At 73.3% G+C, this 56,148-nt stretch carries 54 protein-coding genes, 4 tRNA genes and 2 pseudogenes; 24 read left to right on the plus strand and 36 right to left on the minus strand.

From position 1 onward, the window contains the following. Positions 1–664, plus strand: a 664-nt coding sequence (locus LX15_RS09940; protein WP_253669238.1) for an RHS repeat domain-containing protein, incomplete at its 5' end; no start/stop codon positions are given. Between the two features lie 1,127 nt (positions 665–1,791). Here the strand turns inward: LX15_RS09940 and LX15_RS09945 are convergent. From LX15_RS09945 to LX15_RS09970, 7 genes and pseudogenes are all read right to left on the minus strand, one after another. Then, positions 1,792–2,037 carry a hypothetical protein gene (locus LX15_RS09945; protein WP_253669239.1) on the minus strand — a complete coding sequence of 82 codons (246 nt, stop codon included), beginning with the start codon at positions 2,035–2,037 and terminating at the stop codon, positions 1,792–1,794. A 164-nt stretch (positions 2,038–2,201) separates the two neighbouring features. Further along, positions 2,202–2,402, minus strand: a pseudogene (locus LX15_RS33505) (RHS repeat-associated core domain-containing protein); the annotation flags it as partial. A 575-nt stretch (positions 2,403–2,977) separates the two neighbouring features. After that, on the minus strand, positions 2,978–3,883 hold the full coding sequence (locus LX15_RS09950; protein WP_253669240.1) for a DUF72 domain-containing protein: 906 nt from the start codon (positions 3,881–3,883) through the stop codon (positions 2,978–2,980). Between the two features lie 173 nt (positions 3,884–4,056). After that, positions 4,057–6,183: a 3-hydroxyacyl-CoA dehydrogenase NAD-binding domain-containing protein gene (locus tag LX15_RS09955; RefSeq protein WP_372502554.1), complete on the minus strand. Its 2,127-nt coding sequence runs from the start codon at positions 6,181–6,183 to the stop codon at positions 4,057–4,059. Then, complete coding sequence (locus tag LX15_RS09960; protein WP_253669241.1) at positions 6,180–7,409, minus strand: thiolase family protein; 1,230 nt, start codon at positions 7,407–7,409, stop codon at positions 6,180–6,182. Before LX15_RS09960 ends, LX15_RS09955 begins: the two co-directional genes overlap by 4 nt. 325 nt (positions 7,410–7,734) lie before the next feature. After that, entirely contained in the window at positions 7,735–8,979 is a 1,245-nt protein-coding gene (locus tag LX15_RS09965) for an HRDC domain-containing protein (RefSeq protein ID WP_253669242.1), read from the minus strand. A 182-nt stretch (positions 8,980–9,161) separates the two neighbouring features. Then, positions 9,162–9,878, minus strand: a complete 717-nt coding sequence (locus LX15_RS09970; RefSeq protein ID WP_073485702.1) for a response regulator — start codon at positions 9,876–9,878, stop codon at positions 9,162–9,164. A 253-nt stretch (positions 9,879–10,131) separates the two neighbouring features. Here LX15_RS09970 and LX15_RS09975 point away from each other — a divergent pair, with 253 nt between their 5' ends. Beyond that, positions 10,132–11,328: a dipeptidase gene (locus tag LX15_RS09975; RefSeq protein ID WP_253669243.1), complete on the plus strand. Its 1,197-nt coding sequence runs from the start codon at positions 10,132–10,134 to the stop codon at positions 11,326–11,328. 397 nt (positions 11,329–11,725) lie between these two features. On the opposite strand, the gene LX15_RS09980 is transcribed toward LX15_RS09975, so the two are convergent. Continuing rightward, positions 11,726–12,289 carry a DUF3000 domain-containing protein gene (locus LX15_RS09980; RefSeq protein WP_253669244.1) on the minus strand — a complete coding sequence of 188 codons (564 nt, stop codon included), beginning with the start codon at positions 12,287–12,289 and terminating at the stop codon, positions 11,726–11,728. 131 nt (positions 12,290–12,420) lie between these two features. Here LX15_RS09980 and hemE point away from each other — a divergent pair, with 131 nt between their 5' ends. The 3 genes from hemE to hemQ are packed head-to-tail and all read left to right on the plus strand — an operon-like array spanning position 12,421 to position 15,610. Further along, entirely contained in the window at positions 12,421–13,488 is a 1,068-nt protein-coding gene (hemE, locus tag LX15_RS09985; protein WP_253669245.1) for a uroporphyrinogen decarboxylase, read from the plus strand. Beyond that, on the plus strand, positions 13,485–14,930 hold the full coding sequence (hemG, locus tag LX15_RS09990; protein ID WP_253669246.1) for a protoporphyrinogen oxidase: 1,446 nt from the start codon (positions 13,485–13,487) through the stop codon (positions 14,928–14,930). Before hemE ends, hemG begins: the two co-directional genes overlap by 4 nt. After that, positions 14,918–15,610, plus strand: coding sequence for a hydrogen peroxide-dependent heme synthase (gene hemQ / locus LX15_RS09995; protein WP_253669247.1), 693 nt, complete (start codon positions 14,918–14,920; stop codon positions 15,608–15,610). Before hemG ends, hemQ begins: the two co-directional genes overlap by 13 nt. A 78-nt stretch (positions 15,611–15,688) precedes the next feature. Here hemQ and LX15_RS10000 read toward each other — a convergent pair whose 3' ends face one another. The 6 genes from LX15_RS10000 to LX15_RS10025 form a co-directional block, all read right to left on the minus strand. Next, positions 15,689–16,063, minus strand: coding sequence for an SCO6045 C-terminal-like domain-containing protein (locus tag LX15_RS10000; protein ID WP_253669248.1), 375 nt, complete (start codon positions 16,061–16,063; stop codon positions 15,689–15,691). Beyond that, positions 16,060–16,875 carry an MbnB/TglH/ChrH family RiPP precursor modification enzyme gene (locus LX15_RS10005; protein WP_253669249.1) on the minus strand — a complete coding sequence of 272 codons (816 nt, stop codon included), beginning with the start codon at positions 16,873–16,875 and terminating at the stop codon, positions 16,060–16,062. The genes LX15_RS10000 and LX15_RS10005 overlap by 4 nt, the downstream gene beginning before the upstream one ends. A gap of 180 nt (positions 16,876–17,055) precedes the next feature. Further along, complete coding sequence (locus LX15_RS10010) at positions 17,056–17,919, minus strand: TIGR04222 domain-containing membrane protein (RefSeq protein WP_253669250.1); 864 nt, start codon at positions 17,917–17,919, stop codon at positions 17,056–17,058. A gap of 19 nt (positions 17,920–17,938) precedes the next feature. Next, positions 17,939–18,781 carry a TIGR04222 domain-containing membrane protein gene (locus LX15_RS10015; RefSeq protein ID WP_253669251.1) on the minus strand — a complete coding sequence of 281 codons (843 nt, stop codon included), beginning with the start codon at positions 18,779–18,781 and terminating at the stop codon, positions 17,939–17,941. Positions 18,782–19,123: 342 nt separating this feature from the next. Beyond that, on the minus strand, positions 19,124–19,540 hold the full coding sequence (gene msrB / locus LX15_RS10020) for a peptide-methionine (R)-S-oxide reductase MsrB (RefSeq protein WP_372502558.1): 417 nt from the start codon (positions 19,538–19,540) through the stop codon (positions 19,124–19,126). A 1-nt stretch (position 19,541) separates the two neighbouring features. Further along, entirely contained in the window at positions 19,542–19,868 is a 327-nt protein-coding gene (locus LX15_RS10025; RefSeq protein WP_253669253.1) for a hypothetical protein, read from the minus strand. Between the two features lie 50 nt (positions 19,869–19,918). Between LX15_RS10025 and ligD the strand changes: the two genes are divergently transcribed. After that, entirely contained in the window at positions 19,919–20,944 is a 1,026-nt protein-coding gene (gene ligD, locus LX15_RS10030) for a non-homologous end-joining DNA ligase (RefSeq protein WP_253669254.1), read from the plus strand. A gap of 133 nt (positions 20,945–21,077) precedes the next feature. On the opposite strand, the gene LX15_RS10035 is transcribed toward ligD, so the two are convergent. The 3 genes from LX15_RS10035 to LX15_RS10045 all read right to left on the minus strand — a co-directional run bounded on the left by LX15_RS10035 (position 21,078) and on the right by LX15_RS10045 (position 24,513). Beyond that, positions 21,078–21,932 (minus strand): DUF4352 domain-containing protein, encoded by an 855-nt coding sequence (locus LX15_RS10035; protein WP_253669255.1) that lies wholly within the window; start codon positions 21,930–21,932, stop codon positions 21,078–21,080. 366 nt (positions 21,933–22,298) lie between these two features. Then, positions 22,299–22,595, minus strand: coding sequence for a DUF8847 domain-containing protein (locus LX15_RS10040; protein WP_253669256.1), 297 nt, complete (start codon positions 22,593–22,595; stop codon positions 22,299–22,301). A 355-nt stretch (positions 22,596–22,950) separates the two neighbouring features. Then, on the minus strand, positions 22,951–24,513 hold the full coding sequence (locus LX15_RS10045) for an alpha/beta hydrolase (protein ID WP_253669257.1): 1,563 nt from the start codon (positions 24,511–24,513) through the stop codon (positions 22,951–22,953). Between the two features lie 510 nt (positions 24,514–25,023). On the opposite strand from LX15_RS10045, the gene LX15_RS10050 reads away from it, so the two are divergent. Beyond that, complete coding sequence (locus tag LX15_RS10050; RefSeq protein ID WP_253669258.1) at positions 25,024–26,112, plus strand: arabinan endo-1,5-alpha-L-arabinosidase; 1,089 nt, start codon at positions 25,024–25,026, stop codon at positions 26,110–26,112. Positions 26,113–26,139: 27 nt separating this feature from the next. Here LX15_RS10050 and LX15_RS10055 read toward each other — a convergent pair whose 3' ends face one another. The 9 genes from LX15_RS10055 to LX15_RS10095 all read right to left on the minus strand — a co-directional run bounded on the left by LX15_RS10055 (position 26,140) and on the right by LX15_RS10095 (position 31,261). After that, positions 26,140–27,228 (minus strand): ATP-dependent DNA ligase, encoded by a 1,089-nt coding sequence (locus LX15_RS10055; protein WP_253669259.1) that lies wholly within the window; start codon positions 27,226–27,228, stop codon positions 26,140–26,142. 204 nt (positions 27,229–27,432) lie between these two features. After that, positions 27,433–28,029, minus strand: a complete 597-nt coding sequence (locus LX15_RS10060) for an alkaline shock response membrane anchor protein AmaP (RefSeq protein WP_253669260.1) — start codon at positions 28,027–28,029, stop codon at positions 27,433–27,435. Beyond that, positions 28,026–28,562: a DUF6286 domain-containing protein gene (locus LX15_RS10065; RefSeq protein WP_253669261.1), complete on the minus strand. Its 537-nt coding sequence runs from the start codon at positions 28,560–28,562 to the stop codon at positions 28,026–28,028. The genes LX15_RS10060 and LX15_RS10065 overlap by 4 nt, the downstream gene beginning before the upstream one ends. A gap of 3 nt (positions 28,563–28,565) precedes the next feature. Next, on the minus strand, positions 28,566–28,970 hold the full coding sequence (locus tag LX15_RS10070; protein WP_253669262.1) for an Asp23/Gls24 family envelope stress response protein: 405 nt from the start codon (positions 28,968–28,970) through the stop codon (positions 28,566–28,568). Next, the gene (locus tag LX15_RS10075; protein ID WP_253669263.1) at positions 28,967–29,146 is read right to left on the minus strand and encodes a hypothetical protein; all 180 of its coding nucleotides are present in this window, start codon (positions 29,144–29,146) and stop codon (positions 28,967–28,969) included. The genes LX15_RS10070 and LX15_RS10075 overlap by 4 nt, the downstream gene beginning before the upstream one ends. A 78-nt stretch (positions 29,147–29,224) precedes the next feature. Next, positions 29,225–29,473: a hypothetical protein gene (locus LX15_RS10080; RefSeq protein WP_253669264.1), complete on the minus strand. Its 249-nt coding sequence runs from the start codon at positions 29,471–29,473 to the stop codon at positions 29,225–29,227. Next, entirely contained in the window at positions 29,470–29,880 is a 411-nt protein-coding gene (locus LX15_RS10085; protein ID WP_253669265.1) for an Asp23/Gls24 family envelope stress response protein, read from the minus strand. The genes LX15_RS10080 and LX15_RS10085 overlap by 4 nt, the downstream gene beginning before the upstream one ends. An 11-nt stretch (positions 29,881–29,891) precedes the next feature. Then, positions 29,892–30,365, minus strand: coding sequence for an Asp23/Gls24 family envelope stress response protein (locus LX15_RS10090; RefSeq protein ID WP_253669266.1), 474 nt, complete (start codon positions 30,363–30,365; stop codon positions 29,892–29,894). A 140-nt stretch (positions 30,366–30,505) separates the two neighbouring features. Continuing rightward, positions 30,506–31,261: a pyrimidine reductase family protein gene (locus LX15_RS10095; protein ID WP_253669267.1), complete on the minus strand. Its 756-nt coding sequence runs from the start codon at positions 31,259–31,261 to the stop codon at positions 30,506–30,508. A gap of 23 nt (positions 31,262–31,284) precedes the next feature. On the opposite strand from LX15_RS10095, the gene zapE reads away from it, so the two are divergent. Together zapE and LX15_RS10105 are read left to right on the plus strand one after the other, a co-directional pair. Then, the gene (zapE, locus tag LX15_RS10100) at positions 31,285–32,319 is read left to right on the plus strand and encodes a cell division protein ZapE (protein WP_253669268.1); all 1,035 of its coding nucleotides are present in this window, start codon (positions 31,285–31,287) and stop codon (positions 32,317–32,319) included. Positions 32,320–32,582: 263 nt separating this feature from the next. Continuing rightward, positions 32,583–32,837: a hypothetical protein gene (locus tag LX15_RS10105; RefSeq protein ID WP_253669269.1), complete on the plus strand. Its 255-nt coding sequence runs from the start codon at positions 32,583–32,585 to the stop codon at positions 32,835–32,837. Positions 32,838–32,845: 8 nt separating this feature from the next. Here the strand turns inward: LX15_RS10105 and LX15_RS10110 are convergent, their stop codons facing one another. Then, complete coding sequence (locus LX15_RS10110) at positions 32,846–34,243, minus strand: DUF2252 domain-containing protein (protein ID WP_301304361.1); 1,398 nt, start codon at positions 34,241–34,243, stop codon at positions 32,846–32,848. Positions 34,244–34,347: 104 nt separating this feature from the next. Between LX15_RS10110 and LX15_RS10115 the strand changes: the two genes are divergently transcribed. Next, on the plus strand, positions 34,348–34,704 hold the full coding sequence (locus LX15_RS10115; RefSeq protein WP_253669271.1) for a four-helix bundle copper-binding protein: 357 nt from the start codon (positions 34,348–34,350) through the stop codon (positions 34,702–34,704). 194 nt (positions 34,705–34,898) lie between these two features. On the opposite strand, the gene rocD is transcribed toward LX15_RS10115, so the two are convergent. Then, positions 34,899–36,137: an ornithine--oxo-acid transaminase gene (gene rocD / locus LX15_RS10120; protein WP_253669272.1), complete on the minus strand. Its 1,239-nt coding sequence runs from the start codon at positions 36,135–36,137 to the stop codon at positions 34,899–34,901. Positions 36,138–36,279: 142 nt separating this feature from the next. On the opposite strand from rocD, the gene LX15_RS10125 reads away from it, so the two are divergent. The 12 genes and pseudogenes from LX15_RS10125 to rsmI form a co-directional block, all read left to right on the plus strand. Further along, positions 36,280–37,191, plus strand: coding sequence for a PPK2 family polyphosphate kinase (locus LX15_RS10125; RefSeq protein WP_253669273.1), 912 nt, complete (start codon positions 36,280–36,282; stop codon positions 37,189–37,191). Positions 37,192–37,278: 87 nt separating this feature from the next. After that, on the plus strand, positions 37,279–38,319 hold the full coding sequence (locus tag LX15_RS10130) for a lactonase family protein (protein WP_253669274.1): 1,041 nt from the start codon (positions 37,279–37,281) through the stop codon (positions 38,317–38,319). A 78-nt stretch (positions 38,320–38,397) separates the two neighbouring features. Then, positions 38,398–39,234 carry an SGNH/GDSL hydrolase family protein gene (locus LX15_RS10135; protein ID WP_253669275.1) on the plus strand — a complete coding sequence of 279 codons (837 nt, stop codon included), beginning with the start codon at positions 38,398–38,400 and terminating at the stop codon, positions 39,232–39,234. Between the two features lie 242 nt (positions 39,235–39,476). After that, on the plus strand, positions 39,477–40,499 hold the full coding sequence (locus LX15_RS10140) for a M64 family metallopeptidase (RefSeq protein WP_253669276.1): 1,023 nt from the start codon (positions 39,477–39,479) through the stop codon (positions 40,497–40,499). Positions 40,500–40,548: 49 nt separating this feature from the next. Then, positions 40,549–40,932, plus strand: a complete 384-nt coding sequence (locus tag LX15_RS10145) for a hypothetical protein (RefSeq protein ID WP_253669277.1) — start codon at positions 40,549–40,551, stop codon at positions 40,930–40,932. A gap of 384 nt (positions 40,933–41,316) precedes the next feature. Further along, positions 41,317–42,153: an NmrA family NAD(P)-binding protein gene (locus LX15_RS10150; RefSeq protein WP_253669278.1), complete on the plus strand. Its 837-nt coding sequence runs from the start codon at positions 41,317–41,319 to the stop codon at positions 42,151–42,153. Positions 42,154–42,570: 417 nt separating this feature from the next. Continuing rightward, a complete protein-coding gene (locus tag LX15_RS10155; RefSeq protein ID WP_253669279.1) occupies positions 42,571–44,265 on the plus strand; it encodes an ABC transporter substrate-binding protein in 1,695 nt (564 codons plus the stop codon). Positions 44,266–44,332: 67 nt separating this feature from the next. Then, positions 44,333–45,304 (plus strand): ABC transporter permease, encoded by a 972-nt coding sequence (locus LX15_RS33065; RefSeq protein WP_253669280.1) that lies wholly within the window; start codon positions 44,333–44,335, stop codon positions 45,302–45,304. A gap of 3 nt (positions 45,305–45,307) precedes the next feature. Beyond that, positions 45,308–46,300: an ABC transporter permease gene (locus LX15_RS10165; protein ID WP_253669281.1), complete on the plus strand. Its 993-nt coding sequence runs from the start codon at positions 45,308–45,310 to the stop codon at positions 46,298–46,300. Then, a complete protein-coding gene (locus LX15_RS10170; RefSeq protein ID WP_253669282.1) occupies positions 46,297–48,072 on the plus strand; it encodes an ABC transporter ATP-binding protein in 1,776 nt (591 codons plus the stop codon). The genes LX15_RS10165 and LX15_RS10170 overlap by 4 nt, the downstream gene beginning before the upstream one ends. Before the next feature lie 93 nt (positions 48,073–48,165). Then, complete coding sequence (locus tag LX15_RS10175) at positions 48,166–49,011, plus strand: Rmt family 16S rRNA (guanine(1405)-N(7))-methyltransferase (RefSeq protein WP_253669283.1); 846 nt, start codon at positions 48,166–48,168, stop codon at positions 49,009–49,011. Positions 49,012–49,085: 74 nt separating this feature from the next. Further along, positions 49,086–49,778 (plus strand): annotated as a pseudogene (rsmI, locus tag LX15_RS10180) (16S rRNA (cytidine(1402)-2'-O)-methyltransferase); the annotation flags it as partial. Between the two features lie 266 nt (positions 49,779–50,044). Here rsmI and infA read toward each other — a convergent pair. The 8 genes from infA to LX15_RS10225 all read right to left on the minus strand — a co-directional run bounded on the left by infA (position 50,045) and on the right by LX15_RS10225 (position 54,970). Then, positions 50,045–50,266, minus strand: coding sequence for a translation initiation factor IF-1 (infA, locus tag LX15_RS10185; RefSeq protein ID WP_253669284.1), 222 nt, complete (start codon positions 50,264–50,266; stop codon positions 50,045–50,047). A 242-nt stretch (positions 50,267–50,508) separates the two neighbouring features. Next, positions 50,509–51,081, minus strand: coding sequence for an acyl-CoA thioesterase (locus LX15_RS32380; RefSeq protein WP_301304345.1), 573 nt, complete (start codon positions 51,079–51,081; stop codon positions 50,509–50,511). 332 nt (positions 51,082–51,413) lie between these two features. Beyond that, the gene (locus LX15_RS10200) at positions 51,414–52,385 is read right to left on the minus strand and encodes an ABC transporter substrate-binding protein (protein WP_253669285.1); all 972 of its coding nucleotides are present in this window, start codon (positions 52,383–52,385) and stop codon (positions 51,414–51,416) included. Positions 52,386–52,707: 322 nt separating this feature from the next. Then, positions 52,708–53,736 (minus strand): adenosine deaminase, encoded by a 1,029-nt coding sequence (add, locus tag LX15_RS10205; RefSeq protein WP_253669286.1) that lies wholly within the window; start codon positions 53,734–53,736, stop codon positions 52,708–52,710. Between the two features lie 373 nt (positions 53,737–54,109). Then, a tRNA-Val gene (locus LX15_RS10210) sits at positions 54,110–54,184 on the minus strand. Between the two features lies 1 nt (position 54,185). Continuing rightward, positions 54,186–54,257, minus strand: a tRNA-Cys gene (locus LX15_RS10215). Positions 54,258–54,308: 51 nt separating this feature from the next. Continuing rightward, a tRNA-Gly gene (locus LX15_RS10220) sits at positions 54,309–54,381 on the minus strand. Positions 54,382–54,544: 163 nt separating this feature from the next. After that, on the minus strand, positions 54,545–54,970 hold the full coding sequence (locus LX15_RS10225; protein ID WP_073485779.1) for an SsgA family sporulation/cell division regulator: 426 nt from the start codon (positions 54,968–54,970) through the stop codon (positions 54,545–54,547). Positions 54,971–55,408: 438 nt separating this feature from the next. On the opposite strand from LX15_RS10225, the gene LX15_RS10230 reads away from it, so the two are divergent. Both LX15_RS10230 and LX15_RS10235 read left to right on the plus strand, forming a co-directional pair. Next, the gene (locus LX15_RS10230; RefSeq protein WP_253669287.1) at positions 55,409–55,930 is read left to right on the plus strand and encodes a TIGR02611 family protein; all 522 of its coding nucleotides are present in this window, start codon (positions 55,409–55,411) and stop codon (positions 55,928–55,930) included. Positions 55,931–56,008: 78 nt separating this feature from the next. After that, positions 56,009–56,080: transfer RNA gene (locus LX15_RS10235), tRNA-Val, on the plus strand. Positions 56,081–56,148: the final 68 nt, after the last annotated feature.

Here is a 56,148-nt window from a genome sequence, read left to right on the forward strand (position 1 = left end):
CTTCCGGCCCCTCACCCAGACCGAGCGCGCACCCCTGCGCGACGCCCCTCAGGAGTGGATCGACCAGCGGTTCTACGCCATCGTCACGGACCTGGTCGGCACCCCTACCGAGCTGGTCGACCCGGCCGGCAACCTGGCTTGGCACCACCGCACCACCCTCTGGGGCGCCTTCCTCCCCGGCCCTCGCACGCCCGCCTACTGCCCGCTCCGGTTCCCGGGCCAGTACCACGACCCCGAAACCGGCCTCCACTACAACTACTTCCGTTACTACGACCCCGCCGGGGGCCGCTACACCACCCCCGACCCGCTCGACCTAGCCGGCGGCCCGAACCCCCACACCTACGTCCCCAACCCCACCGCCTGGCTCGACCCCCTCGGCCTCACCCCCTGCAGGGAACGGAAGCCCTGGAAGATCACCCCGGAGGGCACGGAAAAAACAGCTAAGCATGGCAAGTTCGGGATGTTCTACAAGAGTAAGTCTGATGGCTTGTGGTGGTCGTCGGACAATGCCGGTCACGGCGGCTCAGCCTGGAAGGTTTTCAGGGAGGGGTCCAAGGGGCTGGAATGGATCGCCGATGCCGACGAGTATGGCGACTTCATTGTCGGAAAACATAAAGGGGCGACAGGTAGGTCCATCCCCTGGAAGGAGTTGAAGATACGGTGATTCAGTCCCCTGAAGAGTTTGTGCGACTACGGACGAGTTCGAGCCCGGACGAGTACCGCCGTGCTTCACAGGAGCATGCCCCCCTCGAGGTGTGGCTCGAAGTCGTCAGAAACTACCCCGAGATGAGGGAATGGGTTGCTCGGAATAAGACCGTTCCGTTGGAGATCCTGGCCAGCTTGGCGTCGGACCCAGATCCTCGTGTGCGCCACGCCGTTGCCATGAAGCGGGGACTAAGCTCGGAGATACTCAATAAACTGTCGAATGACGAGGATGCATCCGTGCGCCTGCAGGTTGCCCTCCACCCTAAGGCGCCAAAAGAAATACTAGATGCGATGAAGAATGATTCTTGGGAGAGGGTGCGTGAGGAGGTTGCGCGCCGCCTGGCTCAATAGCTCACGTGAAGTGGTAGTAGTAGGGCAAATGAGCGGATAGGCGTTTCAAGCGCGAGCTTGTTGGCGCCGCGACGGTGGGTGAGGTTGATGGCGTCGAACGGGGTGGTTCGTGATGTCGTTGTCGAAGTAGACGTAGACGTCGCCCTTCGGGTCTGTGGTTGGTGAGTCGACGGTGTGTCCACTTTGCGAGCAGAAGATGGGCGTTCGCTACAACTACTTCCGCTACTACGCGTATCGCAGCGGACCCCACCTACTGACCCAACTTGCTCCTGGCCCAGTCCGCTACAGCCGAAGGCCCTTGTTCAGCGGCTTCAACCAGGACAGACGTCGCCTCCGGGCTCTTGATCGCGGACACCGCCCAAACGCACTTCACCGCGATCTGGTGGAACTCGTCCCACTCCGGCTCCCAATGCAGCGTTTCCCGGAGACACGGGAGTGAGTCAGGGTCCGCAATCTCCGCAAGAACCTGGATAACGTCCTCGTTCGGCACATTCCGGCTACGTAGCCGAAGAGCCTCACACAGGACGTCCGTCAACGCCCTTCCGGGGTGTTCGTACGCTGCAAGGAGGTAGAGCTCGAACGTGTCCCAATCTTGAGCACTCAGAGCACGTTGAAGTCCGTCACGTACACATTCATCCACACCGGAAAGGCCCCGTAGGCGAGCCATGCGCTCACCGTGTTCCAGTCGTGGGTCGAGCAGAACGCTTTCCAGTTCTTCACAACCGCCCATGTTGGTCATAGTACATCATACCGGAGGATACGACTATTGAAGACGTCTACCGAAACCGAACCCTTCCTCAACCCGAAGTTGAGCCAGCCGAGTTCCGCCTTCACGTGCACCTGGTTTCTGTTTCCCTTCTCAAGAACAGGAAGCCAGTCAAGCCCCATCCCCCTGATTGCCTTGGAGGCCGGATCATCGCGTGCACCCGCCGCGAGCAGTGCATCTCTCGCCCCCGGTTGCATATCGAATTTGACGATCACCTCGTATTTGTCCGGGTGCCGAGCGGCAAGCTGCTTGATGTAGTCGATGTCTTGAGTGACAAACGTCTCCCCGTAGCGGGGATAAAGCCGTTCTTCGTCTTCAGTTGATTCTCATACTCCCCTCGTGACATTCCCCTGTAGAAAGTCTCTGTACTTTTCGCGGTCTCGCAGGGGGTGAGGCCGAGGGGGTCGAGCCAGGCGGTGGGGTTGGGGACGTAGGTGTGGGGGTTCGGGCCGCCGGCCAGGTCGAGCGGGTCGGTGGGAGTGCCGACCAGGTCGGTGACGATCGCGTAGAACCGCTGGTCGATCCACTCCTGAGGGGCGTCACGCAGGGGCGAGCGCTCGGTCTGGGTGAGGGGCCGGAAATCAGCCGTTCCCTCCGCCGCCTAGATGAAGAGGAAGTCCAGGCGGCTGTGACCGGAGTCGGCGACGCCCTGCCCGGGTTGGAAAGGATGGGCGTCCGAGTCGTTGGGCGTTCTGTGGCCATCACACAAGTGTTGATTGGCGAAGCTGATACGGAGCCCACGGCGGTTCGCGCCGCTGCCGGCGCGGCTACCGCATCTGCGTTTGGAATGGGCCACCACTTCGAGGTGGTTTACGAGGGTGGTTGGCGGTGTCGGATGGCTGTGAATGAAAGGGGATGCTCACTTCGGTGCAGAGTTTGAATGTTGAGTAGCACTTGACGATGCACGTGTTGGTTCGGCGCTTTTTTCGCGCCCGCTTGCAGGGGGTGAGGCCGAGGGGGCGCGCCAGGCGGTGGGGTTGGGAGAAAGCTGTCCAAATTTTCCTGTGAGGGCATCAATGGTTATTGATCTCGGTGAAGATGTGACAGTTGACGTCCGCGCAGGTGGGGGACTGCCGTGTGGTGTTGATTGAGGCCATAGATGGCCTCGTGGATACCTTCTACAGTTAACCTAGTATGTTGCGCTGACGTGCCTCGTCACCGTAGGGGAAAGGCGATACTGAGGCGGTGGGTGAGGTTGATGGCGTCGAATGGGGCGCGGACCTTGATGTCGTTGTCGAAGTAGACGTAGACGTCGCGGCCTTCGGGACGTACGGGGGCGGGTGATCCGATGGTGTGCTCGCTCTGGGGATCGTGCCCGGCCAGCCAGGCCTGGATGCGGTTCGCCCACCGGTCCAGGGCCTCGTCGGTGTATCCGCTGGTGTACAGCTCGACGTCGCCGTGCAGCCGGACGTAGACGAAGTCCGTCGTCACATCCTCCAGGTAGGGCCATTTCCCGGCGGTGTCCGCGACCACGAGCGCGATGTCGTGCTTCCGCAGCAGTTCGATGAAGGCGGGGTCGCGGAAGCTGGGGTGCCGGACTTCCAGCGCGTGCCGGAGCGGCATCTCGGTCTCGGCTTCGGTGAGAGCGCGTCCTTCCAACCGGTGGTCATGGCGCTGCGCGAGCGTCGCCGCCTCGGAGGTCGTGCGCGGCAGCAGGTCGAAGAAGGCGGCCAACCGGTCGGGCTCATAGGGCAGGCTCGGCGGAAGTTGCCAGAGGAAAGGGCCGAGCTTCGGGCCGAGGGCGAGCATGCCGGAGGCGAAGAAGTTGGCCAGGGGAGTCTCGACGTCCCGCAGCTTCTTCATGTGCGTGATGAACCGGCCGCCCTTCACGGCGAACAGGAAGTCGTCGGGAGTCTGCTCGCGCCACGCCCGGTAACTCTCCGGCCGTTGCAAGGAGTAGAAGGAGCCGTTGATCTCCACGGAGCCCACCTGCCGCGACAGGTGCTCCAGCTCTCGACGATGCGGCAGCCCGGCGGGGTAGAACGTGCCGCGCCACGGCGGGTACAGCCATCCCGAGGTGCCGATCCACACCCTGCCGCGCGCCGGTTCCGTTCTTCCCATGGTCCTGCGAGTACCCCACCGCGCGGACGCTTAGCCGGCCAAGAACGGTCCGCCCCAGAACGGCCGGCCCAGAACGGCCCGGCCAGAACGGCCCAGCCAAGAACGGCCGGACGAAGAACGGCGGGCGGTCACCCCAGGAGAGGTGACCGCCCGCCGTGAAGGGGCTCGACGCGTCAGGCCGGCACGGAGGCCACGCCCCGCGGCAGGAACCGCTTGCCGTTGACCTTCTCGGACACCCCGGCCCGGTCCAGGTACGGCGTGATGCCGCCCAGCCAGAACGGCCAGCCGGCGCCGAGGATCATGCACAGGTCGATGTCCTGCGCCTCGGCCACCACGCCCTCGTCCAGCATGAGCCGGATCTCCTGGGCCAACGCCTCCAGCGCGCGGTCGCGCACCTGCTCGGCGGTGAGCGGCTGGTCGCCCGGCTGCCACAGCTCGGCGACCTCGGGGTCGACCTTCTGGTTGCCCTGCTCGTCCCAGGTCCAGACGGCGGTCTTGCCGGCGGCGACGAACCGCTTCATGTTCTCGCTGACGCCGAACCGGTCGGGGAACGCGCCGTGCATGGTCTCGGCGACGTGCAGCGCCACGGCCGGGCCGACGAGCTGGAGCAGCACCATCGGGCTCATCGGCAGGCCGAGCGGCTCCAACGCCTTGTCGGCGACCTCGAAGGGCGTGCCCTCGTCCACCGACGCGATGACCTCGCCCAGGAAGCGGGTGAGCAGCCGGTTGACCACGAACGCCGGGGCGTCCTTGACCAGCACGCACGACTTCTTGAGCTGCTTGCCCACGGCGAAGGCGGTGGCCAGCGCCGCGTCGTCGGTCTGCTCGCCCCGCACGATCTCCAGCAGCGGCAGCACGGCGACCGGGTTGAAGAAGTGGAACCCGACCACGCGCTCCGGGTGCCGGAGCTTCGAGGCCATCTCGGTGACCGAGAGCGAGGAGGTGTTGGTGGCCAGCACGCACTCGGCGGAGACGTGCTCCTCCACCTCGGCGAACACCTGCTGCTTGACCGACATCTCCTCGAACACGGCCTCGATCACGAAGTCCGCGTCGGCGAAGGCCGCCTTGTCCAGCGAGCCGCTGACCAGGGCCTTGAGCCGGTTGGCCTCGTCCGGCGAGACCCGGCCCTTGCCGAGCAGCTTGTCGATCTCGGCGTGGACGTAGCCGACGCCCTTGTCGACGCGGGCCTGGTCGATGTCGGTGAGGACCACCGGCACCCGCAGCCGCCGCACGAACAGCAGGGCGAGCTGGCTGGCCATCAGGCCGGCGCCGACGACGCCGACCTTGGTGACCGGCCGGGCCAGGCCCTTGTCGGGCGCGCCGACCGGCCGCTTGGCCCGCTTCTGCACCAGGTTGAACGAGTACAGGCCGGCGCGCAGCTCGTCGGACATGAGCAGGTCGGCCAGGGCCTCGTCCTCGGCGGCGAAGCCGCGGTCGAGGTCGTTCTCGCGGGCCAGCTCCAGCAGCTCCAGCGCCCGGAGCGGGCCGGGCGCGGCGCCGTGGGTCCTGCCCTCGACGATGGCCCTGCCGCGGGCCAGCGCCGCGTCCCACGCCGCGCCGCGGTCGATCTCGGGGCGGGCCGGGGTGATCTCGCCCTTCACGACCCTGGCCGCCCAGAGCAGGGACTGCTCCAGGTAGTCGGCGCTGTCGAGCACCTCGTCGAAGACGCCGAGCTTGGCGGCCTGCGCCGGCTTGAGCATCCGGTTCTGGTTGAGGGCGTTCTCCAGGATCACCGTCACGGCCGCGTCCGGGCCGATCAGGTTCGGCAGGAGCTGGGTGCCGCCCCAGCCGGGCACCAGCCCGAGGAAGCACTCCGGCAGCGCGATCGCGGCCGCGTTGGCCGCCACGGTCCGGTAGTGGCAGTGCAGGGCGATCTCCAGGCCGCCGCCCATCGCCGCGCCGTTGACGAAGGCGAAGGTCGGGATCTCGGAGTCGCGCAGCCGGCGGAACACGGCGTGGCCGGTGCGGCCGATGGTCAGCGCCTGCTCGCGGTCGTTGATCTGGGCGACGCCGGTGAGGTCGGCGCCCACGGCGAACACGAACGGCTTGCCGGTCACGGCGATGGCCACCGGGTTGCCGGCGAACGCCTCGTCCAGCGCGGCGTCCAGGCTGAGCAGGCCGCCGGGGCCGAAGGTGCTCGGCTTGGTGTGGTCGTGCCCGTTGTCCAGGGTGACCAGGGCGACCCTGCCGTCCAGGCCGGGCACCTCGACGAACCGGGTGGTGGCCCGCGTGACGACCTCGCCGGGGTTGCTGTCGTGCAGCGCCTTCGCGGCCGCGCGCAGCTCAGCGGTGTTGCTCACTTGTCGCCCCCGTTCCAGTGCGGGTTCTCCCAGATCACGGTGCCACCCATGCCGATGCCGATGCACATCGTGGTGATGCCGTAGCGCACGTCCGGGCGCTCCGCGAAGTGCCGGGCGAGCTGGGTCATCAGGCGCACGCCCGAGGAGGCCAGCGGGTGGCCGCAGGCGATCGCGCCACCCCACGGGTTGACCCTGGGGTCGTCGTCGGCGATGCCGAAGTGGTCCAGGAAGGCCAGGACCTGCACGGCGAACGCCTCGTTGATCTCGAACAGGCCGATGTCGTCGATGGTCAGGCCCGCCCTGCGCAGCGCCTTCTCGGTGGCGGGGACGGGGCCGACGCCCATGACCTCGGGGTCGACGCCGGCGAAGGAGTAGCCGACCAGCCGCATGGCGACCGGCAGGCCCAGCTCGACGGCGGTCGCCTCGTCGGCCAGGATCGCGCCGGTGGCACCGTCGTTGAGGCCGGCGGCGTTGCCCGGGGTGACCCGGCCGTGCGGGCGGAACGGGGTCTTCAGCCCGGCCAGCGCCTCCATGGTGGTGCCGGGGCGTGGCGGCTCGTCGGCGGTGGCCAGGCCCCAGCCGTGCTCGGCGGACCGGACGGCCACCGGCACCAGGTCGGCGCTGATCTTGCCGGCCTTGAGCGCCGCGTCGTACTTGGCCTGGGAGGCCACGGCGTAGGCGTCGGCCCGCTCCTTGGTCAGGTGCGGGAACCGGTCGTGCAGGTTCTCCGCGGTCTGGCCCATGACCAGGGCGGACGGGTCGACCAGCTTGTCGGCCAGGAACCGGGGGTTGGGGTCGACGCCCTCGCCCATCGGGTGCCGGCCCATGTGCTCGACGCCGCCGGCGATGACGACGTCGTAGGCGCCGAAGGCGATGCCGCTCGCGCTGGTGGTCACCGCGGTCATGGCGCCGGCGCACATGCGGTCGATGGCGTAGCCGGGCACGGACTTCGGCAGCCCGGCGAGGATCGCCGCGGTGCGGCCGATGGTCAGGCCCTGGTCGCCGATCTGGGTGGTGGCGGCGACGGCCACCTCGTCGACGCGCTCCGGCGGCAGCTCCGGATGCCGCCGCAGCAGCTCGCGGATGACCTTGACGACGAGGTCGTCGGCGCGGGTCTCGGCGTAGATGCCCTTCGGGCCGGCCTTGCCGAACGGCGTGCGGACGCCGTCGACGAAGACCACGTTCCGAACGGCGCGCGATGCTGCGGGTGCAGCGGGTGCGGCCACGGCGTGCTCCTCTTGCTCGTTCGAGGTACAGGCAACGACTGCGGCCGGGCGCGGGACGCGGGGACGCCTTGCCCATGTCCTCGGACGGGGTGTCCACCACGGCGCCCGCTACTGGCCGGTAACAGGCACTCTAGCCGCAGTTACTGAGCGGTAACCACCGAGGTGGCCCTGTCGGCTGCGTCACAGCGGGCGACCGCCGTTCGTCCTGCTCCCCGCGTGCCGCCGGTCCACACCGCGCGGCCCTCCCCGGGGCGGCGCGAGGGCCGCCCGAGAGGCGAACCGGAACAGGTCGGTGTGGACCGGCAGGGGCCGGCGGACGCGGTCGTCACGCGGGCTTCGCCTGGAGGGCCGTGCTCAGGCGCTCCGAGGTCAGCTCCACCTGCCACAGCCGCGCGCCGCCGGCCCGCAACGTGCTGGCGACCCCGTCCGGCGACACGTCCTCCGGCGGCTGCCAGCAGGTGCGGCGGACCAGGTCGGGGGAGAGCAGGTTCTCCACCGGCAGGCGGTGCTCCGTGGCCAGCTCGCTCAACGCCGCCCGCGCCGCGGTGAGCCGCGCGGCGGCGGCCGGGTCGCGGTCGGCCCAGCGGTTGGGTGGGGGCGGGCCGTCGTTGGCCGGGCTCACCTCGGGCAGCTCGCGGCGGGACAGCCGCCGCGCCCGCTCCAGCGCGCCCATCCACACCCCGGCGAGCCGGCGCTGCGCCCTGCCCCGGTAGACCGGCAGCTTCAGCAGCTCGGTGACGCCCTCCGGGCTGGCCACGACCGCGTCCACGATGGCGCTGTCCGGGAGCACCCGGCCAGGGGCGATGTCCCGCTCCCTGGCGATGGCGTCCCGCGCCTCCCACAGGGCGCGCACCGCGGCGAGCTGGCGGGGGTTGCGCAGGCGGTGGATGCCGGACGTGCGGCGCCACGGCTCGGACCGCGGTTGGGGGAGCGGCGCGGTGCGCACCGCCTCGAACTCCTGGAGCGCCCAGTCGAGCTTGCCCTGCGCGGTCAGCTCCTCCTCGAGGGCGCGGCGCAGCGGGATGAGCAGCTCGACGTCCAGCGCGGCGTAGGTCAGCCAGTCGGCCGGCAGCGGGCGGCGGGACCAGTCGGCGGCGCCGTGCCCCTTCTCCAGCCGGTAGCCGAGCAGGCGTTCGACCAGCGCGCCCAGGGCGACCCGGTCGAAACCGGCGAGCCGGCCGGCCAGCTCGGTGTCGAACAACGTCGTCGGCCGCAGGTCGAGCTCGGCGAGGCAGGGCAGGTCCTGCGAGGCGGCGTGCAGCACCCACTCGGTGTCGGCCAGCGCCTCGACCAGCGGCTCCAGCCGGCCGCCGAGCGCGATCGGGTCCACGAGCACGGTCCCCGCGCCGTCCCTGCGGAGTTGCACGAGGTAGGCGCGCTGGGAGTAGCGGTAACCCGAGGCCCGTTCGGTGTCGACGGCCACCGGACCGGTGGCCGAGGCCAACGCCTCGGCGGCGCGACGCAGCGCCGCCGGGTCCGCCACCACCGGGGGAACGCCCTCGGCGGGTTCGGTCAGCGGCACGGGCTCGGAGCCGGTGGGACCGGTGGGGTCGGCGTAGGGAGCATCCACGGCCGCTGACACTACGTCGAAACGCCCGGTCGCGGGGGTGTTCGGCCGCTGTCCGCGACGGGAGCCGGGCGTGGGTGGGCCGCCGGGTGCGACGGCGGCCGGGCACGCCGTGGCCCCGACCCGTCGGTCCCCGGATGCCCGGGGGCCGACGGGTCGGCGGCGCACGTCGCGGTGTCCGCTCCTCAGCGGATCACGCCGGCCCGCATGGCCAACGCGACCATCTGGGCGCGGTCACCGGTGCCCAGCTTGCGCCCGATCCGCGACAGGTGGCTCTTCACCGTGAGCGCGGACAGGTTGAGCGCTTCGCCGATCTCCTTGTTCGACCGGCCGTCGGCGACCAGTTGCAGCACCTCCACCTCGCGCGCGGACAGCTCCCGCGGCGTGTTGTCGGTGCCGGGAACCCTGGTCCCGGCGGCCAGCACCGGAGCGACGCTCGGATCGGCGTACACGCCGCCGTCGAGGACCCGCCGCACGCCGTCGGTGACCACCATCGGCGAGGCGGACTTCAGCAGGTAGGCCTGAGCGCCTGCCTGGAAGGCCGCCCGCACCGCGTAGGGGTCGTCGGACGAGGCGAGTACCACGATCCGCGGCCATCCCTGGGCACGGAGCTCCGTGACCAGGTCGATGCCACTCCCGTCGGGGAGTCCGAGGTCGAGGATCGCGAGGTCGCACGGCCCGGTGGCCAGGGCGCGTGCCCTGGCCTCGGCCACCGATGCGGCCTCGTGCACGGTGCCCGCTCCCATCTGCTGCAACCGGGCGGCGATCGCCTCCCGGAGCAGCGGATGGTCATCGACCACCAGCACCGAGAACAGCTCCTCCCGCGGGTGCGGGACCATGTTCGCCGGCAACGAGCCGGCTGGCGTGGTTCGAACGGCCTGACCTAAGCCGACGGCAGCCACGTCACTACCCCCCTGGAGTCGGTCGTGCCCCCCGACCGGCACCGGGACTCTCGACCGATCAGCCGCGCCACTGATCGACCGAAAGTGGTGTCGACGGAGGCAGCGTAGCCGCCCGAGAGGGTCTGCGGGACGATCAATCGGGTAAGTATCCCGATCGAGTTGTGACGAGTTGGGGGCTCGTTAGCACGATCGTGGGAATACGAGCCGGGTGGCTAACGCGCCCGGCTTTCCCTGCGACAAGGAGGAGTTAACAGTGTCTGCGCACGCCACCGGGGACGCTTTCGCCAGGGCACGCGATCTCCTCCGACGCGCGCCGGTCGTCGACGGGCACAACGACCTCCCGTGGGCGTTGCGCCGGTTGGCGGTCCGTGACGACGGCCGCGCCGATTTCACCCGAATGGACTATGAGGCGCTGGATCGGGTGGACCTCACCCGCGAGCAGCCCGGCCTGCACACGGACCTGCCCCGACTGCGCAGGGGCGGGGTGGGCGCGCAGTTCTGGTCGGTCTACGTCCCCTGCCACCTCACCGGCCACGCTGCGGTGACCGCCGTCCTGGAGCAGGTCGAGCTCGTCCACGAGCTCGTGGCGCGCCACCCGGACCACCTCGCCCTCGCCACGACCGCCGACGAGGCCGAGCGCGCGCTGGCCGAGGGCAGGATCGCCTCCCTGCTGGGCGCCGAGGGCGGCCACGCCATCGCCGAGTCCCTCGGGGTCCTGCGCGCGCTGCACCGGCTCGGCGTGCGGTACCTGACGCTCACCCACAACGAGAACGTCCCGTGGGCGGACTCGGCGACCGACGAGCCGGTCGCGGGCGGGCTCACCGACTTCGGGCGGGACGTCGTGCGCGAGATGAACCGGCTCGGCATGCTGGTCGACCTCTCGCACGTCGCCGCCACCACCATGCGTGACGCCCTCACCGTGTCGCGCGCGCCGGTCGTGTTCAGCCACTCCTCCTGCCGCGCGGTGGCGGACAACCCGCGCAACGTGCCCGACGACGTGCTCGCGCGGCTGGCGGACAACGGCGGCGTGTGCATGATCACCTTCGTTCCGGCGTTCGTCTCCGCCGAGCGCGCGGCCTGGGAGGCCGAGCTGCGCGCCGAGATGACGCGCGCGGGCGAGGACTACCGCGACCTCGCCGCCCGCGCGGAGGCCGGCCGGCGGCGCGCGGAGCGCGTGCCTCGCCCCGGCGCGACCCTGGACCAGGTCGTGGAGCACGTCGAGCACGCCAGGGAGGTGGCCGGCATCGACCACATCGGGCTCGGTGGCGACTACGACGGCGTGGACGAGTTCCCGCCCGGGCTGGAGGACGTCAGCGGGTACCCCGCGGTGATCGCCGCGTTGCTGGACCGGGGGTGGAGCGAGGAGGACTGCGCGAAGCTCTCCGGGCGCAACGTGCTGCGCGTCCTGCGCGAGGCCGAGTCGGTGGCGGCAGGCCTCCGTGAGTCGTAGCGACTAGTCGTCGCGACGTCCGGAGCACCATCAGGACATGGCACGGCTGGCGCGTCGTGCGAGCTGACAGCGGTGGCGGCCGCCGGGTTTCGTCTCGCCCATCACCGCGCCAGCCTTGTTCCGCTCTGGTTTTGGCCAGCTCGGACAGGTGCGCGTCCAACACATACTCGTATTGAGAGCGCGTCCTCTCCCGTTCCGTATGCATGGGAGAGGACGCGCTCTTTACGTGTAAGGGCTCTGGTGCGCGAAAGTGACTGGTGACGGCGGCAGGAGATGAGAAGGACGTCGTGCGCGGCGTCGTCCGGGTCGCGCCCCGACCGTCGAGGGACTGAGCGTTCGCGGCGTTCTCGCGGCTGTCCGGGCGAGGCCGCCGGGAGGTGGAATCGTCCCCCTGGGCTCAGCCGCTCTTACGGTGACTGAGGTAGGCCACGCCCACCGGCGGCAGTCCCGCCGCGTTCGCCAGCAGCTCGCAGAACGCCTCGCCGTGCGTGGTCAGCTCCGGGTCCAGCGCCGTCCACGAGCCGCGCAGCTCCAGGTCGTGCGTGTGCGGCGGCCCCGAGATGTCGCCGAACCGGGCGGAGGAGGTCAACGTGATGGTCCCGCCGAGCGCGACGTGGGCGGCCCCGCACGCCTCCAGCGCCTCGGTGAGCCACGACCACCCCACGTCGGGCAGGAGCGGGTCGGTCGCCACCTCGGGGTCCAGCTCCGCCCGCGCGTAGACGACCAGCCGCAGCACCCCGCCCCACGCCTCGTCCCCGTCCGGGTCGTGCAGCAGCACGAGCCGGCCGGTGGCGAGCTCGCCCGAGGGGCCCTCCACCTCGGCGGCGAGGGCGAACGTCCACGGGGCGAGCCGCTGTGGCGGGCGCACCTCGTCGAGTTCCACCTCGGGCCGCGGCCGCACCGCACGCAACGCCGCCACCGCCCGCCGGAACACCTCGGGCACTCCCGACAACCCGGTCACGCCGTGACTGTATGCCTCACAACCCCGTATTCGGCGCCAGACGCGCCGACCGCGGTGTGGCGGACGCCTCCGGTCGGCGGGGCACGGGCGAGGAAGGACGGACGCGCGCCGCGTGCGACGATGGGGGAGAGATGACGAACGCAGCGCCGGTCTCGGCCCGCCGGGACCTCACCCACGCCCCGTTGCTGGTCGCCGCGCGCGGCGGCACCCCCTCCCACGTCCCGGTCTGGTTCATGCGGCAGGCCGGCCGCTCGCTGCCGGAGTACCGCGAGGTGCGCGCCGGCGTGCCGATGCTCCAGGCGTGCTTCACCCCCGACCTGGCCTGTGAGATCACGCTCCAGCCCGTGCGCAGGCACGGGGTGGACGCGGCGATCCTGTTCAGCGACATCGTCGTGCCGCTGGCGGCCGCCGGGGTGGACCTGGACATCGTCCCCGGCACCGGCCCCGTCGTGGCCTCGCCCGTGCGCTCCGCCGCCGACGTCGCCGCGCTGCCCGCGCTGGACCCGGCGCAGGTGGAGCCGGTGGCGCAGACCGTGCGGCTGCTGGTCCGCGAGCTGGGGCGGACGCCGCTGATCGGTTTCGCCGGCGCGCCCTTCACCCTGGCCTCCTACCTGGTCGAGGGCGGGCCGAGCCGGCACCACGAGCGCACCAAGGCGCTCATGCACTCCGACCCGGACACCTGGCACGCCCTGCTGGACCACCTGGCCGGCGTCACGCTGGAGTTCCTGCGCGTGCAGGTGGCGGCCGGCGTCGACGCGGTGCAGCTCTTCGACTCCTGGGCTGGCGCGCTGTCCGAGGCGGACTACCGCCGGTTCGTGCTCCCGCACTCGCGGCGGGTGCTGTCCGGCCTGGCCGACGCGGGCGTGCCGAGGATCCACTTCGGTGTGGGCACCGGCGAGCTGCTCGGCGCGATGCGCGAGGCCGGCGCGGACGTCGTCGGGGCGGACTGGCGGGTGCCGCTGGACGAGGCCGCGCGTCGGGTGGGGCCCGGCGCGGCCGTGCAGGGCAACCTGGACCCGGCGATCCTCTTCGCCGGGTGGGACGTGGTCGAGGCCGAGGTGCGGCGGATCGTCGCGGAGGGCCGCGCGGCCGACGGGCACATCTTCAACCTGGGCCACGGCGTGCTGCCCGAGACCGATCCCACCGTGCTGACCAGGGTGGTCGAGCTGGTGCACTCCCTGGAGCCGGGACGGCGGTGACCGTGCGCCGGGTGCTGGTCGTCGGGGGCGGGATCACCGGCCTGGTGGCCGCGCACCGGCTGCGGGTCCTGCTCGGGGAGCGGGCCGAGATCGTCCTGGTCGAGCAGTCCGACCGGCTCGGCGGCAAGCTGCGCACGGTCGAGCTGGCCGGCGCGGCCTACGACGTGGGCGCCGAGGCGTTCCTGCTGCGGCGGCCCGAGGTCGCCGACCTGGTCGCCGAGCTGGGGCTGTCCGACCTGGTGGTGAGCCCGGCCCTGGTGGCCTCACGGGTGCGCGCCTCGGGTCGCACCGTGCCCGTCCCCCCGCGCACCCTCATGGGCGTGCCCGCCGCGCCCGAGGCGCTGCGGGAGGTGTTGTCCCCCGAGGCGCTGCGGCGGGTCGCCAACGAGCCGGAGCTCCCCCCGATCGACCTCGCGGGCGCCGACGTGTCCGTTGGCCGGCTGCTGCGCGGTCGGCTCGGGGACGAGGTGGTGGACCGGCTGGTCGACCCGCTGCTCGGCGGCGTGTACGCGGGCCGGGCCGACAACCTGGGGCTGCGCGCCACGATGCCGCAGCTCGCCGCCGCATTGGACCGCGGCGCCGGCTCGCTGGTGCGGGCCACCTCCGACCTGGTCCCGCCTCCCGACCCGCGCCTGCCGCGACCGCCGGTCTTCGGCGCGCTGCGGGGCGGCTTCCAGGTCCTGGTGGACCGGCTCGCGTCCGCCTCGCGGGCGAGGGTCCGGCTCGGGCAGCCCGTGCGGTCCCTGCTCAGGACGGAGCGGGGATGGCGGGTGGAGATCGGTTCGGCTCCGCGCCCCGAGGCGATGGACGTCGACGGCGTGGTGCTCGCCGTGCCCGCGCCGGCCGCCCGCCGCCTGCTGGCCGACGTGGCGCCGGCGGCGGCCGCCGCCTACGGGCGGGTCGAGGTCGCCTCGATGGTGGTCGTCGCGATGGCGCTGCCCGCCGACACCCGCCTGCCGGAGTCCAGCGGGGTGCTGGTCGCCGAGGGCGAGCGGTGGGCCGACGGCACGCCGTTCACGGCCAAGGCGTTCACCTTCTCCAGCCGGAAGTGGGGGCACCTGGGCGACCGGGTGCTCGTGCGGGGCTCGGTGGGGCGCTTCGGCGAGGCGGCGGCGCTGCGCCGCGACGACGGCGACCTGGTGCGCGCGGTGCGCGCCGACCTCGCGGAGCTGACCGGCGTCGCGGCGGAGCCGCTGGACGTCGCCGTCGTCCGGTGGGGCGGCGGCCTGCCGCAGTACGGCGTCGACCACGTCGACGTGGTGGCGGCGATCGAGGAGACCGTGTCCCACCAGCCAGGACTCGCCGTGGCGGGCGCCACGCTGCACGGTGTCGGACTGCCCGCGTGCGTCGCGACGGCGGACGCCGCGGCGCGTCGTGTCGCTGCCCACCTCTCGACCTCGGCGGCACCCGCGAGTGGGACGATGGGCCCATGGCCCGCCTGAACTACGCCGAACTCAACAACACCATCCGGTACACGATGTGGTCGGTCTTCCGGATCCAGCCGGGGGCCCTTCCCGCCGACCGCGGCCCCGCCGCCCGTGAGGCCCAGGAGTACCTGGACGCCCTGGAGGGCAAGGGGGTCGTCGTCCGCGGCGTGTACGACGTGGCCGGACTGCGGGCCGACGCCGACTACATGATCTGGTGGCACGCCGAGGAGGTCGAGCAGGTCCAGGCGGCCTACACCGGTTTCCGTCGCACCGCGCTGGGCCGCGCGTCGACTCCCGTCTGGAGCAACGTCGCGCTGCACCGTCCCGCCGAGTTCAACAAGAGCCACATCCCGGCCTTCCTGGCGGGCGAGGAGGCGCGCAAGTACGTGTGCGTCTACCCGTTCGTGCGCTCCTACGAGTGGTACCTGCTCCCCGACGAGGAGCGGCGCGCGCTGCTCGCCGAGCACGGCCGCGAGGCGCGGGACTACCCGGACGTGCGGGCCAACACCGTGGCGTCGTTCGCGCTCGGCGACTACGAGTGGATCCTCGCCTTCGAGGCCGACGAGCTGCACCGCATCGTGGACCTGATGCGGCACCTGCGGGGCACCGAGGCGCGCCGCCACGTGCGGGAGGAGATCCCGTTCTACACCGGCACCAGGGTGGTCCCCTCGGAGCTGGTGCTCAACCTGCCCTGACGGCCCACCCGTCGGATCGTCTGACTGATCGCGGTCGTGCCCGGACGAGCCCGGTGACGGGCGTCGCCGGGCACGACCTCAGCGTCGCCGCCACCAGCGGCGGCGGCCGGGGAGCCGTTCTCCCCGCTTTTCCAGCCACCGCGTGAAGGCGGCGGCGTCGTCCCGCGCCGTGGAGCCGGTCCGCCGGGGGTTCGCCGCGGCGTAGGCGTCGAACAGGGGAGCGAGCCGGTCGCCCAGGTGGTCGACGAGGTCCGGCCGGAGCCGGGCGACGACCCGGCGCCGCTTCGCGCGCAGGGCACGGGCCTGGGCGCGGACCCGCTCGACGTCGAATCCCGGCGGCGGGGCCTCGGCGAGCACCAGGGCGCGCAGCAGGCCCGCCTGCGCGGCGGCGAGCCGCCGCCGGCGTTCGGCGTCCCCGTCCGGTCGTGCCGCGTCGTGGGGGTCGCCGGTCAACCGTGGGACTCCACGACGGCGCGGATGGCGGCGAGTTCGGCCGCCAGTTCCTCGTCCGAGGGGTACTGGTCGTCCCGTTCCAGCAGCACGCCCGGCGGGTCGACCCGGCGCCGCAGCTCGGCGAGGAGGTCGAGCACCGGTCGGGTCACCGGGTGGGCGTGCGTGTCGTGGTAGAGCCCGTCCCGCTCCTCACCTCCGGCCACGTGCACGTAGGCCAGGCGTTCCCAGGGCACGGCGTCGAGGAACGCCGTCGGGTCGCTGCCGAGGTTGCGGGCGTTGACGTACAGGTTGGCCACGTCGACCACGAGCCAGCACCCGGTGCGCTCGACCAGCTCGGCCAGGAACTCGCCCTCGTCCAGCTCGGCGTCGGGCCACTCCAGCAACGCGGCCACGTTCTCCAGCGCCAACGGCACCGGCAGCTCGGCCTGCGCGTCGAGCACGTTGGCGACGAGCACCTCCAGCGCGTCCCTGGTGCGGGGCACCGGCAGCAGGTGCCCGGCCTCCCAGCCGTCGCCACGCACGAACGCGACGTGGTCGCTGACCAGGGGAGCGCCCAGCGACTCGGCGACCGCGGCCAGGTGCGCCACCCGGGACCGGTCGACCGGCTCGGCGCCGCCGAGCGACAGCGAGACCGCGTGCGGCAGCACCGGCACGCCGCGTTCGCGCAGCACGCGCAGCGACTCGGGCGGGTTCGCCGGGTGCACGCCCTCCGCGATCACCTCGACGAAGTCCACGCCGGGCAGGCGCTCGACGGTGAGGTCGATCTCGGGGCGCCACCCGATGCCGACGCCGAGTCGGGGGAGGGTGTTCATGCGGTCACCTCGCGAACGTCGTGGTTGTGGTTCGTCCGATGGGGAGTGCGGGGAAGGGCCGGAAGCGGGCCGCGTCACGGTGGTTCCGCTCGGCACGGGCGTCATCCGGCGGAGGTGAGGGACCCGTCCGTGCGCCCACGCCCCCTGGTCGTCGGCGCGGGGGCGGGTCCCTCGGGGCGGTCAGCCTCCACAACCGCCGCCGCAGCCCCCGCCTCCGCCGCCGCCACCGCCACCGCCGCAGCCCCCGCTGCCGCCGTCGCCACCGGCGTCGCCGCCGTCCGACGACGCGCCAGGGGAACCGTCACCGCTGGCCAGCAGGACGGCCCGCTCCGGCCCTGGCGGCATCGCGACGAACCCGGCCAGCGCCACGGCCACGGGCAGGTCCGAGGCCCGCGGACCCCGCGAGTGCCGCCGCGCCCGCGCGTCGGTCACCAGCTCGTCGCCGGCCCTCGTGCGGAGCGGTTCGCGTCGCACCAGGCCGAGCACGACCACGAGCACGGTGAGGGCGAGCAGGAGGACCAGCCATAGCACCGGGCGGTCGAGGGCCAGCCCGTTCACCAGGCGGACGACCCCCACCACGCCGACCAGGGCGGCGGGCAGGACCGCGACCAGCAGGCCGGTGCGCGCCCTGTCCGGGTCGACTACGACGCCGGAGGACACCAACCGGCGGCGGATCTCGTCGGTCAGGGGCAGGGACCGGGCCGCGGCCCGGAGGTGGCCCACCGTGCGGGCGCGCCCCGCGGCCACCAGGTCCAGCAACCTCGCGTCGACCGGGTGCTCCGCCCGCCCGCCGGTGGCCCGCAGGTGGCCGTTCCGGGAGATCCGCAGCGCCCCCGCGGTGAGCAGGCGGCCCACGGCCAGGTCGGCCAGGCGGGCGGGTCCGGCGGCCAGGTAGGCCAACTCCTCCGGGCTCGGCGCCGGCAGGTGGCCGTCCGCCGCGCGGAGGCGACGCCGCGCGACGGCCAGCCACACGACGGCCAGCCCGAGCGCGACCAGGTACAGCAGGAGGAACCGCGGACCGCTCAACCCCCAGGGCTCGTTCACCGTGACTCCGTTCCCCTCGTCATCCCACGTTGGGGCTGCTGGACCCGGCGACGCTGTCCCCGCGACGCCACCACCCGGCCGGCCAGCCGGCTCCCGCCTCCGGCGGGTCGGGCAGGTGGTCGGGATGGGCGTTCAGACCGTGGAGCGCGACCAGCGCGGCCGGGCCGGCGCAGGTGAGCACCGCCGGGTCGAGGCCGAACTCGCCCGGCGCCGGCGGGTGTCCGGCGATCACCCGTCGCGCGGCTCGCAGCAGGCGGTCACCCGCGGCCGTCCTGATCGGCGGTTGACGGCGCCGCACCCAGCCGACGGCGAGCGCGGTGAGCCCCAGCGCCGTGGTGTCCCAGTCGACCGACGCCCCCGCCACCAGCTCCGTGCACCACCGGACCAGTCCCACGGCGGCCAGGACGAGCAGGGGGAAGACGGCCCACGCCCGCGCCCTCCCCACCGCGTGCGGGTCGACGACGTGGCCGGTGCGCACCAGGCGCGCGCCGACCTCGGCGACCAGCGGGCTCCCGGCGACGTCGGCCACCACCCTGTCCAGGGGCCGGCCCCGCGTCGGGACCGCCCGCGACACGATCCGGTCGGCCTCCCCGGTCGGGACGGGCGCGGCGGTCGGCAGCAGGCCGCGCGCCGTCAGCCGGAGCGTCCCGGCGTCGAGCTGACGGGCCACCAGCACCTCGGCGACCCGGTGCGCGCCGCCGGCGAGGAAGGCCAGGTCCAGCAGGTCGACGGACGGGTCCCGCGCCGGCTCCCCCGACCGGCGCAGGGTCGACCGGACGGCCGAGGCCCACAGCAGGGCCACGGGCAGGGCGGTGGCGTACAGCGCGAGGAACTTCGGCTCGGACAGGCCCCACGGGTCCATCGCGTCCCCCTTCCCCCAGTCTCGGGACGCCATGGTGTGGTCGGGGTCACGACGTGGCCAAGGCCACTTGACCAAACTTTAGGGTTCTTGGGAAAGGCTTAGGGTTGCGGTTCCGTCACCTGGAGCAAGCACCCGCCGGCCCGCGGACCCCGGAGCCGTCACGCGCTCGACGGGCCGTGACACGAGCCGTGACACGAGGGCGGGCGAGAGGAACGCCTGACGTCCCCTCGCCCGCCGTGTCCGCCGGGACCGCCGTGGCCGTCGCGACCGCCGCGCCCGTGGAGCGTCTGTCCACTGTGTCCATTCCGCGTCCATTCCGCGGCCGTCGCCCCGTCGGCCGGCCTACTCGACCGGCTCCAGGCGGAGGCTGATCGAGTTGATGCAGTAGCGCTGGTCGGTGGGCGTGGGGTAGCCCTCGCCCTCGAACACGTGCCCGAGGTGGCTGTGGCAGCTCGCGCACAGCACCTCCGTGCGCACCATGCCGTGGCTCCGGTCCTCCCGCAGGATCACCCTGTCGCCGGCCAGCGGCGAGAAGAAGGACGGCCAGCCGCAGTGCGAGTCGAACTTCGTGTCGCTGCTGAACAGCTCGGCGCCGCAGGCGCGGCACGAGTACACGCCCCGCGTCCTGGTCTCGGTGTACTCCCCGGTCCACGCCGGCTCGGTGCCGGCCTCGCGCAGCACCCGGTACTCGGCGGGGGTGAGCCGCTCCCGCCACTCCTGCTCGGACCGGACGACCTTCGGTGTCTCCACGTCCCCCACGCTAACCCCCGGCCCCGAGGAACGTGCCGAGGATGAACAGCAGCGCCTCCCACACGGTGTACAGCACGCCGAGCAGGATGAGCCCGACCACCAGGATGGCCACCAGGCGGCGGTGCCCGGTCACCCGGTTGGCCGACTCGGCGAAGTTCTGGACCCCGTCCAGGTAGCCCTCGACGGTGTAGCGCGGCGTGGCGTGCTCCATCCGGTCCAGGTGCTCGGCGAACGCCCGCGCCTCCGGGTCGTGCGGGTCCAGGCCGACGAGGTCGTCCTCGAACCGCCGTCCCGCGCGGCGGGCCGGTCCCTCCTCGTTCCTGCCGTGTTCGGCCACGCCCTCCACGGTAGCCGGCGGAACGCCCTGATCGGACCTACCGTGACGGGGTGGCCGAGCGGGTCGAGCTGACCGTGCCGGGGCCGGACGGGGACCGCGTCGTCCGGGTGTCCAACCTCGACAAGGTCTACTTCCCGGAACGCGGGATCACCAAGGGCGAGGTGCTGGAGTACTACCTCGCGGTCGCCGAGCCCCTGCTGCGCGCGGTGCGCGACCGCCCCACGATGCTCAAGCGCTACCCGGACGGTGTGACCGGCGAGCACTTCTACTCGAAGCGCGTGCCCAGGGGCGCGCCGGACTGGGTGCGGACCGTCCGGATCAGCTTCCCCTCAGGGCGGCACGCCGACGAGATCTGCCCGACCGAGCCGGGCGTCCTGTTGTGGGCGGCCAACCTCGGCACGTTCGACTTCCACCCGTGGCCGGTGCGGCGGGACGACGTCGACCGGCCCGACGAGCTGCGGGTGGACCTCGACCCGCAGCCGGGCACGGGCTTCGGGGAGGCCGTGCGGGTGGCCGGGGTGCTGCGCGAGGTCCTCGACGAGGCGGGCATCGTCGGCTACCCGAAGACCTCCGGCGGAAGGGGCGTCCACGTCCTGGCCAGGATCCGGCCGGAGTGGGACTTCGTGCACGTGCGGCGCGCGGTGATCGCGTTGGCTCGCGCGGTGGAGCGGAGGATGCCGGGCGAGGCGACCACCGCGTGGTGGAAGGAGGAACGCGGCCGGCGGGTGTTCCTCGACTACAACCAGGCCGCTCGGGACCGGACGATCGCCTCGGCGTGGTCGGTGCGCGGCACCCCGAGGGCCACGGTGTCGATGCCGGTCACCTGGGAGAGTCTGCCCGACGTGGACCCGGACGACTTCGACGTGCGCACCGCCCCCGGGCTGCTGGCCGAGCACGGGGACCCGCACCTCGGGCTGGACGACCGCGCCCACGGGATCGAGGTCCTGCTCGACTGGTTCGACCGGGACGACCGGGATCACGGGCTGGGCGAGATGCCCTACCCGCCGGAGTACCCGAAGATGCCCGGCGAGCCGCCGAGGGTGCAGCCGTCCCGACGGCGTCGCCCGTCGGACTGATCCGCCGGACTGATCCGCCGGACTGATCCGCCGGTCGCCCGGCGTTCACGGTCGTGGCACGCGCATTGAGCGTGACGCGCCCTGTCGGGGCTGCGACGCCGGGGCGGCGAGGCCGAGGCGGACGCCCCGGATCTCAGCCGAGCGACCAGTACCCGGCCGGCGTGTGCAGCCCGTCGTCGAGCTGGATCCGGGCTCCGGCCAGCCGCGCCGGGTCGACCTCGAAGACGATCATCCCGCTGGTCTTCTGCCCCGCGGCCAGGGTGAGGGTGTCCAACTGCCGCCCGGGGAGGCCGTAGCCGCTGATCGACGTGGCGATCGTCGTGCCGTCGGCGTAGACGAGCTTGAAGCGCAGCGGCGACACGAAGACGGGGAGGGGGCCGACGGACTCGGAGACCGCGAAGTCGACCTGCGCCGTCAGGAACGACGCGCCGTTCCGCGGGCGCGTGTACTCGTTGGGCGCGGGGACGTCGGGCTGGACCCCGGAGACCGTGACGACGTAGTCGTGCCCGCGTTCGTGCACGTTGATCGGGGTGCCGACGGGCACGGTGGTGATCTCGGCCGGCTTCTCCGTCGCCCTCGGCGGCGTGTTCGGGAGGGTGAGCGGGGTGGGGGCCGGCGGCGGAGCCGGGGTCGGCGCCGCGAGGGCCGGCGGCTCGCTGTGCTCGCGCAGCCCCCGGACGAGCACCACGCTGGTCGTCGTGCCCACGCCGAGCGCCAGGACGGAGACGACCACGCCGGCGATGCTGGCGGCCCGCGCGCCGGGCCGGCCGCCCCTGGCCCGGAAGAGGCCCACGACGGCGAGCACCGCGCCCACGATCCCGAGGAGCGCGCCCACCGGGCCGGTCACGACGAGCGCGGAGACCAGGACGCCGCTGCCGCCGACGACGAGGGCGGCGATGCCGAGGTTGTCGCGCCGCGGCTCGGCAGGCGGCTCGTCGGGTGGCGGGGGCGCGCTCGGGAGGGGGCCGGAGGGGATCGGGGCGGTCATGGTCTTCCTTCGTCGTCCGGCGCGGACTCGCCCGCTCGGGCGCCGATCACACGCCCCCCGACTCTACGGGGCCGATCAGACCGGTCAGAACCCGTTCCGCGGTCCTCGCAAGCGGAGAGGGGCGGCCCGGCTCGCGTTCACCGAGACCAGTGCCCGCGACGGTCCCCGCACGTGATGTTGCTCAAGAACGGGGGCACGCCCCCGCGTGGTCCGGATCCCGTCGTCCCCGGGGCGTGGGACGGCGAAGGGGGCGTACAGACGTCAGCGGTGGGAAACCGGGACGGCGTTGTCGTGGCCGTCGGGTTCCCCACCGCTGACGTCGGTTCGGTCCGGGCCGGAGCGGCCGGACTTCGCGGGTTCGTGACCTCAGGCGCTCCCGTCGGCGGGAGTGTCCGTGATCCGGGTGGTGCGGGAGCCCGTGTAGCGGTAACGCCAGACGCCGTCGTCACGGCGGCTGTCGCGCCGGTAGCCCAGCCACGTCAGCTCGGCGCAGCCCGCGCGGACGGCCCGCAGGAACGTGGCCGCGTCGAAGTCCGGCCGGAACTCGCCGGGAAACTCGAAACACGGCGTCGGCAGTCCGGCCCGCCCGGCAGGGACGGTCAACGTTCGCCCGTCCTCGGGACCGCCGATCAGTTCGATGGGGACCTGGTTTCGCTCGACCATTCGGCGGAGTGTCGGGACGAAAGGGTGGTTTTTGGCAGGTGCTCACCCGATCGAATGGCCGCAGGTGGGGGAGAAGACGGTGCCGGACCGTGACGAGGACCGGCGTGGCGCGTCACCCGCTCCGGCGCACCCCGGTCGCTCTCGCGGCGGTCCCGCCCACGTGCACATCTGCATACCGTTTGATGTGTCCCTCAACCGCCGCACCAAGGGAGGTTCCCGTGACCGTTCCACAGGCACAGGGTGGATGTAGCTGCTGCTCCGGCTGCACCGGTCCGGGCTGTGGCTGCTGCGGGAGTTGCAGCTAGCACCACCGGATGACGATCGCGGCCACGGTCGCTCCCGGGTCGCGCCGGCCTCATGGCGGGCAGGTCGTCCGGTTGACCGGGACCTGCCCCTCGACGAGGAACCGCTGCACCGCGGCGGTGGCGCAGGGGCTCGCCGGGAACGCGCCGTGGCCGCTGCCCTGCCACGAGACCAGGGCGCTGCCCGTGAGCTGCTCGGCCGCCCTCGTGGTGCCGAGGAGCGGGGTGACCGGGTCCGCGGCGCCGGACAGCACCACCATCGGCGGGACGTCGAGGGTGCGCGGCGAGGGCAGCGGCTTGACCGGGGGCCACGCCGAGCACGCCATGAGCTGTTGGGCGAGGAACGCCCCGAACAGCGGGTACTTCCCCTGCCACTCGGGCACGAGCGCGGCGAGCCGGTCGAACGGCACCCGGGTCGCGGTGTCGTTGCAGGTGTTGATGAGGACGCCGTCCAGCGCCGGCGGCTGGTCGCCCTGTCCCGAGACCAGCGGCCGCACCGCGGCCGACACCCCGCTGCCGTCCCCCGACCCGGCCTTGGCCAGCGACTCCGCCAGTCCCGGCCAGCGCTGCCGGTCCCCGAGCCCGGCGACGACCGCCCGCATGACCAGGCCGGCGGTGACCGGTGTGCCGCCGGAGACGGCGATCGGCTGCTGGCGCAGCTTCTCCAGGAGACCGGTCAGGGCCTGCTTCGGGTCGCCGCCCAGGGGGCACCCCCGCGCGACGCAGTCCTTGGCGAAGGCGTCGAAGGCCTGTTCCGCCGCGGCCGCCCTGGCCTCGGTCTGCCCGACGGCGTCGGTCGTCGGGTCGGGAACGCCGTCGAGGACGAACCGGCCGACCGCGTCGGGGAACCGCTGGGCGAAGGTGGTGAGGACCTGCGAGCCGGTGCCCCTGCCGAGGGCGTTGACCCGGGAGACCCCGAGCGCCTCCCGCACCTGGTTCAGGTCGCCGGCGGCCCGCCAGGCGTCCAGCGCGGGGAACTGGTTCTCCAGGTCGATCAGGCACCGCTGGGTCGCCTTGCGCAGGGAGTCCATCAGGTCCTGGAGCTTGGCCGGCTCCCGCGCCGCCGGGTCGAAGCCCGCGATGGCGCGGCGCTGCTCCGGCGGGACGCAGTCGGCGGGGGTGGACCCGCCCGTGCCCCTGCGGTCCACGCCCACGAGCGCGAACGTCTGGAGGAACTCCGGCGGGAGCTGACCGGCCAGCCGCGCGGCCCTGGTCGTCGCCGGCTCCTCGTCGACGTCGTTCACCACGAGCAGGGGGACCTTGCCGGAGCCGGCGCGCAGGACCGACAGCCGGATCGAGCCCCTGCCGGGGCGGTCCGGGGCGTCCAGCGGGGCGACCACGCGGCCGCACTCCAGCCGGGGGCCGTTGCCTCCCGCCCCGCCGAGCCTGGCGCGCACCGTCGAGGTGCAGTCGGACCACGAGATCCGGTCGGAGTGGGACTCCTCCAGCCGGGGGAGGGGGCGCCCGCCGCCGGGCGCGGCGGCCGGGGGCTGTTCGGGCGCGGCGCCGCGCACGCCGATCGGAGGCGGGTCCGCGGGCCCCACGGTGCAGCCCGCCACGGCGACCATGGCCAGTGGCAGGAGCAGCGCGGCGGCCCGGATGGCGGCTCGCGGCACGGCTGCTCCTCGCTTCCGGGTCGACGTCGTCCGGGTCGTGGTGGTGACACGGTAGGTGGAGCCTGACACGGGCGTGGTGAGACCGCCGTGAGGGGGGCGGGCCCGGCGGGGTGAGCGCCAGCCCGGCGTCCGGTCAGGGGACGGGCTTTCCGGTTTCACTCGTAAGTATTTCCCCCTGGCGGCGGAATGCGCACAAGGAACGCGTTTTCCGTGCACGCTGGGCGTTCATTTTTTCCCGGAACGGGCGACCGGAACCATCTCGCGAGGGGTGGGAACCCGGGATAATCTTGGGACACTTGTGATCATTCCCGCGCGACCGGTGTCGCCGCGGGCGCAGCCCGAAGCCCGTCAGTGCCCGTTGGCGCTGGTCGGACCCGGTCGGCGCCGGATGGTGTCGGCCGGCGCCGGTTCTCCCGTCCGATCCCGCCGTCCGATTCCGTCGCCCGATCCCGCCGTCCGTTCCCCTCCGGAATCCCGGTGGTTCCGGCACAGCGCAACCGTGGGGTGGTTATGGCGTTTCCGTCCCGTTCGCGCACGGCGCTCGTGGCCCTGTTCGCCCTGCTGGCACTGCTCGGCGCCGGCCCGTCCCCGGTGTCGGCCCTGCCATCCCTCCCTCCTTCTCCGGGCGCGGGGTCCCTCCCGTCCGGTGGCGCGCCGGCGCCGCCCGCGGCCCAGAACCCGCCGCACGGCCCGTCCCCGAACCCCCAGTACCCCTTTCCCCGCCCGCTGACCGGCGACATCCGCGTGGTGCACGACCCGACGATGGCCAGGGTCGGCTCGCAGTACGTCGTCTACTCCACCAACGAGGCGGTGCGGTCGCTCGTCTCCGACGACGGTGTCGACTTCCGGATCGCGGGGCGCGCGTTCGCCCAACCGCCGGCGTGGTGGCAGAACTACAACGCGACCGGGGTGATCTGGGCGCCGGACCTCAGCCAGCGGGACGACGTCTTCCTGCTCTACTACTCGGTGTCCTCCTGGGGCAGCAACAACTCCGCGATCGGCCTGGCCACCAGCGACACCGGCCTGCCGGGGAGCTGGCGCGACCACGGCATCGTGTTCGCCTCCAGCGGGGGCGACGACTTCAACGCGATCGACCCCTCGCTGCTGGTCGACGCCGAGGGCCGGTGGTGGCTGGTGTTCGGCTCCTTCCACACCGGCATCTACCTGATCAGCGTCGACCCGGAGACGGGCATGCAGTCGACCACCGACCGCGCGCGGCACAACCTGGCGCGCCGGGGCGAGGGCGGGGCGATCGAGGCTCCGGTCATCGTGGAGCGGAACGGCTGGTACTACCTGTTCGTCTCGTTCGACACCTGTTGCGCCGGCGCGAGCAGCACCTACCGGATCATGGTCGGCCGCTCGGCCAGCCCCACCGGCCCCTACGTCGACCGGTCGGGGACGCCCATGCTCGACGGGGGCGGCACCGAGGTCCTGGCCAGCCACGACTGGGTCATCGGGCCGGGTGGCCAGTCGGTGCTCAGGGAGGGCGACCAGGACCTGCTCGTCTACCACTACTACCACCGGGACGACAACGGGACGCCGTACCTGGGCACCAACGTGCTGGAGTGGGACGACGAGGGCTGGCCCCGCGTCGTCTGAGCCCGACGGCGGGCCGGGCGCCGTCGGTCAGGAGGGACGGACCTCGCCCCGGAGCACGGCGTCGAGGTCGTAGCGCGCCGGCTCGTCCAACTGGTCGTAGCCGCACGACGGCGCGTCGCGGTCGGGCCGCCAGCGGACGAACTGGGCCGTGTGCCGGAACCGCGAGGGACGGCCGCCCTCGGTGTGGTCGTAGGCGACCTCGACCACGCGTTCCGGCCGGAGCGGCACCCACTCCTGCTCGGTGGCGCGCCACCGGCTCACCGCCCCGGGCAGCCGTTGGCCGGGGCTCCGGTGGGGCTCCAGCCACGGGTGGTCCTCGGCCGCGTGCTCGGTGAGCGGGGCGAGTTCGGTGGCGAGTCGGCGTCGGGTCGCGGCGGGGAAGGCGCCCACCACGCCGACGTGGTGCAGGACCCCGTGCTCGTCGTGCAGGCCGAGCAGCAGCGAGCCGACGGCGGTGCCGGGCTCGGTGTTGAGGTGCCAGCGCAGCCCGGCCACGACGCAGTCGGCGGTGCGCATGTGCTTGATCTTCAACAGGGTGCGCTTCCCCGGCGTGTAGTGGCCGTCGACCGGCTTCGCCATCAGCCCGTCGAGCCCGGCGCCCTCGAAGAGCCGGAACCACTCCCTGGCGGTGGCCACGTCCGTGGTGGCGGGCGTGAGGTGCACCCGGTCGGCGTCGGCGGGCAGGAAGTCCACGAGCGCGGCGCGGCGCGTGCCGAACGGCTCGTCGAGCAGGGACCGGTCCGCCAGCGCGAGCAGGTCGAAGGCCACGTAGCGCGCGGGGGTCTCCTCGGCGAGGCGGCGGACCCGGCTGGCCGCCGGGTGCACGCGTTCGCTCAGCGCGTCCCAGTCGAGCCGGTCGGCGCGGTCCACGACCAGCTCGCCGTCCAGCACGGCCGGCCCCGGCAGGGCCGCGCGCACCGCCGTGACGACCTCGGGGAAGTAGCGGACCAGGTCGCGGCCGTTGCGGGACTGGAGCACCACGTCGTCGCCGTCGGCGAAGACCAGGCACCGGAACCCGTCCCACTTCGGCTCGAAGACCAGGCCGGGTCGGTCGGGCACGTCGCCGACCGACGTGGCGAGCATGGGCTGGACGGGTGGGGCCAGGGGGAGGGCCACGCCGCCATGGTGCGCCGGGCGGACGCCCCGCGCCCGTCCACGGTCACCCTGCCCGGGCCGGTCGAGGCCTGACCGGCGGTGGCCCGACCGGCGGTGGCCCGACCGGCGGTGGCCCGACCGGTCGAGGCCCGAGCGGCGAGGCCCGAGCGGCGAGGCGGCCCGGTCGGTGGTGCGGTCAGTGGTTGCGGTCGGTGGCCTGGCTGGTCACCGCACCCGGCGTCGCTCGGCCGCCTCCAGCTCCAGCCGGACGGCGGTGGGCAGGCGGTCCACGCCCAGCGACGTCCTGGCGCGGTCCAGCACCTTCCGGTCCAGCTCCTCCCACACGGCGCGGACGTCGGCGCCCTCGCGCAGCCACAACGTGAGCCGCAGGGCGGGCCGGTCCTCGCCGCCCACGAGCCGCGCCCTGGCCCTGGTGACGCCCTCCACGGCCTCGGCGTCGGCGCGCACGGCGTCGGCGACCGCGCCGCCGGTGACCGTGAGTCTCGTGCCGGGTTCGCGGTCGAGCACCAGGTCGGGCCGGTGCTCGGGGCGCAGCGCGCCGGCCGCCCAGCGCAGGCCGAGGACCAGCGCCAGCAGGCCGAGCACGAGCGCGCCAACCCTGGCCAGGTCGCCGCGCGCGGCGAGCCACTCCGTGGCGAGCGGGTCCAGCAGGGGGCGGTGGGCCCGGAACGTGCCGACCCATCCCGCGCCGACCACGAGCGCGGCGACCCCGGCCAGGACGAGCACCAGCCCGATCACGAGGGCCGTGACGCGCTCGCCCCTGGCGGAGCGGGCGACGGCGGCGGCGGAACGGTCGCTCATCGGCGGTCCTTCGGCGAGTCGACGATCACGGAGATCCGGGGGCGGCGGGCCAGGGGCAGCCCTCCCACGACCTCACCGACGAGCTGGCCCAGCCGGGGGCGCAGCGCGTCCTCGTCGAGCATCCGGCTCGTGGCCCGCACCCGGACGCGCCGCGCGCTCGCGGTGACCGACGCGCCGGCCACGCCGTCGGCGGCGCGGACGCGGTGGCCCACCACGCGGGCGAGGGACCGGGGCGAGGTGACCGCCGTGACCTCCGGTGCGGGGTCGGCGAGCCGGACGTCGCGTCGCCGGGCGAGCAGGGCCAGCAGGGCGAGCACGAGGCCGAGCGCGACCAGGCCGGCGGCCAGCCAGCGGACGCGGTCGTCGGCCCAGTCCACGCCGGACAGTCCGTCCCGCCACCGGGGCCACGGGACGACCAGGGGGACGTCGTCGGGGCGGGCCCACGCCCAGGCGACCTCGACCACCAGCAGGGCGCCCGCCGCGGCCACGGCCAGGCCGAGCAGGGCGGACAGGACTCGGAGCAGGACACGCATCGGCTACTCCACTCGCGGTGGGGTCTCGGGCAGCAGCGCGGAGACGGTCACGTGGACGGATCGGACGTGGTAGCCGGTGACGCGGCTCACCTCCTCGGTGATCCGGTGCCGCAGCGCGTCGGCGGTCTCCCTGACCGCCGACGGGTAGCGCAGCGCCACGTCCAGCTCGATGTCGACGTCGTGGCCGGAGCCGGAGACGTGCGCCCTCGCGCCCCGGTCGCCCCTGCCCATGCCCCGCGGTGCCCTGACGGTGCCGGGGGTGAGGTCGGCGCAGCGTTCGGCGATCCGTCGCACCACCGAGGGGTTGACCCGCAACCTGCCCCGGTCCGCCGGATCCGGCAGGTCGCGGGGCGCGTCCGCGCCCGGTGGCCGCTCGCCGGCGCTGGCGGCGGTCGGCGGGGCGCTCACCGGTCCCTGCCCCGCCCGAACAGGTCGCCGAGGTCGAGCTGGCCGTCGACCGCGCGGCCGACGACCATGCCGATGATCCCGGCGGCCAGCGTGACGAGGAAGGCGCCGAAGCCGCCGATGGCGCCGGCCGCGCCGAGCACGAGCCCGGCGAGCAGCCCGGTCTGGGTGCCGTTCACGTGACGTCTCCTTCCGGTCGCCCGGTCGCGCGACCAAGACCGGGTCCATATAGGACAGTCCACTCTGGACAGACGAGGTCAGCGGAGTCGTCGGCGCGCGCGGCGGTCGCGCCGGTCGCGCCACCGCCACACCACCCCGCGCAGGCCGGCGGGGCGCGCGGTCACCGGGGCGTCGAACCGGTCGGGGGCCGACGCGTCGTTCCCGGGGGCCGCGGTGGCGGGCCGCCCCCGGAACGCCGCGAGGCCGGCGACGAAGGCGGCGGGGTCACCACCGACGTCGGGGTGGTGCGCCTTGACGAAGGCCAGGAACGCCCTGCGGTCGTTCATGACGGGTGCCCCGAATGCCCCGAACCGTCGGTCTCGTCCCCCTCGGAGGGGGCGGTGACGCCCGTGACGGTGACGTCCACCGGCACGGGGCCGGCGAGCGCTCTGACGCGCTCGCGGAGTTCGTCGGCCACCTTCGGCAGGGGCTGGCCCCACCGCAGCACCACGCCGACCTCCACCGGCGCCCCCCTGCCCTCGGCGCGCACGCCCACCACCCGGCGTCCCGGCAGGTAGGAGGCGATCACGCCGTGCGGGCCGCCGTCGAGGTGGGCGACGGCCGGGTGCTCGGTGACCGCCCTCGCGATGGCCTCGGCGAGGTCCTCGCCCGAGGCCCCGGACGCGCCCGTGGCGCCGGCGCCGTCAGTGCCGTTGGTGCCGTTGGTGCCGTCGCCGCTGTCGGTGCCGTTCATGACCGGGCCCCTCACTCCACCCGGGACTGGGGTTCCTCTTCGGACTCGTCCTCGGGCAGGTGGATGTCGTTGACCTCGATGTTGACCTCGGTCACCTCGAGGCCGGTCATCTGCTCGACCGAGGAGATGACGTTGCGGCGCACCGCGCGCGCCAGGTCCACGATGGACGCGCCGTACTCCACGATGAGGTTGAGGTCGACGGCGGCCTGCTTCTCGCCCACCTCGACCTGCACCCCGCTGGTCGAGGAGGTCCCCGCCCCCGGGATGCGCTCCCGGAGGGCGCCGAAGGCCCGGGAGACGCCGCCGCCCATGGCGTGCACGCCGGAGATCTCCCGCGCCGCCATCCCGGCGATCTTCTGCACCACGGACGCGGAGATCGTCGTCTTGCCCCGCGAGTGCTCGTCGGCCAGCCGGGCCGGGGCGCTCTCGGCGCGCTGGGCCGGGGCGTGACCCGTCGTCTCGGAGTGCGTCGTGCTCTGCGCCATCCCTGCGTCTCCTCCCACTCGCGCGACTGCCGGCACGTTCGCGGGACGGGTGCCCGGTTCCCACGCCGGCCATGCGCGGCGGACACGCCGGTGGGGCCGACTCCGGCGCACCCCACTCGATCGAGTGACGCGGGGCGGGTTCAGCGGGGGCGGGCGTAGCGCAGCAGCAGGGAGTCCTCGGCGTGCAGCGCGGAGGCCAGCCGCAGGCGCAGCGGCGCGTCGGGGGCGGCCCCCCGCGTGATCCGCCCGGCCTCGCCGCCGGTCAGCAGGGGCGAGACGGTCAGGCACAGCTCGTCGACCAGGTCGGCGGCCACGAGCGAGCCGAACAGGGCCGGGCCGCCCTCGCAGCAGATCCGGCGCAGGCCCCGCTCGTCCAGCGCCGCCAGCGCGGCGGCCAGGTCCACCTCCTCGTCGCCGACCACCACGACGTCGGCGCCCGCCTCGGCCAGCGCGGCCCTGCGCTCCTCCGGCGCGGCCGCGCAGGTGAGCACCACCAGCGGCGTGGTCGTGTCGGTGACCAGCGGCGCCATCGGGTCGAGCGCGCAGGTCCCGGTGACCACGGCGATCGGCGGCACGTCCGACAGGCCCAGTCGCCGCCGCCGCTCCAGCCGCACCTCCGTGCGCTTGACGCCCCGGTAGCCCTCCACGAGCGCCGTGCCCAACCCGACCAGCACGACGTCGGCCAGGTCCCGCAACAACGCGAACACGCGCTTGTCCGGCTTGCTGGACAGGCCCTCGGACCGCCCGGCCACGGTCACCGCGCCGTCGAGGCTGGAGACGAAGTTGACCCGGACCAGGGGCCGGTCCAGCGGGTCGGGATAGGCGTAGAGCCGTTCCAACGCGGCGTCGTCAAGCTCGGTGGGCGGAGTCACGTCCGAGGGCCAGAGTCGGTGCACCGGCCCAGGTTAGGCTCACGGGCATGAGCACCCCGCGCCTGACCGACCGTCGGCCGGAGGTCGGCGCGGACGAGCTGGTCGCGGCGATGACCCCGCCACCCCGGTTCGACGCGGTCCGCTTCGAGACCTACGTCCCCAACCCGGACGAGCCCAGCCAGGCCGCCGCCGTGGAGGCGTGCCGCCGGTTCGCGGAGCGGGTGGACGGGGCGGCCCGGCCCCGCCGGTCCTGGTTGCGGTCGCTGTTCGGCGACGGGCGGGACGCCAACGGCGACGGTCGGCCCGGCCTGTACCTGGACGGCGGGTTCGGCGTGGGCAAGACCCACCTGCTCGCCTCGATCTGGCACGCGGTGCCCGGCCCCAAGTCCTACAGCACCTTCGTGGAGCTGACCCACCTGGTGGGCGCGCTCGGCTTCGCCGAGGCGGTCCGCCGGCTCTCGGAGCACCGGTTGCTGGCCATCGACGAGTTCGAGCTGGACGACCCCGGCGACACGATGCTGGTCACCCGGCTGCTGAGCGAGCTGACCTCGGCCGGGGTCCACGTGGCCGCGACCTCCAACACCCTGCCGGACAAGCTGGGCGAGGGCCGGTTCGCCGCCGACAGCTTCCTCCGCGAGATCCACGCGATGGCCGCGCGGTTCGCGGTGGTGCGGGTGGACGGTCCCGACTACCGGCACCGGGGGCTGCCCGCCGCGCCCGACCCGAGGACCGACGACGAGCTGGAGCGCGACGCGGCCGCCGTTCCCGGCGCGACGCTCGACGACTTCGACGACCTGTGCGCGCACCTGGCCCGGCTGCACCCGTCGCGCTACGGCCGCCTGGTGGAGGGGGTCGCCGCCGTGTACCTCAGGGGCGTGCACGCCGCCCCGAACCAGGACGTGGCGCTGCGCCTGGTCGCCTTCGCCGACCGGCTCTACGACCGGGCCGTCCCGGTCGCCGTCTCCGGCGCGCCGCTGTCCGAGTTGTTCACGGACGAGATGTTGCGGGGCGGCTACCGGAAGAAGTACCTGCGCGCCGTCTCCCGGCTCGTGGCGCTGTCCCGGGACGCCGCGCGGGCCTGAGCCGGTCCGCCGGCGGTGCCCGAGGCTTTTTCCGCTGCCGCGCCTGGTGTTCCCGCCTCCCGCGAGGGTCGTCGCCCGCTCCTGTCTGGCATTCAGGCGAAGGCTGGTGACGGTGCGGCAGCGCCCGGTTACCCTCTGGGCGAGGGGAGTATTCCTTCTCGGCGGTGTCGTCACCACGGCTGTCGCGGCGGACGGCTCGGCACCGCCGGCCCCGGTGGCGGGAGAGACCTCACGAGGACGCTCGTTCCCCGAGGAGGTCTCCCGTGGGCCTGGTCTCCGCCGTTTCCTGGACCGCGCTCGTCGTCGCGCTCAGTCTGTCCTGTGTCCGGGGGATCACCGTCGTGGTCGCCATGGTCGTCGCCCTGCGGCGGACCTCGCCCGCGCAGCGCCCCGCGATCCTGCGCGCGTTGGCCGAGTTGATGCGCAGCCACCACCGGCAGCGCAGGGCCGCCCTGCGCCGCCGGCGCGAGCCCCGCGAGGAGGAGGGCGCCGAGACCGTCCACAGTGGACAGGAGTAGTCGGCGCCTCAGTCCTCGGCGAGGGCGGGCAGCCGCCCGTCCCGCACCGCGCGGACCAGCTCCGCGTGGTCCCGCTCGGTCTGGTCCGCGTACCGGACGGCGAACCGGGCGACCGCCTCGTCCAGCGTCGTGCGGTCCTCCTGCTCTCCGCAGTAGCCGGCGAGCAGGCGCGGGTCGATCGACCGGGCGTGCGCGCGGGCCAGCAGCGCGCCGGCGAGCCGGCCGTAGTCGTCGAGGTGGTCCCTGCGCAGCCGGGTCGGGTCGATGTCGCCCTTCATGTTCCGGAACTGCCGCACGATGAACGGCCGCCCGTCGATCGTGGTCCAGCCCAGCAGGATGTCGGTCTCGGCCTGCGCCAGCCGCGCGCCCTCGACGATCCGCCGCCCCTCGTGCTCCACCGGCGGCGCGCCGAGGTGCGGCGCGAGCGAGGACGGGCGGGACTCCTTGACCTGCAACACCAACGCCTCGTCGCCGTTGCCGTGCAACAGTGCCACGTAGCACCGCAGTCCGACGCTGCCCGTGCCGACCACCCGGAACGCCACGTCCGACAACGTGTAGCGGGTGATCAGGTTGCGTCGCGACTCGCGGAGCGTGTCGACGTAGGCGACCAGCCCCTCGGCGACCGCCTCGGCCGTGGCCGCGTCGACGTGCGTGAGCACGGGCGGGTTCTCGACGAACCGCCACGTGGCGTGGTCGACCTGCCGCGTCCACCTGGCGGCGACCTTCGCGCTGGTGTTCCTGCGCGCCTTGGCCGAGGCCCGCGCGAAGTCGTCCAGCAACGCGTCGGCCCGCGCCCTGCTGATGACCCGCTCGTCGGGCAGGGCGTTCCACGACTCCAGGAACGGCCGCCGCGCGAGGTGGGCGACGACGAGCCGGTAGGAGCGGACCGCGTCCTCGGCGGCGTCCCGGCACCCCCGCTCGGACACCCCGCCCACCCTGCCGGCGAGCACCAGGCTCGCGGCCAGCCGCTTGAGGTCCCACTCCCACGGCCCGACCAGGGTCTCGTCGAAGTCGTTGACGTCCATGACGATCGTGCCGTCGGCGGCGCCGTAGAGCCCGAAGTTCGCCGCGTGCGCGTCCCCGCAGATCTGCGCGGACAGCCCGCTCACCGGGCGGCCGGCCAGGTCGGCCGCCATCAGCCCCGCGGTGCCCCGGTAGAAGGCGAAGGGCGAGGCGATCATGCGGCCGGTCCGCAGGGGGACGAGGTGGGCGAGCCGCCCCGCGTTGCTCGCCGCGACGTGGTCGAGCACCGACGGCCGGTCCGTCCCGACCGGGGGGTGGTCGTGGTCCGCGTGCGGCGCGACCTGCCGCAGCGCCCTGCCCCGGTCGTACACCGCCCCCGGGTTCCGCCAGCCCCCGAGCAGCTCACGGCGCGCTCCGCCGTCCCCCCTGCGCACGGTGACCATCTTCCGCGACGTCACCCGTTCGGACTGCACGGGGTGGCATTCGTCCGGGCGACGGCGTCGACTGGGAGACGACGCCGGGACCCGATCCGACCGAGGAGGTCGTGATGACGCGGATGACGGGTGCGATCTCCGACCAGACGCGTCGGTGCGTCGACACGTGCGACGAGTGCCACCGGACGTGCGAGCACACCATCGACCACGCGCTCCGGCAGGGCGGGGTGATGGTCGAGCGCGGTGTCATGTCCACCCTGATGGACTGCGCCGACGTCTGCCGGCTCGCCGCGGACATGATGATGCGGCAGTCCCCCATGGCCAGCACCGTCTGCATGATCTGCGCCGAGGTCTGCCGGGCCTGCGCGGACGCGTGTTCGCGCTTCGACGACGAGGTGACGCGGGCGTGCGCCGAGACCTGCCACCGCTGCGCCGAGTCGTGCACGGAGATGGCCGGCATGCGGATGTGAGCGCCGGCCCCGGCGCCGCCGACCGTCGGGGCGGGGCGCCCACCCGGGCAGGCCCCGCCCTCCCACGGTCGCATCGGTGGCGTCAGAACTCCCGAACGCCCCGCTGCCCGCGTGAGCGCCAGGAGGACGACGCGAACACCGACAACACCGCGAACACCGCGAACACCGCTGCCGTCGGGGACGCGCGGAACGCCTCAGGCGCGGAGGACCTCGGCGATCGCGTCGACGCCCCGGTCCAGCTCCTCCCTGGTGATCACCAGCGGCGGCGCGACCCGCAGCGTGGTCTCGTGCGTCTCCTTGCACAGCACGCCCCGCTCGGCCAGCGCCTCCGAGGCCGCCCGGCCGCTCGGCCCACCCGGCGCGATCTCCACGCCGGCCCACAGCCCCCGGCCCCGCACCTCGGCCACGCCGTCGCCGACCAGCTCGCCCAGCCGGGAGTGCAGGTGCGCGCCCAGCTCCCTGGACCGCTCCTGGAACTCGCCGGTGGCGAGCAGCCGCACCACGGCCCGCCCGACCGCGCAGGCCAGCGGGTTGCCCCCGAAGGTGGAGCCGTGCTCGCCGGGCCGCAGCACGCCGAGCACGTCGCCCCGGCCCACGACGGCCGACACCGGCATGATCCCGCCGCCCAGGGCCTTGCCCAGGGTGTACAGGTCGGCCCGGACGCCCTCGTGGTCCAGCGCCAGCAGGTCGCCGGTGCGGGCCAGGCCCGACTGGATCTCGTCGGCGATCAGCAGGACGTTGTTGTCGTCGCAGACCCGGCGCACCGCCCTGAGGTAGCCCAGCGGCGGGACCACGACGCCGGCCTCGCCCTGGATCGGCTCCACGAGCACGGCGGCGGTGTGCTCGGTGATCGCCGCCTCCAGCGCCTGCACGTCGCCGTACTTGACGACGGTGAAGCCCGGCGTGAACGGGCCGAAGTCGGCGCGCGCCGTGCTGTCCGTAGAGAAGGACACGATCGTCGTGGTGCGCCCGTGGAAGTTCGAGCCGGCGACCACGATCTGGGCGGCGTCCTCGGGAACGCCCTTGACCCGGTAGGCCCACTTGCGGGCCACCTTGATCGCCGACTCCACGGCCTCGGCCCCGGAGTTCATCGGCAGCACCATCTCGGTGCCGGTCAGCTCGGCCAGCTCGCGGCAGAACAGGCCGAGCTGGTCGTGGTGGAAGGCCCTGCTGGTCAGCGTCACGCGGCCGAGCTGCTCGACGGCGGCGGCGACCAGCTCCGGGTGCCGGTGCCCGAAGTTGAGCGCGGAGTATCCGGACAGGAAGTCGAGGTACCGGCGCCCGGCGACGTCGGTCACCCATGCGCCCTCGGCGTGCGCGATGACGACGGGCAACGGGTGGTAGTTGTGCGTGCTCCACTGCTCGTCGAGCGCGACGTAGTCGGCGGCCGTCGAGGGCGCGCCGGGGGCGGGACGGTCGTCGGTCACGGTCATGCGGCAAGGCTAAGGGCGGCCCGCTGGCGGAATCATCCGTCAGGCGTTGCTTGTGCCCGCTGATCGTTGCGTAGTTCGCTCGTTCGAGCGTGATCCGTTGTGGGAGCGGCGGGTTTGACCGCATGCGGCTACCCTCGCGCGAATGGGCAGTGGCGCCTCCTCCGCCCAGGTGCTCCACGTCCTGCGCGTGAGCCCGGACACGGCGGACCCGGCCGCGTGGGACCCCCGCGCGACGCCGGTGGGTCCCCGGTCCAAGGCGGCGGCGCGGGGGTGTCGGTCGGCGGTCGCGCGCCGGTTGGGCCGGCTCCAGGAGGCGCTGTACGCGGAGGGCGTGCGGGGAGGCCGCCGGAGCCTGCTGCTGGTGTTGCAGGGCATGGACACCGCCGGCAAGGGCGGGACCGTGCGGCACGTCGCCGGCCTGCTCAACCCGCTGGGGCTGCGCATCGCGTCGTTCGGCAGGCCCACCGAGGAGGAGCTGGGCCACCACTTCCTGTGGCGGATCCGGCGGGAGCTGCCCCCGCCGGGCCGGATCGGCGTGTTCGACCGGTCGCACTACGAGGACGTGCTGGTGGCCCGGGTCGAGGGCCTGGTGCCCGAGCACGTCTGGCGCGCCCGGTTCGACGAGATCAACGACTTCGAGTCCGAGCTGGCCGACCAGGGGGTCACGCTCGTCAAGTGCTTCCTGCACGTGTCGCCGGAGGAGCAGCGGGAGCGGCTGCTGGCCCGGTTGGACCGCCCGACCAAGCGGTGGAAGTACCACCCGGACGACCTCGCGGTTCGCGCGCGGTGGGACGACTACCAGCGGGCCTACGCCGACGTCCTGCTCCGGTGCTCGACCCCCGCCGCGCCCTGGTACGTGGTGCCCTCCGACCGGAAGTGGTACCGCGACTGGGTCGTCGCCCGGCTGCTGCTGGCGACGCTGGAGCGGATGGCGCCGAGGTTCCCTGAACCGGACTTCGACGTGGCCGAGGAGCGCGCGCGGCTCCTCTCCGCCGACCCGTGGCGGGGCGGGCGTCCGTCCACAGAGGACAACGGGCCCGCCGGGGGCGGGTAGGGGCCGCCGCCGCTCACCCGTCCGGCCCAGCCGGCCCGTCCCGCCGGCCGGGGGACAACGGGCGGGGAGCTGGGCAGAATGACGATCATGACGCGTGCCTACCTCGGCTCCTACACGTCGGGGGACTCCCGGGGCGGCGGCCTGTCGCTGCTCGCCGTCGACCAGGCCGGCGGCCGGCTGTCCGACCACGGTCTCCTCGACGTCGGGCCGAACCCCTCGTTCCTCGCGCTCGCCCCCGCCGGCGACGTCCTCTACGTCGTCAACGAGGAGGCGGAGGGCACGGTGGGTGCGGTGCGGCTGGACGGCGGGCGGCCGGCCGTGGTGAACCACCAGCCCAGCCTCGGCGGCCACCCCTGCCACCTGAGCGCGCACCCCGGTGGCGGCCACGTGTTCACGGCGAACTACTCGACGGGCAGCGTGGTCGTGCACCCGGTCCGGCCCGACGGCGGGCTGGCCGAGCCGTCGGACCTGGTCCGGCACACGGGTTCCGGGCCAGACCCTGACCGGCAGGAGGGGCCGCACGCGCACCAGGTCCTGGCCGACCCGACGGGGCGGTGGGTGCTCGCGGTCGACCTCGGGATCGACGGTGTCGTCGTCTCGGCCTTCGACGAGCGCGCGGGACGGCTGCGGCAGCACGAGGTGGTGGCGCTGGCGCCGGGATCGGGGCCGCGTCACCTGGCGTTCCACCCCGACGGCCGCTCCGCCTACGTGCTCGGCGAGCTGGACTCCACGGTCACCGCGTGCTCGTGGGACGCCGAGCGGGGCGAGCTGCGCCCGGGGCAGGTCGTGTCGACGTTGCCGCCGGGGTGGGCGGGGAGGAGCTACCCGGCGGAGATCGTCGTGTCCGCCGACGGGAGGTTCTGCTACGCCTCCAACCGCGGACACGACAGCGTCGCGGTGTTCGCGGTCGAGGAGCGGGGGCGCCGGCTGCGACTGGTGGGCGTCGTCCCCACCGGCGGCGCCTGGCCCCGGCACATCGCCCTGAGCCCGGCGGGCACCCACCTGTACGCGGCGAACGAGCGCTCCGACACGGTCACCTGCTTCCGCGTCGACCGGGACAGCGGCGCGTTGCTGCGGACGGACGCCGTCCTGACGGCGGGCTCACCCGTCTGCCTGGTGTTCGACTAGGCCGGTTACCTCGCGCTTCCGGTTGGACACGGGGCGTGGTAGCTATGAGGCTGATCACACCCCTGCTCGGAGGTTGCCATGCGACCGATCCGTCCCGTCCTCCGTGTCCTGACCACCACCCTGCTCAGCCTCGTCACCGGGGCCGCGGCCGTCCTGGGCGCGTCACCCGCGCTGGCCAGCGCCTCGGTGGACTACGTCGCCCTCGGCGACTCCTACTCGTCCGGCCTCGGCACGCGCGACTACGACAGCGGGAGCGGCGACTGCCTCCGTGGCCCGAAGGCGTATCCCGCGTTGTGGAGCGCGAGCCGCGCCCCCACGACGTTCCGCTTCGCCGCCTGCGCGGGGGCGACCACGGACGACGTGAAGGCGAACCAGCTCGGCGCGTTGAGTTCGGGCACGGACCTGGTCTCGGTGTCGGTCGGGGGCAACGACGCCGGCTTCGGGGACCGGGTGACCACCTGCCAGCTCGGCACGGACGAGGCGTGCGACCAGGCGGTCGACGAGGCCGAGGCCTACGCCCGGAGCACGTTGCCCGCCCGGCTCGACAGCACCTACCAGGCCATCCGGCGGGGCGCGCCCAAGGCGAAGGTGTTCGTGCTCGGGTACCCGCGGCTGTTCGAACTCGGGTCGTGCCCGGTCTTCGGGGCGCTCAGCGAGCCGAAGCGGGTCCGGCTGAACGAGGCGGCCGACCTGCTGGCGCAGGTGATTTCGGCGCGGGCGAAGGCCGCGGGCTTCACCTTCGTGGACGTGCGCCAGCGGTTCGCCGGGCACGGCGTGTGTTCGCGGACCCCGTGGGTCAACGGCCTGAGCTGGCCGATCAACGAGTCGTACCACCCGAACGTCGACGGGCACGCCAAGGGCTACCTGCCCGTGCTGGACAAGGCGATCTCGTCGGTGACCACCACCGCGCGCTGACCCGTCCACGGCCGGCCCGCCGCACCCCCGCTCCCGTCGGCCCGAGCACGGCGCGGTCGCTGCCAGCCGGCGCGGCGGAGGCGGGTGGCCCCGCTGTTGACCCGTTCGGCCGAGTGGCCGGCGAGGCGTGGTGCGGCAGGTTCGGACGCGGGCGCCGGGTGTCCCCGACCGGCGGCGACGCCGCTCGGGGACACCGTCGCGGCAGGGGCGCCCGTGGAGCAACGCGTGAGGGGAGACCGCGCATGGTCGGTGGCTCGGTTCGATTACGGATTCTCGCGGCGGCGGTGTCGGTCGTGGGCGCGCTGTCGCTCATGGCGCCGGCGGGCCATGCGGCCCCACCGCCCGCGCCCAGCCCAGCGCCGCTCGGGCACGAGGTCAGGGAGGTGTTCTCGCCCGACGGGACGATCAGTCGGGTGCGGGTGCCGAAACGGCCGCGGACCATGAGACAGCTCGGCGTCCCGCGCGTCGAGGTGGTGCCGATCCAGCACACCGGCCCGTCCGCCGAACGGTTGGACCTGGTGTTCGTCGGCGACGGCTACACCGAGGCCGACCTCCCGCTCTACCACCGGCACGTGGTCGAGCGGTGGCGTCAGCTCACGGAGGTCGAGCCGTTCAGGACGTTGCGGGACCACGTCAACGTCTGGCAGGTCAACGTCCTCTCGCGACAGTCCGGTGTGGACAATGACCCCACGCCGGGCGTGGCCAGGGACACCGCCATGGACATGGGGTTCTGGTGCGAGGGCATGGAGCGCCTGCTCTGCGTGGACGAGGGCAAGGCCGAGTGGTACGCCTCGGCCGCGCCCGAGGTGGACCACGTCGTCGCGCTGGGCAACTCGACGAAGTACGGCGGGGCCGGCGGGCGGCTCGCCACCTCCTCGGGCGGCAACGAGCAGGCGGGGCAGATCGTGCCGCACGAGCTTGGGCACTCCCTGGGCGGGCTGGCCGACGAGTACGACTACCCCGACGACCTCTACACCGGGCCGGAGCCGGACGCGCCCAACGTCTCGGTGCACGACGCGACGTCCCTGCGGGCGCGTCGGCTGAAGTGGCACCGCTGGATCGGCACCCCCTCGCCCGACGGGAGCGTCGTCGGGGCCTACGAGGGCGCGCACTACCACCGGCGGGGCGTCTACCGGCCGACCGAGAACTCACTGATGCGCTCGCTGGGCAGGCCGTTCAACCTCCCGGGGCGCGAGGCGATGACCGAGGCGATACTCCGGAAGTCCCGGGGCCCGGCGCACGCGGGGACGGCGGCGGCGCGCTGATCCCGCCCGTCGACCCGGTCCCCGCCGAGTCCGGACGCCGGTGGAGGCGGTGGCGGAGATGGACTGGGACGACTGGCACCGCGTCGAGTACCTCCGGCAGGTGCGGGGCGCGTTCTATGCGCAGTACGCGCAGCGGGTGAACGACGCGGGTTTCCACCTCGGGCGCCGGGTCGGCTACGACCCGGCGCCCGACTACACCAAGGTGGTCGCGGACGAGTGGTTCGGGCGGGTCGGCCGGCCGCCCGGTGAACGGTGGCGGGTCCGGGTGTGGCGGTTACCGGACGACGCGGTGGCGCGTCCCGTCTGCGAGATCGAGGTCCTGACCGCGACTCCCGGCCGGCCCACCAACCTGCTCGCGGTGCGGTTCAGCCTCGTCCCGCGCGCGGGGAACCGGGGAAGCGACTCCCACACCCGTCGACGACCCGGAACGTGACGGCCCCTCGATTTGTTTTCCGCTCTCTCCGCCCATTCTGGGAAAGCGGGGCGGGGCGTCCTGCTGGGCTCTCTTCATCGTGGTCGAGCGCGGGTCCTCGCGTCTCCGGCACCTCCTGGTTACGCCGTTCGGACGGCATCCTTTCAGCGCATTATCGCGCCGTGAGCAGGGGTTATGAAGATCAGGCCGGTGGGGTGCGTGTCAACCCACGGCGTCAGGAATTATCGAAGGTGAATTCTTGTGTGCGCGTGCCCGGTTCATGTGGGTAGCGTCGCCGCGGTCGTTCTCCCGCATCGGAAAAGCGCCGAAAAGGCGTTGTTCCGGCATGGGTCGCGTGCGGGAGGGCGACATCGTCGAGCGGACACGAACGAGTGCGGAGGAACCATGACGATCCTGGTCACCGGTGCGACGGGCAGCGTCGGCAGGCACGTGGTCAACCAGCTCCTGGCGGAAGGCCAGCGGGTGCGGGCGCTGACCAGGGACCCGGCCGCGGCGGGGCTGCCGTCCGGGGTCGAGGTGGCGAGGGGCGACCTGCGGAGCCCGGGAACGGTGTCGGACGCGCTCGCCGGCGTGGACCGGATGTACCTCTTCCCCGTGCCCGAGACGGCGCGGGAGGTCGTGGAGCTCGCGGTCGGGGCGGGGGTCCGCCGCATCGTGGTGCTCTCCTCGTCCTCCACGGTCGACCGGCGGAGGACCAACTGGTCGGCGGGGGAGGGGCATCTCGCCGTCGAGCGGGCGGTCGAGGACGCCGGTGTGGAGTGGACGTTCGTGCGGCCGGCCGGCTTCGCCGGCAACGTCCTGGAGTGGGCGCCGTCCATCCGCGCCGAGGGCGTGGTGCGCGCGCCGCACGCCGCCGCCCGGCAGGCCCTGATCCACGAGGCCGACATCGCCGAGGTCGCCACCACGGCGTTGCTGCGGGACGGCCACGCGGGCGGGCGGTACCTGCTGACCGGGTCGGAGGCGATCTCCCGGGTCGAGCAGGCGCGGGCGATCGGGGAGGCGATCGGCCGGCCCGTGCGGTTCGAGGAGATCACGCCGGAGCGGTACCGGGAGCTGGTGGGCCCGTACCTGGGCGACGAGATCGTGGACATGCTCCTCGGGTACTGGGGAGACGCCGTGCACACCCCGGACCGGGTGACGCCGACCGTCGAGGAGGTCCTCGGCCGTCCGCCGCGCGACTTCGCCCAGTGGGCGAGGGACCATGTGGCCGACTTCTCCTGACCCTGCCTGACCAGCGTGTTCGACGCCAGCGAACCCCGCGCCGCGGTGCCCTCCCGCGGCGCGGGGTTCGGAAGTGGAGATCGACTTCTCACGAAGTGAGACGCTCACCCGAAAGGGTGATCACGGCGATTAGGGTTCGGGGCATGGTGTCCCTCGGTCGGCTCTCGATGCCCGACTTCGAGCTCGTGCTGCTCGGCGTGCACACGCTGAGCGTCAGCGACGTCCACTGTCGCTGACCGCGCGGACACACCCTCTCCTCCTCCCTCTTTCTCCTTCCCATCCCGTTCGCGTCGCCCGCGCCGCGTCGCCGTGAGGCGTCCCGGCGCGCCGTGACACGCGCGGCGTCGACCGCTGTCGGCGTCCGCGCGGCGGGCCGTCCGCGTCGCGGGCCGGGAGCCCACCCCAGGAGCGTTCGTCGTGCGAAGAAAGATCGTCCTGTTCGCCGTGGCCGCGGTCGCCGGCTCGGTGAGCGTCGCCTGCGGGGGCGGCGCCACCTCGGCCGCCGGCGCCTTCGACCCCGCCACCTGCCAGGGCGGGACCCTGACCGTGCTCAACCAGCGCGACGAGTCCCACCTCGACCCGGCCCGGCTCTACACCTCCGGCGGCGGCAACATCCCCTCGCTGCTGTTCAGGACGCTGACCACCAGGACCAGGGCCGGCGGGCAGGAGGGCACCAAGGTCGCGCCCGACCTCGCCACGAACACCGGCGAGCCCAGCGACGACGCGAAGACCTGGACCTACCACCTCCGCGACGGGCTGAAGTTCGACGACGGCACGCCGATCACCGCGCAGGACGTCAAGTACGGCATCGAGCGCAGCTTCTCGCCCGAGCTGCCGGGCGGCGCGCCCTACCTGCGGGACTGGCTCGTCGGCGCCGCCGACTACAAGGGCGTCTACGCCCAGCCCGAGGGCATCGCGGCGATCGAGACGCCCGACGAGAAGACCATCGTGTTCCGGCTGCGCAAGCCGCAGGGCGACTTCCCGTACCTGGCGACCGCGACCCAGTTCTCCCCGGTGCCCAAGGCCAGGGACACCGGGACCAACTACGAGAACAAGCCGGTCTCCAGCGGGCCGTACCGGATCGAGAGGTTCGAGAAGAACAAGGAGCTCGTGCTCGCCCGCAACGAGCACTGGTCCCGGTCGCTCGACCCGAACCGGCTGGCCTGCCCGGACCGGGTGGAGATCCACTACGGCCTGAACCCGGCCGTCATCAACCAGCGCATCGCCAGCGGCAGCGGCGCCGACGCCAACGCGGTGACCACCACCGCCCAGCTCGGCCCTGACGAGCTGGCCCGGCTCGACAGCGACCCCGAGCTGGCCAGGCGGGTGGCCAGGGGCAACTTCCCCTACACCTGGTACCTGTCCTACGACACCACCAAGGCCCCGTTCGACAACCCCAAGGTGCGGCAGGCGTTCACGTACGCGGTCAACCGCCAAGCCGTGATCAACGCCGCCGGCGGTAGCTCGTTGGCCTACCCGGCCACCACCTTCCTGCCGGAGCAGGAGGCGATGGGCTTCAAGAAGTACGACTTCTACCCGGCCGGCGAGACCGGCGACCCGGAGAAGGCCAGGCAGCTCCTGGCCGAGGCCGGCTACCCGAACGGCATTGAGGTGACCCTCGCCCACTCCACGCAGAGCGGCGAGGGCGACGGGCCGGAGGTCGCCTCGGCGATCCAGGACGCCTACAAGCGCGCGGGGATCACCGTGAAGCTCCAGGGCATCGACGCCAGCTCCTACTCCACCACCATCGCCAACCCCGCCACCCAGCCCCAGATCGCGTTGTCCGGCTGGGGCGCGGACTGGCCGTCGGGCGGGCCGTTCCTCATCCCGGTGTTCGACGGCAGGCAGATCCTCGCCAGCGGCGGGAACTTCAACCTCGCCCACCACGACGACCCCGAGGTGAACGCCGAGATCGACGAGATCACCCGGATCACCGACCCGAAGCAGGCCGCGAAGCGGTGGGGCGAGCTGGACGAGAAGCTCGGCAGGAAGGCGTTGGTGGTGCCCCTGTTCCACGGCAAGGACGCCGCGCTGTTCGGCAAGAACGTGAAGAACGCGTTCGTCAGCGACTGGACCGGCAAGTACGACCTGTCGGCGCTGTCGGTCAAGTGAGGCGCTCCGGCCGCCCGACCCCGGTCACCGGGGTCGGGCGACCGGTCGAGGGGAGGAGGCGATCGCGGTGAGCGTGCCGGTGGAGACGACGACACGGGCGGGGACGACGGAGGACGGGCCACCGCCGGCGCGGTCGGCGCGCGTGGTGTGGCGCCGCCTGCTGGCGGACCGCCCCGCGGTGTTCGGCCTGGCGTTCGCCGGCCTGGCGGTGCTCGTCGCGCTGACCGCCCCGCTGCTGAGCGCGCTGGAGGGCCAGGACCCGGTCACCTTCCACCCCGAGCTGGTGGACTCCGCGCGCGGCGGCGTGCCGCTCGGGTCGTTCGGCGGCGTCAGCGCCGAGCACTGGCTTGGCGTGGAGCCGCAGACCGGGCGCGACCTGTTCGCGCGGACCGTGCACGGCGCCCAGATCTCGCTGGCGGTCGCGGTCGGCGCGGCCGTCGTGCAGGTGGGGCTGGGCGTGGCGCTCGGCCTCGCGGCCGGGCTGGGCGGGCGCTGGCTCGACCACCTCCTCGGCAGGGTCATCGACCTGGTGATCGCCTTCCCCTCGCTGATCTTCTCGGTGGCGCTGCTGGCCGTCGTGCCCGACTCGTTCCCCCGGCCGCTGCTGCTCATGCTGATCCTGGGCCTGTTCGGCTGGGGCGGCACCGCCAGGATCGTGCGGGCCCAGGTCCTGAGCCTGCGGTCCAGGGACCACGTGGCCGCCGCCCGGCTGGCCGGCGCCCGCCCGGCCAGGGTCGCGTTCCGGGAGATCCTGCCCGGCGTGGTCGCCCCGGTCCTGTCGTACGCGGCGATCCTGTTGCCCTCCAACATGATCGCCGAAGCCGGCCTGTCCTTCCTCGGGGTCGGCGTGCGGCCGCCGACGCCGTCGTGGGGGCAGATGCTGTCCAAGGCCACCACCTGGTTCCGCGGCGACCCGGTCTACGTGCTCGTGCCCGCGATCCTGTTGTTCCTCACCGTGTTGTCGTTCAGCCTGCTCGCCGACGGGCTGCGGACCGCGCTGGACCCGCGCGCGGGCGGCCTCGCGCGCAGGGCGGAGTGAGACGTGCTGTCCTACCTGGTGCGTCGCGTCGTCGGCGCCGTCGTCGTGTTGTTCGTGCTCTCGGTCGCGGTCTTCGCGATCTTCTACCTGCTGCCGGGCGACCCCGCCCAGTTGGTCTGCGGCGTCAAGACCTGCTCCGCCGACCGGCTGGCGCTCGTGCGGCAGAAACTCGGCCTCGACCAGCCGGTCGCCATGCAGTACTGGCAGTTCGTCACCGGCCTGGTGGTCGGGCGGGACGTCAGCGCCGGCCCGACCGTGCTCCACTGCCCCGCGCCCTGCCTCGGGTTCTCGTTCCAGACCGACGAGCCGGTGCTCGCGCTCATCACCGACCGCCTGCCGGTGTCGCTGTCGCTGACCCTCGGCGCGATGGTGCTGTGGCTGACCATCGGCGTCGGTGGCGGCGTGCTCTCGGCGTTGCGCCGGGGGAGGTTCGTCGACAGGGCCACCACGGCCCTGGTGCTGGGCGGCATGTCCGTGCCGGTGTTCGTCTCCGGGCTCCTGCTGCTCATGGTGTTCTGCGTCTGGCTGCGCTGGCTGCCGTTCCCCAGCTACGTGCCCCTGGGCAGCGACCCGGCCGCCTGGGCGGCCAACCTCGTCCTTCCCTGGTTCGCCCTCGCGCTGGTGCAGGCCGCGACGTACGCCCGGCTGACCAGGACCTCCATGCTGGAGACGCTGGCCGAGGACCACATCAGGACGGCCCGCGCCTACGGCCTGCGGGAGAGCCGGGTGGTCGGGCGGCACGCGCTGCGCGGCGCGCTGACCCCGCTGGCGACCATGCTGGCCATCGACGTCGGCGCGGTTCTGACCAGCGCCGCGCTCACCGAGACGCTGTTCGGCCTGCCCGGTCTCGGCCAGCTCCTGGTGCAGTCGGTCAACACGCTCGACCTGCCGGTCGTCGTGGGCCTGATGCTGCTCGCCGGCTTCGCCATCGTGATCGGCAACGTGGTCGCGGACCTGCTGTACGCCGTGTTGGACCGGAGGGTGAGCCTGACATGAGCGCGTCCCAACCGCTGCTCGCGCCCGTCGCGGCCGAGGAGGCGCGGCGGCCCGTCGTCGCCGTCGAGGACCTGCGCATCGCCTTCCCCGGGGAGACCGGGGAGGTCGTGGCCGTCGACGGCCTGTCGTTCACGCTGAGCCCCGGAGCCGCGCTCGGCCTGGTCGGGGAGTCCGGCTCCGGCAAGAGCGCCACCGCCCTGGCGTTGCTCGGGCTGCACCGCGGCTCCTCGGCCAGGGTGAGCGGCCGGGTCGAGGTGGCCGGCGTCGACCTGGGCGCGGCGAGCGCCGAGGAGGTCCGGCGGCTGCGCGGCCGGCGGATCGCCATGATCTTCCAGGACCCGCTGTCCGCGCTCGACCCCTACTACTCGGTGGGCGACCAGATCGCCGAGGTCTGCCGGGTGCACACCGGGATGGACCGGCGCGCCGCGTGGGCCAGGGCCGTCACCGTGCTCGACCGGGTCGGCATCCCCTCGGCGGCGCGGCGGGCCCGGTCCCATCCCCACGAGTTCTCCGGCGGGATGCGGCAGCGCGCGATGATCGCGATGGCCCTCGCCTGCGAGCCGGACGTGCTCGTGGCCGACGAGCCGACCACCGCGCTCGACGTGACCGTGCAGGCCCAGATCCTCGACCTGCTGCACGAGCTGCGCGAGGAGTCCGGGATGGCCCTGCTGCTGGTCACCCACGACCTCGGCGTGGCGGCCGGCAACGTCGACGACGTCCTGGTGATGCACGCGGGGGTGGCGGTCGAGCGCGGCCCGGTCGGCCGGGTGCTCTCCGCCCCGACCGAGCCCTACACCAGGGAGCTGGTCGCGGCGGTCCCCAGGATCGAGACGCCCCGTCGGTCCATTGTGGACACTAAGGGCGTCACTCCTTCGTCTACAGTGGACAAGAATGCCGAGCCCCTGGTGCGGATCACCGAGCTGCGCCGGCACTTCCGCCAGCGCGGCGGGTTGTTCCGCCGCGGCGAGCCGGTGCGCGCGGTCGACGGAGTGAGCCTCGGCGTCCTGCGCGGGGAGACGCTGGGGATCGTCGGCGAGAGCGGCTCGGGCAAGACGACGCTCGCGCGCATGATGGTCCGGCTGCTCGACCCCACCTCGGGCACGATCCACTTCGACGGGCACGACCTGGCGTCGTTGCCGGAGAAGCGCCTGCGCCCGCTGCGGCGCGACCTCCAGATGGTGTTCCAGGACCCGGCGTCCTCGCTCAACCCGCGCCGCACCGTGGGGGACAGCATCGCCGACCCGCTCCGGATCCACGGCGCCGACGAGTCCGAGATCCGCCGCGTCGTCGCGGAGATGATGGAACGGGTCGGCCTCGACCCGGCGCGGCGGGACCGCTACCCGCACGAGTTCTCCGGCGGGCAACGGCAACGCGTCGGCATCGCCCGCGCGCTCGTGCTGCGGCCCCGACTCCTGGTCTGCGACGAACCGGTGTCCGCGTTGGACGTCTCCACCCAGAGCCGCGTGGTGCGGCTGCTGGCCGACCTCAAGCGGGAGTTCGACCTGACGCTGGTGTTCGTGGCCCACGACCTCGCCCTGGTCCGCCAGGTCAGCGACCGGGTCGCGGTGATGCGGGCCGGGCAGGTCGTGGAGATCGCCGACTCCGACACGCTCTACGAGAACCCCGAGCACCCGTACACGCGGGCCCTGCTGGCCGCCGTGCCGCGCCTCGACCCCGAGCAGGCGCGGGCGCAACGCGCCGCCCGGCGGGCCGTCGCCGTGGCGGACGCCGACCACGCGGGGACGTCCGAGGGAGCGGGCGAGCCTCGCTAGGCTGGACGGGCAGTGGAGCGGGCGGCGGGCGCCCGGCCCGCGCCGCGCCCGAACAGGTCGCGGCGGGCGTCAGCGAGCGGAGAGGACCCTGTGATGCCGCACCCGGCTCCCGGACCCGGCGATCCCGAGGACCCGAGGCTGGCGGAGGTCGTCGACGCGGTCCGGTCCAGCAGGCGCTACCAGAGCGTCGCGCCCGAAACCGTGCGCCGGCTGGCCACGAGCGCCCTGGTGGCCAGCCGCGGCGACCTCGCGGAGGCGGTCAAGCGCACCAAGCGCGGGCTGCACGAGATCTTCGGCGCCTACCTGCCCAGCCCGCCCAAGTACGACGCCCTCCTCCGCCAGCTCAGGGGGGCGGTCGACGCCGGCGACGACGAGGCCGTGCGGGCCACCCTGCACCGCGCCATGTCCACGCACGCCTCCACCCGCGAGCGGCTGCCCATCCTCGACGAGTTCTACCGCGAGGTCTTCGCCCGGTGCGCCGACCCGGCCAGCGTGCGTGACCTGGCCTGCGGGATGAACCCGCTCGCCGCGCCGTGGATGCCCGGCTCGGACGCGTTCACCTACCACGCGTCCGACATCGACACCCGGCTCATGGAGTTCCTCGACGCCGCCCTGGAGACGCTCGGGGTCGCGCACGACGTCCGGGTGCGCGACCTGATGACCGGGGTCGGCGAGGTCGAGACCGACGTGACGCTGCTGCTCAAGACCGTGCCCTGCATCGAGGCGCAGGGGAGGGGGCAGGGCTGGGACCTCATCGACGCGATCCGCTCGCCGCTGGTCGTGGTGAGTTTCCCGACGAAGTCCCTCGGCCAGCGTTCCAAGGGGATGTTCAACACCTACTCGGCGAATTTCGACGCCTGGCTGGAGAACCGGCCGCACGACGTCGAGCAGCTCGAATTCAGGAACGAACTGGTCTATTTCGTGCGGAAGAACGCGTGAGGAAACGCCGCGCGTGGTGCGCGTGGCCCCGTCGTCGCGTCGGTGTCCCCTCGCCGCCGCACTAGACTCCTGGCGTGGGTTCCCCCGTCGACTCCGGCCGGTTGGTCCTGGCCGCCACGCCCCTCGGTGACTTCCGGGACGCCTCGCCCCGGCTGGTCGAGATGCTGGCCACCGCCGACGTCGTCGCGGCGGAGGACACCCGGCACCTGCGCACCCTGACCGGCGTCCTCGGCGTGACGCCCACCGGGCGCGTGGTCAGCTTCTACGACGCCGTCGAGGCGGCGCGGGTGCCCGGCCTGGTCGCCGCCATGCGGTCGGGCGCGACCGTGTTGCTGGTGACCGACGCGGGCATGCCCAGCGTCTCCGACCCCGGCTACCGGCTGGTGGCCGCCTGCGTGGCCGAGGACCTCCCCGTGACCTGCCTGCCCGGCCCGTCGGCCGTGCTCACCGCGTTGGCGGTGGCCGGCTTCCCCGGCAGGCGGTTCTGCTTCGACGGGTTCCCGCCCCGCAAGGCGGGGCCGCGCCGGCGGTGGTTCGCCGCCTTGGCGGGGGAGACCAGGACGTGCGTGTTCTTCGAGTCGCCGCACCGTCTCGCCGAGAGCCTCGCGGACGCGGCCGAGGTGCTCGGCCCCGACCGCAAAGCCGTGGTCTGCAAGGACCTGACGAAGAAGCGGTACGAGGACGTGCGGAGGGGGACGCTGCCCGAACTCGCGGCGTGGGCGGCGGAGGGCGTGCGGGGCGAGTTCACGGTGGTGCTGGCCGGCGCGTGAGGCGCGCCCGCCGCCCCGCGTCCCGCTCTCGGTCAGGTTCTCGACCGGCGAAGCCCCGCCGTGCCCACACCCGGCGTTGTGCTCACACCCGTGCCGCTCGGCGGTCGCCGTCTCTCCGGAGCCGCCGTGCTCGTGGGGCGTCCCGGCCGACCCGGGCGGGCGACGGGTCGGTGTGTGCCACCGGGACGGGAGAGGCGGGCGACCGGAGGGGTCGGGCGGTCACGGCGTGGGGCGGTCACAAGCTGGGGCGGGGGAGCGCCCCGTCACTTGTAGCGGTAGACGATGCGGCCGCGGCTCAGGTCGTAGGGCGACAGCTCGACGACGACCCGGTCCTCCAACAGGATCCGGATGTAGTTCTTGCGCATCTTTCCGCTGATGTGCGCGAGGACGGTGTGCCCGTTCTGGAGCTCCACCCGGAACATGGCGTTGGGCAGCGCCTCGATCACCCGTCCCTCGACCTCGACGGACCCTTCCTTCTTTCCCATTACCCGCCTTCTCCTTCCGTTGGCCGACGGGGCGGTCCCGTTTTGCGGCGCCGACTTCGTGGACTTCGGGGCGCTGTGGGCCAAATCGCATTGTACCGCCCGGGTGTCGAACGGCGCGGTTGTTGTCCGTCGCACGCCGGCGCGCCGATTCCAGCCGCCACGCCCTTCGGCGCGTCGGCCGCCCTGGGTCGGACCGCCGGGGGACGGACCGCCGGGGCCGGGCCGACGCGCCGGGCGGGCGCTCAACCGGCGGCCTCCGCCGCCTCGTGGTCGGCGCGGGAGAGCTGGATGGCACGACGCCGGGCCAGCCGGTGCGTGCGCCGGATCTCCGCCTCCCGGAACCGGCGGTGGTCCTCGGCGGTCTCCGGGCGGACCGGGGGAACGGGCCGGGGCCGGCCCTCCGGGTCGATCGCCACGAACGTGAGGTAGGCGCTGGCGACGTGGTGGGCCGGCGTGGACTCGTTCCACCGCTCGGCCAGCACCCGCACGCCGATCTCCATCGAGGTGCGGCCCGTCCAGTTGACCTGCGCGTGGGCGTGCAACAGGTCACCGACCCGCGCCGGGACCAGGAAGGTCAGCTCGTCGACGGCGGCGGTGACCGCCGGACCGCCGCTGTGCCGGCCGGCCACGGCCGCCGCGGCGTCGTCGACCAGCTTCATCACGACCCCGCCGTGCCCGGTGCCGTACAGGTTGGCGTCCTGCGGCGACACGATGTGTGACAGCGTCGTGCGGGACGCCGAGGAGGGTTTCGGCTCCAGCGTCGTGGTCTCGTCCTCCGGTGTGACGCCGGCGGGGGCGTCGGGCAGTGGGGCCATGGCCTGTCCTTCCTCACGCGTGCCTGAGCACGTCCGCGGCCGGCGCGGGGTGACACACCTGTCGGCCCCCGCGGCCCTCGGCCCGTTCCGCCGGCCACGGACCACCACGCGTCGTCCGACACGTGGGCCACCGGCAGATCCTCGCCGCGCGCGGACCGGAACTCCCCGTGCTGGACGGGAATCCGGCGGCCTCGTGGCCGTCGCTGTCCTGGCGATCCGGTGACGCCACCCAGCATAGGCACGCCCTCGGCCCCCGGCCCCGAGGCGGACGCGCGGGAGGGGGCGGCCGACGTGTGACGTCGACCGCCCCCTCCTCGCGGCGGGAGCCGTGATCAGCAGCTCTTGCGGTAGAAGTACTTGCTGTTCTGGTCCATGGTGTCCCGGGTGATCGGTACCACGTCGACCTTGATCTCGCCCTTGGTCGGCTTCTTCTCGACGGCGGCGACCACCTGCTGCACGCCCTGACGTCCGATGCCGGCCGGGTCCTGGGCGATGAGCGCCTGCACGACGCCGGCGCGCAGGTCCTCCACCTGCTGCGGGCTGGCGTCGAAGCCGACCAGCTTGACCTGGCCCACCTTGTTCGCCGCCCGCAGCGCCGCCGCGGCGCCCTCCGTGGTGTTGAGGTTCGTCGTGAAGATCCCGGCGAGGTCGGGGGTCTCGGTCAGCGCCTGCGTCACGATCCGCGCGGCCTTGGCCGGGTCGTTGTCGGTGTACTTCTTCCCGAGGTAGTTGATCTTCGAGTTGGCGGAGGCGACCTCGGCGAAGCCCTTCTCCCTGGCGTTGGTGCTGGAGGTGTCCAGGGTGGTGTCGAGCACCAGGACCTTCCCCCTGCCGCCGACGAGCTGGATCAGCGTCTCGGCGGCCTTGCGCCCGCCCTGCGCGTTGTCCGAGGCGACCCGGGACGCCGACACCCCGCTGGCGATCACGGCGGTGTCCACCTCCACGACCTTCGTCCCGTTGCGGTCGAGGTCCTTCAGCGGCGCGATGAGCTTGCGCTCGTCGGTCGGCGCGATGACCACCGCCGCCGCCTTGTCCTTCCTGGCGTCCTCGACGAGGGGGGACTGGAGGTCGGCGTCGAACTTCGCGGGGGCCTTGGCCACGAACTCGTACCCGAGCGCGGCGGCCTCCTCCTTCGCCCCGCACTCCATCGTCACGTAGAAGGGCTCGTCCTTCACTCCGGGCAGGAAGTACAGCTTCGGCTTGCCGCCGCTGCCCGCCTCAACGCCGCCGCCGCCGCACGCCGTCAACACGCTCGCCGTCGCCAGCGCCGCGACAACCGCGTGCGCCCGTCTACCCGCCGCCATCCACGTACCTCCTCGTGCGCCGCGGCGTCCTGGATTCGGGGGAGTGAACACCGCGCGGCCCCGGTGTCGGTGGACCGGGAACAGGGGGCGTCGGACCCTCCGGCCGGGCACCGGACACGCGGGCTGGGATTCAACTCACGTCCCCGGTCCGCGTCAATGGTCGAAACGGAGTCCACGGTGGACTGTCGAGGCCGCCCTCGGCAGTGACCTCCGTCATGCGCGCGAGGGCGTGACCAGCCCTGGCGCGCCCGCGTTCCCCCGTCAGGCCGCGCCGACGGGCAGTGGTTCAGACCACTAGGGAGCCGGCGGGATGTAACAAAGCTCACCCGGCGTCGAGGTCCGGCCCCCGCCCCGCGAGCCATGCGTCCACTGTGGACAGCATCGCGACCCTGAGCGGCTCGGGAGCCGAGGACGAGCGGATGCCGTCCCCGGCCACGGCGGCGAGTCGCTGGTCCGACAGGCCCAACGCCGTCCGGCAGATCTCGTACTGGCCGAGCAGCCCGACGCCGAACAGCAACGGGTCGTCGGCGGCCAGCGCCACGGGCACACCGGCGTCGAGCAGGGTCGCGACCGGGACGTCCGCCAGCTCGTGCACCCCGAAGGGCGGGTAGGAGGTCGGGCACACCTCCAACGCGACCCGCCGCTCGGCGAGCAGGGCGAGCGTGGCGGGATCCGACGCCGCGGACGTGCCGTGCCCGACGCGGGCCGCGCCGAGCACCTCCACGCACTCGCGCACGTGCGCGGGACCGGTGAAGAACCCGGAGTGCGGCGTGCCGAGCAGGCCGGCCTCGGCGGCGATCCGGAAGGCGCGCGCGAAGTCCGAGGGGCGTCCCAGCCGCTCGTCGTTGGACAGCCCGAAACCCACCACGCCCGCGCCCGCGTACTCGGCGGCCAGCGCCGCCAACCGCTCCGCGTGCGCGGCGGGGCGTGCCCAGCTCGACGAGACGATCACCCCGGTCGGCACGGGCGCCTCGGCCGCGCCCGCGAGCACGGCCTCCAGCACGGCCCGGGTCCCGCCCAGCAGGGGCGCGTACGCCGTCGGGTCGACCTGGATCTCCAGCCACCCGCACCCGTCCTCGGCGTCGGCCGCCGCGGCCTCCACCACGACCCTGCGGAGGTCCTCCGCCGTGCGGAGGACGGCCCTGGCCGCGTCGTACAGCTCCTGGAAGCGCGCCCAGCCCTGGATCTCGGGGTCGCTGGGCAGGCGGGGATCGGGCAGTCCGTGCCGTTCCGCCAGCTCACGGAGGGTCGCCGGGCGCAGCGAGCCCGCGAGGTGCAGGTGGAGGTGCGCCTTCGGCAGCGCCCGGAGGTCCCGAGGCGGGCGCGAGTTCGTCCGCTGCGTGTCGCCCATCACGTCCCCGTCGGTCGACTGGCTCGCGTCGCCTCATGGTCCCACGGGTGTGACGCCCGACACGTTCCGCCGGGTGGGCGGGCCGGAGGGGTGCGGCCGTCACCCCGCCGTCCCGCCCTCTGTCACAGCTCTCACAAAAAAGAGGTCCGAAAGGTTCGAGGAAATGTCGGGAACGCGATCGCCCGCCGCCCGGTGAGGGTTGTACGGACAGTAATGAGAGAATCGCGAAGCGTGGTGGTGAAAACGCGACGCGTCCGCCTGGGAAATGGTGGAGAACTCGCGTGGGGAAAGAGACCGGGCGCGGCGGCCGTCGACCCGACCCAGGACATGACCAAGGGCCCCGGACGCGCTGCGTCCGGGGCCCTGGGGTGGGTGGTGGGCGATACTGGGATTGAACCAGTGACCTCTACCGTGTCAAGGTAGCGCTCTCCCACTGAGCTAATCGCCCGAGGCGGAGGCGGGAATCGAACCCGCGTACAGGGCTTTGCAGGCCCTTGCCTAAGCCACTCGGCCACTCCGCCGTTTCCCCGGGTCTCCCCGAGGAGACCGGCCCGGTAGAGTGGGCCGCTCAGAGCGGACGACGGGACTCGAACCCGCGACCCTCACCTTGGCAAGGTGATGCGCTACCAACTGCGCTACGTCCGCACGCTCCGGCTGGCCGACCGTTCCGCTCCTGGTCGCCGGGAGGTTCTCCCGACTTCCGCTTCGCTTCCCGGCCCGTTCGCCGTGCTGCGAGCGAAACTTTAGCCGACGCTGCGAGCCGGGATCAAATCGGGGTCCCCTCGCAGCGCCGGGGCCGGGCGTTTCCTCAGGTCAGGTCGTTGGAGAGCAGGTGGGTGAGGGCCTCGTCGATGTCCACCCAGAGGTTCTCGTTGCCCGGCACGACGACGTCATAGGTGCGGTCGAGGAACTCCGCGAGCTCCTGGGCCGAGGCCTCGAAGACCGCGTGACCGGACGGCGAGCTGAGTTCGATCACCACGACCTCGGGGTCGTCCACCGCGGGACGGATCCGGACGTCGCCCTGGCCGGCCTCGGCGATGAGGCCGTCGGCCAGCAGGTCGCGGGCGAACACCCACTCCACCCACCCGGCGCGGCCGGTGCGGAAGGCCGCGACGACGGCGTACGGGTCGCGGGTGTCGTAGCGGAGCTCCACCTGGACCGGAACTGCGGGGGTCCGGGGCGCCAGTAGGTCGAAAACCGCCGCAGAGCGGAGTGTCACGTGTTCGTTGCGCATTGTGATCGCCTTTCCTGCTCCTTCCCGGCCAGGAAACGACCGAGCTCCACAGTTGTGACGCGGATGTGGCGCTCAACGCTCGCTTGCGACGCATAGATCACCCATACGGGTCAGCGTTATTCCGCTGGGCGACGAGTGCGCTGCTGTGCGTGTTCAGGGTCCGCCGTCAATTCCGTTACCAGACCAGCGTGACCCCGAGCACATCCGAACGCGAACGCTGCGCGCGAGGAATCCCCGTGCGGTGGACCCCCGGACGGGTCTCCCCGTGCTCGGTCGCCGGGTGGCCGAACAACCCGGCTTCGGGCAGCGACAACCACCGTACGCTGGAGGAACGGGGAGTCGGAGGCGCTGTGAGCGCGGTCGCGCGTGACGGTGGTCGCCGCACACGCCGGACCCGCGGACCCGCCCGCCACGAGCACGGGAGGACGGTTGGGCGCCATGCCCGAACGCCAAGGCCAACAACCCGACGACGTCCGGCATTCCCCGAGGGAGATCCCGCCCCCGACCGCGACGGAGCGTGACGAAACGGACGGGTCGGGCGACGTGCTCGACGAGGTGGCCGACCAGCTCGGCTTCCGCGACCGGCTGCGGCGCGACCCCACCCTCCGGCTCGTCTACCGCGCGGGCGTCGGCGTGGTCGGCGGGCTCGTCCTGGCCGTCGGCGTCGTCGCGATCCCCTACCCGGGGCCGGGCTGGCTGATCGTCTTCGCCGGGTTGGCGATCCTGGCCACCGAGTTCCGTTGGGCCGCCCGGGTCCTCCGCCACGCGCGCGCCCGCTACGACGCCTGGACGGGCTGGCTGCGTCGCCAGCACGTCCTCACCCGGTTCCTCGTGACCGGCGCCACCGGGGTCGTCGTCATGGGGACCCTCTGGCTGCTGAACGTGTTCGGCCTGGTCGCGGGCCTGCTCCGGGTCGACCTGCCCTGGCTGGCCACCCCGATTTCGTCTTTCAGGGACTGATCCTGTATGTTTCTCCTGCCGGCGGGGAACGGCGGGACGCGAGAGCGCCCGACCACCTGCGGCGACAACACAAGACCCGGGCGATTAGCTCAGCGGGAGAGCGCTTCGTTCACACCGAAGAGGTCACTGGTTCGATCCCAGTATCGCCCACCGAAGGCCAAGGCCCCGGACGCTCCGCGTCCGGGGCCTTCGGTCATGATGTTGAGGGGTCGAGCCCC

Source organism: Streptoalloteichus tenebrarius (assembly GCF_024171885.1).
Taxonomy (GTDB): Bacteria; Actinomycetota; Actinomycetes; order Mycobacteriales; family Pseudonocardiaceae; genus Streptoalloteichus; species Streptoalloteichus tenebrarius.

Bases quoted from the DNA above. Each gene is read 5' to 3' on its own strand.
- zapE (WP_253669268.1), top strand. From the start codon at position 31,285: ATGAGCACCCCGCGCCTGACCGACCGTCGGCCGGAGGTCGGCGCGGAC.
- LX15_RS10050 (WP_253669258.1), top strand. From the start codon at position 25,024: ATGGCGTTTCCGTCCCGTTCGCGCACGGCGCTCGTGGCCCTGTTCGCC.
- hemE (WP_253669245.1), top strand. From the start codon at position 12,421: ATGACGAACGCAGCGCCGGTCTCGGCCCGCCGGGACCTCACCCACGCC.
- LX15_RS10230 (WP_253669287.1), top strand. From the start codon at position 55,409: ATGCCCGAACGCCAAGGCCAACAACCCGACGACGTCCGGCATTCCCCG.
- LX15_RS10115 (WP_253669271.1), top strand. From the start codon at position 34,348: ATGACGCGGATGACGGGTGCGATCTCCGACCAGACGCGTCGGTGCGTC.
- hemQ (WP_253669247.1), top strand. From the start codon at position 14,918: ATGGCCCGCCTGAACTACGCCGAACTCAACAACACCATCCGGTACACG.
- LX15_RS10060 (WP_253669260.1), bottom strand. From the start codon at position 28,029: ATGAGCGACCGTTCCGCCGCCGCCGTCGCCCGCTCCGCCAGGGGCGAG.
- LX15_RS10005 (WP_253669249.1), bottom strand. From the start codon at position 16,875: ATGAACACCCTCCCCCGACTCGGCGTCGGCATCGGGTGGCGCCCCGAG.
- LX15_RS10175 (WP_253669283.1), top strand. From the start codon at position 48,166: ATGCCGCACCCGGCTCCCGGACCCGGCGATCCCGAGGACCCGAGGCTG.
- LX15_RS10015 (WP_253669251.1), bottom strand. From the start codon at position 18,781: ATGGACCCGTGGGGCCTGTCCGAGCCGAAGTTCCTCGCGCTGTACGCC.
- LX15_RS10130 (WP_253669274.1), top strand. From the start codon at position 37,279: ATGACGCGTGCCTACCTCGGCTCCTACACGTCGGGGGACTCCCGGGGC.
- LX15_RS10135 (WP_253669275.1), top strand. From the start codon at position 38,398: ATGCGACCGATCCGTCCCGTCCTCCGTGTCCTGACCACCACCCTGCTC.
- LX15_RS10085 (WP_253669265.1), bottom strand. From the start codon at position 29,880: ATGAACGGCACCGACAGCGGCGACGGCACCAACGGCACCAACGGCACT.
- LX15_RS10035 (WP_253669255.1), bottom strand. From the start codon at position 21,932: ATGACCGCCCCGATCCCCTCCGGCCCCCTCCCGAGCGCGCCCCCGCCA.
- LX15_RS10225 (WP_073485779.1), bottom strand. From the start codon at position 54,970: ATGCGCAACGAACACGTGACACTCCGCTCTGCGGCGGTTTTCGACCTA.
- LX15_RS32380 (WP_301304345.1), bottom strand. From the start codon at position 51,081: ATGGCCCCACTGCCCGACGCCCCCGCCGGCGTCACACCGGAGGACGAG.
- rocD (WP_253669272.1), bottom strand. From the start codon at position 36,137: ATGACCGTGACCGACGACCGTCCCGCCCCCGGCGCGCCCTCGACGGCC.
- LX15_RS10040 (WP_253669256.1), bottom strand. From the start codon at position 22,595: ATGGTCGAGCGAAACCAGGTCCCCATCGAACTGATCGGCGGTCCCGAG.
- LX15_RS10140 (WP_253669276.1), top strand. From the start codon at position 39,477: ATGGTCGGTGGCTCGGTTCGATTACGGATTCTCGCGGCGGCGGTGTCG.
- LX15_RS10170 (WP_253669282.1), top strand. From the start codon at position 46,297: ATGAGCGCGTCCCAACCGCTGCTCGCGCCCGTCGCGGCCGAGGAGGCG.
- LX15_RS10125 (WP_253669273.1), top strand. From the start codon at position 36,280: ATGGGCAGTGGCGCCTCCTCCGCCCAGGTGCTCCACGTCCTGCGCGTG.
- infA (WP_253669284.1), bottom strand. From the start codon at position 50,266: ATGGGAAAGAAGGAAGGGTCCGTCGAGGTCGAGGGACGGGTGATCGAG.
- LX15_RS10150 (WP_253669278.1), top strand. From the start codon at position 41,317: ATGACGATCCTGGTCACCGGTGCGACGGGCAGCGTCGGCAGGCACGTG.
- LX15_RS10110 (WP_301304361.1), bottom strand. From the start codon at position 34,243: ATGGTCACCGTGCGCAGGGGGGACGGCGGAGCGCGCCGTGAGCTGCTC.
- LX15_RS10200 (WP_253669285.1), bottom strand. From the start codon at position 52,385: ATGGCGGCGGGTAGACGGGCGCACGCGGTTGTCGCGGCGCTGGCGACG.
- LX15_RS10090 (WP_253669266.1), bottom strand. From the start codon at position 30,365: ATGGCGCAGAGCACGACGCACTCCGAGACGACGGGTCACGCCCCGGCC.
- LX15_RS09950 (WP_253669240.1), bottom strand. From the start codon at position 3,883: ATGGGAAGAACGGAACCGGCGCGCGGCAGGGTGTGGATCGGCACCTCG.
- LX15_RS10080 (WP_253669264.1), bottom strand. From the start codon at position 29,473: ATGAACGACCGCAGGGCGTTCCTGGCCTTCGTCAAGGCGCACCACCCC.
- add (WP_253669286.1), bottom strand. From the start codon at position 53,736: ATGGGCGACACGCAGCGGACGAACTCGCGCCCGCCTCGGGACCTCCGG.
- LX15_RS10065 (WP_253669261.1), bottom strand. From the start codon at position 28,562: ATGCGTGTCCTGCTCCGAGTCCTGTCCGCCCTGCTCGGCCTGGCCGTG.